Below are 57,671 nucleotides of genomic sequence, written 5' to 3'. Positions count from 1 at the left end.
AAAAATGGTTGGCGCGTAGTAGATGACCGTGTTAATGCCGACCGCCTGCTGGAAAATGGCAAGGCCGACGCCAATCAGAAGCATGGGGCGAATCCATTTGGCTTTCAGCACGCTGAGTGTCGTTTCTTTTTTCTCCGCTTCCCCTTGCTTCATCTCTGCCAATTCCATTTCGATGTCTTTGGGGTCATGAGTGATGTTCATGATGCGTCTCGCTTCTTCTTCACGGCCGCGCTTCACGAGCCATCTTGGCGATTCCGGCATGAACGCGATGCCGATTAATAGAAGCACGGCAGGCACTGCGGCCAGACCGACCATCCAGCGCCACGCTTCAAACGGTGTGAACAGGTAGTTAACGATATAGGCGAGCAAAATCCCGGTGACAATCATTAAGTTGTTCATTGTGCCGAGTGTCCCGCGAATTTTCGTCGGTGCCATTTCGGAAAGATACACGGGCACAAGTGCCGTTGAACCGCCGACGGCCAACCCGAGTATCACCCTAGATGCAATCAGCATGCCGATTGTTTGCGAAAATGCGCAAGCGAGCGCACCGATAATAAAAATGATGGAAAGGACAAATACAACCTTTCTCCTGCCCCAGCGGTCTGAGCATGTGCCGCTCAAGGCAGAACCGAAAATCGCGCCAAGGAGCAGCATGCTGACAACCAATCCTTCTGTCAATGTCGTTAAAGGAATATCGTTATTGATAAACAGGAGTGCTCCTGAGATAACGCCTGTATCGTAACCATATAGCAGTCCCCCTAAAGCGCCGAAAAAGTAGATCATATATTTCCTTGTGTCTTTCTTCACAAATGTCTCCTCCTCAGTTGTTGAGCCAATGAGTATCTAAAATGTATAACAAAGTTAATAGATTAGTACCCATTTCCTATCTCATTTGAAACATTTGTTTTGAAAAAACGGAAACATTAAAGCCAAAAGGCGGGGTATTGGCGATTTTTGCGTAAGTTATTAATAATGAGAGCGATGATCACGATGATGACAGATCCAATGAGCACGGGAAATACTAAATAACTCCAAGCGTATGCCCCTTGAATGACAACAATCGGGTCGGCGCCGGCAGGAGGATGAGTGGTTTTGGTCAGCATCATCAAGCAAATGGCAAGCCCTGTCCCCAATGCAAAGGTCCATGGGTGGGCGCCGAATATGTGAAGGACAACAATCCCAGTAAGAGCGGAAATAAAATGGCCGCCAATCACATTCCTTGGCTGTGATAATGGAGCATTCCAAGCGCTGAATACGAGCACACAGCTCGCTCCAAAAGGCGCCATTAACCATAAGCTTGATGTATAAGCGGTCAACGAAGCCAGTGTCAATATGGTAATAAATCCTCCGATAAGCCCTGTAACAGCATCTTTGCCGTTCACCTGCAAGGGTGTTTTTCCATTTCCTTTCATTTTCAAAAAGAAGTTGTTTTCCAAATTTATCCCTCCAGTATGTATAGAATAATAGGTAAATACTAACCTGTCAATTTAATTTTTAGGGGTTAGTTTTTCGAAGCAATAAAAAAACCGTTCGCTGGGGAACGGATTCTTACTCATGATTCATTTTTTTCTGATGGCGTGAAACCTTATGCCTGTTGCCGCATATCTTCATGGAGCACCATTTTCGCCTTCCTGTTTTATCAAGAAAAAGCAAAATGCACTTTTCGTTTGCGCACCGTTTCAGCTGTTGGATTTCTTTTGTATGAATGAGCCATAACGCATCGTAAGCGATAAGCGATAAAATGGCATCATCTGGTTTTCCATTCGGAATGCGGGCTAGTTTGCCATCTATGATTTGATAAGAAAAGGGAGCGGCGGCGATTTGATCTTGCAGGAAAGAGATAAAAGCTTGAGAGGGTTCACTGCCTTCGACAATACGCTCAAAGTGCTTTCTCAGCTCAGCTCGGAATTGATGAATCCGATGCAATCGTTCTTGGACTTGCTGTAGCGTAAAGGAATTGAGAAAAGGAGCAGTTTCTCCCATTATTTCAAACCATGCCATCAGATCTTTTTCTGATTGGATGAGATCGTGCCGTTTATCATAGCTTACAATTTCAGTATTCACGAGATCGAGAGAAAGGTTTTGTGTGATAAGAGGGAATTGAGCATTTGCCATTGTGATCATTCCTTTCAAAATTATTGTAAGCGCCAAAACCTTTTTGACGCAAGGATATGAGTAAAAGGAGGCATTTTATCTCTCAGGCGGTCTGCTGATTAAAGGGAAGATGCTCTTCCTGTCTACTGGAAAACCATCATAAAAAACCTTACCCGCGCGGAGTAAGGTTTTGATTAAGACATTTTTATTCTTCTGCTTCGTTGACGAAAACCAAGGCGGAGAAGCCTTTTTTCTTATCAAATTGCAATTCAACGACGGTAACGTCCGGATTGAAGTTGTGGTATTCCTCTAAGAACTGAATAATGCCTTCTGAAATGTCATCTGACATAAGCTGCTTGTGGTGCAGGCCAAATGTGGCTTCAGCGAGGAACCCTGTACGCTTGTTGTACGATAGTTCTTTTACTTCAACGTCTTCAGGATAGATATCTTCTTCATTGGAAATATACACGCAAATTCCGTCTACAATTTCTTGCTCATTTAATATTAATCTCATTGCCTAAAATCTCCTTCTGTACGTCTTCGGTGCTTTAAATGCGCGAATCAATGCGATGACAATGATTAAAATAATGATTAAAGCGATGATATCCACGATCCAGGCAATGGGTGAAGCGCCATAAGAAACATAGCCGGGGCCTCCGACTGGATGATAGGTGTAACCCCACGGGTGCATCATGCTGATCATGAACATACCCATTGTAAATCCGCTATAATATCCAAACCATCCTGATGGCGCGAAACCTGCGTGATAGTAATGATTGACTGAAACATAACGTCCGCCAACATAAGCTTTAGACGTTTTTCCGCTGTATGTCTTTCCGGTTACTTTTGATGTAGCGCCGGAAAAGGTGCCTGACGATTTTTTAGAGCTTGATGAGCTTGCCTTTTCCGAAGGCTTCTTTTTAAGCGAAATCGATGATGATGAATCGTCAGGCGTCTTGGATTTTTGGCTAGAAGAGCTTGATCCTGAGCTGTAGCTTGATTTCGGGCTTGATTTATAGCTTCCGCTGTATGACGAGCTTGAACTTCGGCTGCTGTAACTAGATGATGAGCGGCCGCTAAAGCTCTTTGCATGAGAAATCGTTGATGGCAGCAGTACACCTAAAGCAACGGTTACTGCAACTAAGGCTTTCACATATTTAAATTTCATTCTGTTTCCTCCATAGACCATCGAAACGGTCCGCTATTCTGACCAGCAAATAAAAGAAGCTGGTTCAGCTTTATTTCATATGAGCTAGATGATATGAACGTTTCATACTTTTGCTTTCTCAATCACTTTCTTTCTGAGATAAACTACCTTTATTTTATCGGATTTATGGCTCATTTTGTAAGGTTTTGCTTCAAAATCAGTTATTTAGGAATTTATCGCACAAAAAAACAGCCTTCTCCAATGGAGAAGGCTGTTTTCTTCTTATGCGAACAGCTTATCAATAAATGAAATATCCTCTTGAGAAAGCGTCACGTCGGCTGTTTTGATGTTATCAATCAGCTGATCGGCACGTTTTGCTCCCGGGATTAAAATATCAATTTCCGGTCTTGCTAAATACCAGGCCAATACGATGTGAGGGATATCCACGTTGTGTTTTTCGGCAATCGGCGCAAGCTTGTTGACCTTTCTGATATTTTCTTTGAAACGCTCGCCCTTGAAGTGTTCCTGTTCGTTTCGCAGGTCGCCTTCTGGGAACGTTGTATCTTCTGTATACTTTCCTGCCAATAAACCTGATACGAGCGGGAAGTAAGGGATAAATGAAATATTATGCTCCTTCGTATACGGGAAGAATGTGTTTTCCGCTTCACGGTTTAACAGGTTGTATTCGCCTTGCAATACATCTACCAAACCGTCTTTGTTTGCTTCTTTCAATTGCTCTAAAGAGAAGTTGGATACACCGATGGAACGGATTTTTCCGGCTTTCTTCATCTCATTCAGCGCGTTAACGGCTTCATCCTTAGGCGTATGTTCGTCAGGGAAGTGAATGTAGAACAAATCGATATAATCGGTATTCAAACGCTTCAGGCTTTCATCAACTGATTTTTTAAGAAATTCTGGTGAATTATCAAAGACAAAGTCATTGCCTTGTTTTCTGTGAGCGGCTTTTGTCGCGATGACAACATCTTCACGGTTGAATTCACGCAGCACTTCACCAATTAATTCTTCGGAACGGCCGATCCCGTAAATATAAGCGGTGTCTAACATTGTCACGCCATTACGGATCGCCTCGCGCACCAATTCTTTTCCGGTTTCTTCATTTAGGTTCGGGTAGAGGTTATGTCCTCCGACAGCATTTGTTCCTAATCCGATAGGGAATACCTGCAAGTCTGATTTTCCGAGCTTCGCTTTTTTCATGATCTGCCTCCTAGAATAAAATGGATGATAGACTCTCAACACTATTGTAAACGTTAGGCCAGGTGAATGCCGATTTGATGCTCATTGCAGTACTGCGTGTACTCGTCGTCTAATGGCTGAGAGGTCACAATGCAATGCAGCCTGTCAAATGGCGCATATGTCAGAAGCGTTGATTTTCCGAATTTAGAATGGTCAGCCAATAGATACACTTCTTTTGCTTTTTCCGAAATCCTCTTTTTAATTTCATACTCCAGCAGATCCGAGTTGGTCAATCCGTGTGTCAGCGTCGTTCCGGTAGCGGACATAAAAGCTTTGTTGATATTGTACTTATCAAGCATAGCCGGGTCGTCCATGCCGACAAAGGAGCGGGTTTTTCTCTTATAGTTGTTTCCGATAATGATTAAGTTGATATTCTTCAAAGCTGACGCCGCATTGATAATGTCTAAACTGTTGGTTAAGATGGTGACATTTTTGGCTGGATCAAGCGTATCAAGAATAGACTTTGTCGTCGTTCCTGAATCAATGAAGACCAAATCGTGATCTTCAATAAATCGGGAAGCATAATGGGCGATTTTTGTTTTTTCATCCTGGTGCTGAATGGTGCGATTTTCAAAAGGAACTAATGCGGTTTTTTCAATAGATGTTACGCCGCCGTATACTTTTTCAATCGCACCCTTTTCTGTTAGCTTGTTGATATCACGTCTGACTGTGTTTTTGGAGACATTGAACACCTGGCACAGCTCATCTAAGGAAACAGTGCCATGCGATAAAATGTACTCCTCCATTTCCTGAATCCGCATCAGTTTCATATAAAAAACTCCTTCTTGAATCTTTACGTAACATAAATATATAATAAAAACCAAAAGTTAATCAATAGTTGCTTAAAAAATGATAACATCGGTGTATATCTTTTGCAAGATTCGACGGCTTTCTCTTACCTCTCTTACTTGATTAAAAGATTAATATAATAAAAATAATGAAAAAATGTAGTGTTTATGATTGACTTATGGGTATTATGCGATTAGAATATAACCAAGAAATGACCAAAAAGTAACCTGTTGTACATGAAATGGTTGCTTGTATGTAAATATGCATCCGCCATTTATTTTTTTGGTTTTTTTGAAAGCGTTTAATTCTTGGCTTGCTGAAAAGTGGATATTGATATGAATCTATCCTGAACCATCCATACAAGTGTATGTGTTTACTAATGAAGGAGGCAATAAGAATGGCAGAAATCAGAAAATTAAAAAACTACATCAACGGTGAATGGGTTGAAAGCAAAACAGATCAATATGAAGATGTCGTCAATCCGGCGACGAAAGAAGTACTATGCCAAGTGCCGATTTCTACAAAAGAGGATATTGATTACGCAGCGCAAACGGCTGCTGAAGCATTTAAAACATGGTCAAAGGTGGCGGTTCCGCGCCGTGCCAGAATTCTATTTAACTTCCAGCAGCTGCTGTCTCAGCATAAAGAAGAACTGGCTCATCTGATTACCATTGAAAACGGAAAAAACACAAAAGAAGCTTTAGGTGAAGTGGGACGCGGGATTGAAAACGTAGAGTTCGCCGCTGGAGCACCTTCCCTGATGATGGGTGACTCGCTTGCTTCCATCGCAACGGACGTTGAAGCGGCGAACTACCGTTACCCAATCGGAGTTGTCGGCGGAATCGCGCCATTCAACTTCCCGATGATGGTTCCTTGCTGGATGTTCCCGATGGCGATCGCGCTCGGCAACACATTTATTTTAAAGCCATCTGAGCGGACTCCGCTGTTAACAGAGAAATTGGTTGAGCTTTTTGAAAAAGCGGGCCTTCCGAAAGGGATATTCAACGTCGTATACGGTGCGCATGACGTTGTAAACGGCATCCTCGAGCATCCCGAAATTAAAGCGATTTCATTTGTAGGGTCCAAGCCAGTAGGCGAATACGTCTACAAAAAAGGAAGCGAAAACTTAAAACGCGTTCAATCTCTGACTGGCGCGAAAAACCATACGATTGTCTTGAACGATGCGAATCTTGAAGACACGGTCACAAACATCGTTGGAGCTGCCTTCGGTTCTGCCGGTGAACGCTGCATGGCTTGTGCGGTTGTGACGGTTGAAGAAGGAATCGCTGATGATTTTATGGCGAAGCTGCAGGAAAAAGTGGCGGATATTAAAATCGGTAACGGCCTTGATGACGGCGTGTTCTTAGGACCGGTGATTCGCGAAGATAACAAGAAGCGCACGCTCAGCTATATCGAAAAAGGTCTTGAAGAAGGTGCCAGACTCGTATGTGACGGACGTGAAAATGTGTCTGACGACGGCTACTTTGTCGGCCCGACGATCTTTGACAATGTCACAACAGAGATGACGATCTGGAAAGATGAAATTTTCGCTCCGGTTTTATCTGTCATCCGTGTGAAACACCTGAAAGAAGCGATTGAAATCGCCAATAAGTCTGAGTTTGCGAACGGCGCCTGCTTGTTCACATCCAACTCAAACGCAATCCGCTACTTCCGTGAAAACATTGATGCGGGAATGCTAGGCATCAACCTTGGCGTGCCGGCTCCAATGGCGTTCTTCCCATTCTCAGGCTGGAAATCTTCATTCTTTGGAACGCTGCATGCGAACGGAAAAGACAGCGTCGACTTCTATACACGTAAAAAAGTGGTAACGGCAAGATATCCAGCACCTGATTTCAACTAAACGACGAACAGCCGAACGGCGTCCATGTGCGCTGTTCGGACTCATTCTGCCAATAGAAAGAGGAGGGCTTCACTATGAGTTATTTGTTGCGTAAGCCGCAGTCGCATGAAGTGTCTAATGGGGTCAAACTCGTGCACGAAGTAACGACATCCAACTCTGATCTCACTTATGTAGAGTTTAAAGTGTTAGATCTTGCATCAGGTTCAAGCTATACAGAAGAATTGAAAAAACAAGAAATCTGTATTGTGGCGGTAACGGGAAAAATTACAGTGACAGATCATGAGTCGACTTTTGAGAATATCGGCACGCGTGAAAGCGTATTTGAACGAAAACCGACAGACAGCGTCTATATGTCAAATGACCGTGCATTTGAGATCACAGCGGTCAGCGACGCAAGAGTGGCGCTTTGCTATTCTCCATCGGAAAAGCAGCTTCCGACAAAGCTGATCAAAGCGGAAGACAACGGAATTGAGCATCGCGGGCAATTTTCAAACAAACGTACTGTTCATAACATTCTTCCGGATTCAGACCCTTCAGCTAACAGTCTATTAGTAGTTGAAGTCTATACAGACAGCGGCAACTGGTCCAGCTACCCGCCTCACAAACATGATCAAGACAACTTGCCGGAAGAATCTTTCTTAGAAGAAACGTACTACCATGAGTTAGACCCGGGACAGGGTTTTGTGTTTCAGCGCGTATACACAGATGACCGTTCTATTGACGAGACAATGACTGTGGAAAATGAAAACGTTGTCATCGTTCCTGCGGGATACCACCCGGTAGGCGTTCCGGACGGATACACATCCTACTATTTAAATGTCATGGCAGGGCCGACGCGAAAATGGAAGTTTCATAACGACCCGGCGCATGAGTGGATTTTAGAACGCTAACAAGTGAGGAGTGGCTGTTTACGATGAAGTATACATTCAATGAAGAGAAGGCTTTTGATATTGTTGCCATCGGCCGGGCATGTATTGACCTGAACGCAGTCGAATACAACCGCCCAATGGAAGAGACGATGACATTTTCCAAATACGTTGGCGGTTCACCTGCGAATATCGCGATCGGCAGCGCGAAGCTTGGCTTAAAAGCGGGCTTCATCGGCAAAATTCCTGATGACCAGCATGGAAGATTCATAGAGTCCTATATGAGAAAGACCGGCGTTGATACAACACAGATGGTTGTTGATCAAGATGGACACAAAGCAGGCCTTGCATTTACAGAAATCCTCAGCCCTGAAGAATGCAGCATTTTAATGTATCGCGATGATGTGGCGGATCTTTATCTTGAGCCTTCAGAGGTAAGCGAGGACTATATCGCAAATGCGAAAATGCTGCTTGTTTCCGGGACAGCGCTCGCCAAAAGCCCGTCACGGGAAGCGGTATTAAAAGCTGTTCAATACGCGAAGAAGTATCAGGTTAAAGTGGTGTTCGAACTGGATTACCGCCCGTATACGTGGCAGTCATCAGATGAAACAGCCGTTTATTATTCTTTGGTTGCCGAGCAGTCTGATATCGTCATCGGCACACGCGATGAATTTGATGTGATGGAAAACCGCACAGGCGGAAGCAATGAAGAATCCGTCAATCATTTATTTGGCCATTCAGCCGACCTCGTTGTCATCAAACACGGCGTCGAAGGCTCTTACGCATACAGCAAATCCGGCGAGGTATTCCGCGCCCAAGCGTACAAGACAAAAGTGCTGAAAACTTTTGGAGCTGGTGACTCCTATGCGTCAGCCTTTATCTATGGCCTTGTCAGCGGAAAAGACATCGAAACGGCATTGAAATACGGCAGTGCTTCAGCTTCTATTGTGGTGAGCAAGCACAGTTCGTCAGAAGCAATGCCGACTGCAGAAGAAATCGTACAGCTTATTGAAGCACAGTCATAATTGAAAAAGATCGAGTAAAGGTGGGATCGTTTGTGGGTAAGAAAATTCGCTTAACAACAGCACAGGCGCTGATTAAATTCTTAAACCAGCAGTACATCCATGTTGATGGAAAGGAAGAGCCTTTTGTCGAAGGGATTTTCACAATTTTCGGTCATGGAAACGTATTAGGGATCGGGCAAGCGCTTGAGCAAGATGCAGGCCATTTGAAAGTCTATCAAGGGAAAAATGAACAAGGAATGGCGCATGCGGCCATGGCGTACAGCAAGCAAATGCTGAGAAGAAAAATATATGCGGTGTCTACATCGGTCGGACCGGGAGCGGCTAACTTGGTGGCGGCAGCCGGCACTGCATTGGCAAACAATATCCCAGTTCTCTTGATTCCGGCAGACACATTTGCGACAAGACAGCCAGACCCTGTACTGCAGCAAATGGAGCAAGAATACAGTGCGGCGATTACGACAAACGATGCATTGAAACCTGTATCGAGATACTGGGACCGCATTACGCGCCCTGAGCAGCTGATGAGCAGTTTGCTGCGCGCGTTTGAAGTCATGACTGATCCGGCAAAAGCAGGTCCGGCAACGATTTGTATTTCTCAGGATGTTGAAGGGGAAGCATACGATTTTGATGAAAGTTTCTTCGTCAAACGGGTTCACTATATTGATCGTATGCAGCCGAGCGAGCGCGAGCTTCAAGGTGCGGCGGAGCTGATTAAATCCAGCAAAAAACCTGTGATTCTCGTCGGCGGAGGCGCAAAATATTCCGGTGCGCGCGATGAATTGGTTGCCATTTCTGAAGCCTATAACATTCCGTTAGTTGAAACGCAGGCAGGAAAGTCTACTGTTGAGGCAGATTTTGCGAACAACCTTGGCGGAATGGGCATCACAGGTACACTTGCGGCAAACAAAGCGGCCCGCCAAGCTGATTTGATTATCGGCATCGGCACAAGGTATACAGATTTTGCGACATCCTCTAAGACCGCTTTTGATTTTGATAAAGCGAAGTTTTTGAACATTAACGTCAGCCGAATGCAGGCGTATAAACTTGATGCATTCCAAGTGGTAGCGGATGCGAAAGTGACGCTTGGCAAACTGCACGGCTTGCTTGAAGGCTATGAGAGCGAGTTCGGCACAACGATCCGGGTGCTGAAGGACGAATGGCTAGCTGAACGCGAGCGTCTCAGCAAAGTGACGTTTAAGCGGGAAGCATTTGATCCGGAAATCAAAAATCACTTTTCTCAAAAGGTCCTGAATGAATATGCTGACGCGTTGAATACGGAGCTTCCGCAAACAACGGCATTGCTGACAATCAACGAGACGATTCCTGAAGACAGCGTCATCATCTGTTCAGCAGGCTCACTCCCAGGAGATTTGCAGCGTCTGTGGCATTCTAATGTTCCAAATACGTATCACCTGGAGTATGGGTATTCTTGCATGGGCTATGAAGTGTCCGGGACACTCGGTCTTAAACTGGCCCACCCTGACAGAGAAGTGTATTCAATCGTCGGAGACGGCAGCTTCCTGATGCTTCATTCTGAACTGATCACGGCGATTCAGTACAACAAGAAAATCAATGTGCTGCTCTTTGACAACTCAGGATTCGGATGTATCAACAACCTGCAAATGGATCACGGCAGCGGCAGCTACTATTGCGAGTTCCGCACAGATGACAACCAAATCCTGAATGTCGATTACGCGAAAGTCGCTGAGGGATACGGCGCGAAAACCTATCGCGCAAACACAGTAGAAGAATTAAAAGCGGCGTTAGAGGATGCGAAGAAACAGGATGTATCAACATTAATTGAAATGAAGGTGCTGCCTAAAACAATGACGGACGGCTATGACAGCTGGTGGCATGTCGGGGTGGCAGAGGTATCTGAACAAGAAAGCGTTCAGAAGGCATACGAAGCAAAAGAGAAAAAGCTGGAATCTGCGAAGCAGTATTAGAGGGGAGGCACCATAGATGGGCAAAAATGAAATCCTGTGGGGAATCGCTCCCATTGGGTGGCGGAATGATGACATGCCTGAAATTGGAGCGGGAAATACACTTCAGCATTTGTTAAGTGATATCGTTGTCGCACGTTTTCAAGGCACGGAGGTCGGGGGCTTTTTCCCCGAACCTGCCATCCTGAACAAAGAGCTGAAGCTTCGGAACTTACGCATTGCAGGAAAATGGTTCAGCAGTTTTATTTTGCGTGACGGACTTGGTGAAGCGGCAAAGACATTTACCCTGCATTGTGAGTATTTGCAGCAAGTAAACGCGGATGTCGCAGTTGTCTCTGAACAAACGTACAGCGTGCAAAGCTTGGAGAAAAACGTGTTCACAGAGAAGCCGCACTTTACGGATGATGAATGGGAGCGGCTTTGCGAAGGGCTGAATCACCTTGGCGAAATTGCCGCTCAGCATGGCTTGAAGCTTGTCTATCATCATCATCTCGGCACTGGTGTCCAAACAGCGGAAGAAGTGGACCGCCTGATGGCAGGAACTGACCCTGCGCATGTACACCTCCTCTATGATACAGGCCATGCGTATATTTCTGACGGCGATTACATGGGGATGCTTGAGAAGCATATCGGCCGCATTAAGCATGTGCACTTTAAGGATGCCCGCCTGAATGTCATGGAACAATGCAGACTCGAAGGACAATCGTTCCGGCAATCATTTTTAAAAGGCATGTTTACGGTTCCCGGTGACGGCTGCATTGACTTTAGAGAAGTATATCAGCTGCTGTTGAAGCACAGTTATTCCGGATGGATTGTCATTGAAGCTGAACAGGACCCCGATGTTGCAAACCCGCTGGAGTATGCATTGATTGCGAGAAACTATATTGATCAGCAGTTGTTGGATCTGGCTTAATGGGGACTGGACATATGGGCAATACCAATGGAGATTCAGCCTTCAATAAACGGACAATCGCCGCAGCATTGGCCAACTATATTGATGCCGGTTCAATTGTGGCAGGCTCCGCCGGTTTATCATTATGGGTCAGTTACCTTAAGCTATCTGATACGCAAATCGGGCTGCTCGGCGCGCTGAGCGCAAATGCGATTTCTGCCGCTGTCGGCGCGCTGCTTGGCGGGTTTCTGGCTGATAAAGTCGGACGGAAGGCTGTTTATACCAATAGTATGCTGGTTTATGCACTAGGGATTTGTTTGGTTTTGTTCGGGGTTAATTTCCCCATGTTGTTAAGCGGTTACATCATTATCGGTTTATCAGTAGGAGCTGATATAACCGCGTCATGGACCATTATTGCGGAAAATGCGCCAAAGAAGAATCGGGCCAGGCATTGCGGCGTAGCACAAGTCGCTTGGGCCGCGGGCGCTGTCGTTGTACTGCTCCTCTCCGTACTGGCCGGTGACTTGGGACTCTTGGGGAATAAAATCGTATTTGCCCATCTGCTTGTGATTGCGCTGATTACGTACATCCTGAGAATCAGGCTTCCGGAATCAGACGCCTGGCAGACAAAAAATCAGCCGGAGGATGCTCAGGCAGAGAAGCCGGCTGTACTGAATAAGACATCATATTTTGATTTGCTCAAGCCTATGTATCTAAAAAGCATATTGTTTTTGATGGGTGTGTACTTGGTTTGGAACTTAGCTGCCGGGGTCATGGGCTTCTTTATGCCATACATTTATCAGCAGGTCGGCGGTGTATCTGCCAACATGGCCAACCTTTTGCAAATGGGGCTGTTTATCTTCACAGGATTGGGGGTCGCCTTGATCTTCATGCCCTTTGCCGACAAATATAGAAAAACCGTATTTGGAATCGCCGCTTTCATGGCGGTGATCGGGTGGACACTGTTTCTGCTGCCATTTGAAGGCCTGCCGATTCTGCTCCTGTTTATTGTCGTGATCGGCATCAATAACGGAGCAGGGCAGCAAGCGAACTATCAGTTATGGGCCAGTGAAATCTTTCCTACGCAATATCGTGCTTCCGCACAAGGACTGATGTTTTTTCTTGTCCGTATTTCAATAGGGATTTGGAGTCTGTTTGTCCCAATGATTATCACCAATTTCGGCATTGGAACGATGGCTGCAATTCTTCTCGGATGTGTGACGGCCAGTATGATCATCGGGCTGCTCTTTGCGCCGAATACGTCTGGCAAGTCGCTTGAACAAATTCAAGAGGAACTCTACGGGTCTCCTCAGAGCCAAGTAAAGCAAGGAACAGAAAGCAAAATCATGTAACCAACAGAAGGAGTGGCTGTCAATGAGTTTACGGATTGGCGTAATTGGAACTGGAGCAATCGGAAAAGAACATATTAACCGCATCACGAACAAGCTGTCAGGCGCGGAAATCGTAGCTGTAACGGATGTTAATCAAGAAGCTGCACAAAAGGTCGTTGAGCAATACCAATTAAACGCGACGGTTTATCCGAATGATGACAGCTTGCTTGCAGACGAAAATGTAGACGCTGTTTTAGTGACAAGCTGGGGGCCTGCGCATGAGTCAAGCGTGCTGAAAGCCATTAAAGCCCAGAAATATGTGTTCTGTGAAAAACCGCTCGCGACAACGGCTGAAGGATGCATGCGCATTGTCGAAGAAGAAATCAAAGTGGGCAAACGCCTTGTCCAAGTCGGCTTCATGCGCCGTTATGACAGCGGTTACGTACAGCTGAAGGAAGCACTCGATAACCATGTGATTGGCGAACCGCTTATGATTCACTGCGCGCACCGCAACCCGACTGTAGGAGATAACTACACAACCGATATGGCCGTAGTCGACACGCTTGTTCATGAAATTGATGTACTGCACTGGCTCGTCAACGATGACTACGAGTCCGTTCAAGTCATCTACCCGAAAAAATCGAAAAACGCGCTGCCACATTTAAAAGATCCGCAAATCGTCGTAATTGAAACAAAAGGCGGTATCGTCATCAATGCTGAAATCTATGTGAACTGTAAATACGGCTATGACATTCAATGTGAAATCGTCGGAGAAGACGGCATCATCAAGCTTCCTGAACCATCAAGCATCAGCTTGAGAAAAGAAGGCAGATTCAGCACTGATATTTTGATGGATTGGCAGAGACGCTTTGTCGCTGCGTACGATGTGGAAATCCAAGACTTTATTGATTCGATTCAAAAGAAAGGCGAGGTCAGCGGACCGACGGCATGGGACGGCTACATTGCTGCTGTTACGACTGACGCGTGTGTAAAAGCCCAGGAATCTGGACAAAAAGAAAAGGTTGAATTGAAGGAAAAACCGGAATTCTATCAATCTTTTACAACAGTTCAAAACTAAAAAACAGAGGAGTGAAAATATGAAATTAGCATTGGATCCATCCATGTATCGTGATGATTTAACTTTAGAGGAAATGGTCTATAAAACGGCAGAGCTCGGCTATGAATATATCGAATTATCGCCGCGTGAGGATTTTTGCCCATTTTATAAATATCCGAAAGTCGATTCAGCAAAGATCAAACAATTAAAGCGGCTGTTAAGGGATACAGGTGTTAAGCTTTCATCGCTTCTTCCTCTTTACCACTGGGCGGGTCCTGATGAAGACCGCCGCCAGGCAGCAGTGCGCAACTGGAAACGGGCAATCGAAATTGCGGTTGAACTTGAAGTGGATTTGATGAACAGCGAATTCAGCGGTTCAAAATATGATCCTTTAACAAGTGAAGAAAAATTTATCAAATCCATGGATGAGCTTCTGCCAGTCTTTGAAAAAGAAGGCATGAAACTCAATCTTCAAGCCCACCCATACGATTTTATCGAAACGCACAAAGGTGCGATGGATATGATCCGCGCGCTTGACAAGGATTGGATCAATCTTGTCTACTCGACTGCGCATACGTTCTTCTATGATGACGGCAAAGGCGACATCGAGACCATGTTTGACGAAGCCGGCGACCGCCTCACACATGTTTTATTTGCAGATACCTATAATCATAAAGCGGCTCATGGCCTTCGCTACATCGTCAATCCGCCTGACGCGAAAGTAACGGTTCACCAGCATTTGGACATTGGCCAAGGCGAGGTTGATTTTGATACGATTTTCAGAAAACTGAGAGAGATGAAGTTCGACGGAATTGCGACGAATGCCGTATTTGCTTGGGTCGATGAAAGAGCGGATGAATCAAGCCGATTTATGCTTAAGAAAATGAAAGAAGAATTAGGTCTGGCATAAGCTGAGCATGGAGTTCGGCGGGATATGGCGACAGCCTTCCTGCCGAACTCCCTTCATATCTAAAACGCAGATGGGGGAGTCTGGCATGAAACTTTGTTTTAATGAAGCGACAACATTGGAAAACTCAAACCTTAAACAGGATTTAGAACTATGCGAAAAGCACGGCTATGATTATATTGAAATCCGCACAATGGATAAGTTGCCCGAGTACTTAAAAGATCATTCATTGGCAGATCTTGCGGAATATTTTCAAACCCATCACATCAAACCGCTTGCTTTAAACGCGCTTGTTTTCTTCAACAACCGTGATGAAAAGGGCCACAACGTGATCATCACTGAATTTAAAGGCATGATGGAAACATGCAAAACCCTCGGTGTGAAATATGTGGTGGCCGTTCCGCTTGTGACAGAGCAGAAGATTGTAAAAGAAGAGATCAAAAAGAGCAGTGTAGACGTGCTGACTGAGCTGTCAGATATCGCGGAGCCGTACGGCGTAAAAATCGCGCTTGAATTTGTCGGCCATCCGCAATGTACGGTCAATACGTTTGAACAGGCGTATGAGATCGTAAACACAGTTAACCGTGACAATGTCGGGCTTGTCCTTGATAGTTTTCACTTCCATGCAATGGGTTCAAATATTGAGAGCTTAAAGCAGGCGGACGGAAAGAAAATCTTCATCTATCATATTGATGATACAGAAGATTTCCCAATCGGCTTTTTAACAGATGAGGATCGTGTATGGCCGGGACAAGGGGCAATTGACTTAGATGCCCACTTATCAGCACTGAAGGAAATCGGCTTCTCTGATGTTGTTTCGGTTGAGCTCTTCCGGCCTGAATACTATAAGCTGACTGCTGAGGAAGCCATTCAAACAGCGAAAAAAACAACGGTTGATGTTGTATCAAAATACTTCAGCATGTAATGGATAAAGGAGGGGTGGACATGGCTTTTGTATCGATGAAAGAGCTTCTTGAAGATGCAAAGCGGGAGCAATATGCAATTGGCCAGTTTAATATCAACGGCCTGCAATGGACGAAGGCGATTTTGCAGGCAGCGCAAAAGGAGCAATCACCGGTCATCGCCGCGGCTTCTGATCGCCTGGTCGACTATTTAGGCGGATTTAAAACGATTGCCGCCATGGTAGGCGCGTTAATGGAGGACATGGCGATTACCGTTCCGGTCGTGCTTCATCTCGATCACGGCAGCAGTGCGGAACGCTGCAGACAGGCCATTGATGCCGGATTCAGCTCAGTGATGATTGACGGCTCCCATCAGCCGATTGACGAGAATATCGCGATGACAAAAGAAGTCACCGATTATGCCGCAAAACACGGCGTGTCAGTAGAAGCCGAAGTCGGCACGGTCGGCGGAATGGAAGACGGACTGGTCGGCGGGGTCCGCTATGCCGATATCACGGAATGTGAGCGGATCGTTAAAGAAACCAATATCGACGCGCTGGCCGCCGCCCTCGGCTCTGTACACGGCAAATATCAGGGTGAGCCGAATCTCGGATTTAAGGAAATGGAGGCTATCTCCCGCATGACTGATATTCCCCTCGTTCTTCACGGGGCATCCGGGATTCCGCAGGATCAGATCAAAAAAGCCATCACGCTCGGCCATGCGAAGATCAATATCAATACGGAATGTATGGTAGCGTGGGCAGACGAAACACGCCGCATGTTTCAAGAAAACAGCGATCTGTACGAACCGCGCGGCTATTTGACACCCGGCATTGAAGCTGTGGAAGAGACAGTGCGAAGCAAAATGAGAGAGTTCGGATCAGCCGGTAAAGCAGCTAAGCAGCAGGTCGGCTAAAGAGACCAGAAACCGCCGAGATGGCGGTTTTTTTGTGCGGTGTTGCGTCCATACGCCCAAAACGATTATGATGATGGCAGCAGTGTAAGAAACGGGAGTGGTTCAGTTTGAATAAAATCATGATTGTGGAAGACAGTGAAGACATTCGCGGACTATTGCAGAATTACCTTGAAAAATACGGATATCAAACAGTGGTCGCCGCGGATTTTACAACTGTTCTTGATGTCTTTTTGCGGGAGAAGCCCGATGTGGTGCTGCTTGATATCAATTTGCCGGCATATGACGGATATTATTGGTGCCGGCAGATCCGCCAGCACTCCACAAGCCCAATCATCTTTATTTCTGCCAGAAGCGGGGAAATGGATCAGGTAATGGCGATTGAAAATGGGGGAGACGATTATATCGAAAAACCGTTTTCTTATGATATTGTGCTGGCGAAAATCAAAAGCCAGATCCGGAGGGCGTACGGGGAGTACGCCGCAAAGCAGGGAGAGAAAGTGGTTGAATATGCCGGCGTCCAGCTCTTTGTGGAACGGTTTGAACTGCGTTTTCAGGATGAAAAAAGCTTGCTTTCTAAAAAAGAAAGCAAGCTTTTGGAAGTGCTGCTTGAGCGGGGAGAAAAGGTGACGAGTCGGGACCGTCTCATGGAAAAGACGTGGGACACCGACATATTCATCGATGATAATACACTTAACGTGTATATCACGCGGCTCAGAAAAAAACTGCGGGAGCTGAATGCGCCTGTTTCTATCGAAGCGGTGCGGGGCGAAGGCTACCAGCTGAGGGCACAGTCATGAAGCTGTTTCTCCGGTCTCATGCAGTGCTGATTCTGCTTTTTCTCCTTCAAGGGCTGTTTGTCTTCTTTTATTACTGGTTTGCGGGTCTTCATTCTTTTTCTCACTTGTTTTACATATTGGGCGTGCAGCTTCTTATTTTGGCGGGCTATCTTGCCTATCGCTGGTACAAAGACCGCGGCGTGTATCATTGGCTCAGCTCGGGGCAGGAAGGGACGGATATCCCGTATCTCGGTTCTTCAGTGTTCTGTTCAGAGCTGTATGAAAAGCAGATGGAGCTGATCCGGCTGCAGCACCAGAAGCTCCATGAGACCGAAGCCAAGCTTGACGCGCGGGTGACGTATATGAATCAATGGGTGCACCAAGTAAAGACGCCGCTGTCGGTCATTAATTTAATCATTCAAGAAGAGGATGAGCCCGTTTTTGAACAAATCAAAAAAGAAGTCCGGCAGATTGAATTCGGGCTGGAGACGCTTCTTTATTCTTCAAGGCTCGACCTGTTTGAACGGGATTTTAAAATCGAAGCGGTTTCCCTGTCCGAGCTTCTCCAATCAGTCATTCAAAGCTATAAACGATTTTTTATTCAATATCGCGTTTATCCGAAAATGAACGTTTGCGATGATCATCAGATTTACACCGATGCCAAATGGCTCAAATTTGCGATCGGCCAAGTGGTCACAAATGCGGTCAAGTATTCAGCGGGCAAGAGTGACAGACTTGAGCTGAATGTCTTCCGCGATGAAGCCAGGACGGTGCTTGAAGTCAAAGATTACGGTGTCGGGATTCCCTCGCAAGACATCAAGCGGGTGTTTGACCCTTATTACACTGGGGAAAACGGGCGGCGTTTCCAAGAATCTACGGGAATCGGCCTCCATCTCGTCAAAGAAATTACAGATAAGCTCAATCATACGGTAGACATCAGCTCGTCTCCCGGTGAAGGGACATCAGTTCGATTTTCATTTCTTACAAAAATGTAAGGCTGCGTTAAGAAAACAACATAGCCCGCTTTGTTTCCCCTTGATAACATGGATTTATGTCAAGGGGATTTTTATGTTGAACGTCCCGGCACTACATGAAAGCAGCCCAGATCAACAAGAATAAAACCATAAGGAGGATTTTCATGGCGAATATGCTTGAAGTCAAACATATAAATAAAACCTATAAAGGACAAGTGTCCTATCAAGCCTTAAAGCAAATTTCATTTTCAATAGAAGAAGGCGAGTTCACGGCGGTGATGGGGCCGTCCGGGTCCGGAAAAACAACGCTTTTGAATATCATTTCAACGATCGACCGTCCGGATTCAGGCGATATCCTGATTCACGGAGAAAACCCGCATCGCCTGAAGCGGACAAAGCTCGCTCATTTCCGCCGCAAGCAGCTCGGATTTGTGTTTCAGGATTTCAACCTTCTGGACACGCTGACAATCGGTGAAAATATCATGCTGCCGTTAACGCTTGAAAAAGAAGCACCGTCTGTAATGGAAGAAAAACTGCAAGGCATCGCGGCAAAGCTCGGAATTGAAAACCTGCTCAACAAACGGACGTTTGAAGTATCCGGAGGACAGCGCCAGCGTGCCGCCATCGCAAGAGCGGTCATTCATAAGCCGTCACTCATCCTGGCCGATGAACCGACGGGCAACCTTGATTCCAAAGCGTCAAAAGACGTCATGGAAACGATGCAGAGCCTGAATCAGGATGATCATGTCACGGCTTTGATGGTGACCCACGATCCTGTTGCGGCAAGCTACTGCCGCCGCGTCATCTTTATAAAAGACGGCGAACTGTTTAATGAGATTTACCGCGGGGAAAACCGCCAAGTATTTTATGAACAAATTCTCGATGTGCTGTCTATGCTGGGGGGAAACGCAAATGACCTTTCTTCAGTTCGCTTATAAAAACGTCACGAGAAACAAAAGGGCCTATCTTGCATTCTTTTTAAGCAGCGCCTTTTCCGTTTTGATTTTCTTTACCTTTGCGATGTTCCTGTTTCATCCGGCATTAAAGGAAGGCTACCTGAATAATATCGCCAAAAAAGGCTTAACCGCTGCGGAATGGATGATCTTTGTTTTTTCTTTCTTATTTGTTCTGTATTCGGTTAACGCATTTTTGAAATCGAGAAATAAAGAATTCGGCATCCTGCTCATGCAGGGCATCACGCCGGGGCAGCTGAGAAAGCTCATTACTGCGGAAAATATGATCATCGGCGTCATGTCAATTGCAGCCGGCATTATCGGAGGATTCATTTTTTCAAAGACGTTCTTTACGGTCGGCGCTTATATTTTAGAAATGGACGCGCTGCCTTTGTATATGCCTTGGAAAGCGCTCGGTATTACGGCCTGCGGATTTCTGCTCTTATTTTTCTTTTTATCGCAGTTTACGATTCTTTTTGTCAGATCAAATACGGTTATCAAATTAATAAAGGGCACTGACAAGGTTAAGCCGGAGCCTAAGCCGTCCGTGCTTCTGTCCTTATTCGGCATCGCCTGTCTGTGCGGCGGGTACGGCATGGTTCTTAAAGGCAATGTCCACGGGGCCGAACCGTTTATCATTTTACTGCTCACCGTCATCGGAACATATTTCTTTTTCAGCCAAAGCAGCATCTGGATTCTGCGCGCGCTGAAGAAGTGGAAAACCTTTTATCTGCGCGGGAAAAACGTCATTTGGGTTTCTGACCTTGTCTATCGTTTAAAAGACAACGCCCGCCTGTTCTTTATTGTCAGCATTATTTCCGCGGTTGCGTTTACTGCGACAGGCGTGCTCGCAATGTACAAATCGACTGTCGGGGCGGAAGAGTCCGCTTATGAAATGGAGTATTTATCCTACAGCAACAATCCAAAAGAACAGACTCATTTGAAAGATATTGACCATGAACTGAAAACACACGGCTTTACGTATAAGAAAGACAAAATAGATGTTTCCTATGTTCGCTATCAGGAAGGAGAAACTGTTCCCCCTGTTTACATGATCAGCAAATCGGATGTATCAAAGTACTTCCATGTTAAGCTGAGCGGCCTGAAAAATGATGAGGCTGTCTATTTCCCGGGCACGTATGACCGCAATTTCAAAAACAAAGCGCCGGATCAGCTGAAACTGCTGAACCAAAAAGGCAAGCTGTCCGGACAAAAACTGTCGGTAAAAGAAGTCAAAAAACCGCTGATCTCATTGAATGTCATCATCGCAGTGAATGATCAAACCTTTGATCAGCTGAAATCACTCGGTGATAAAGCGTCATTATACGGCTACAGCTATGATCATTGGAAAGACAGTCTTGAGATCAGCCAATCCTTGCAAAATGAGATTTACGGCAATTATATCGACGTGCATTCTGATTTTGCTTCAAAAGCTGGGACTTACTATGATACGGTGCAGCTGCCGAGCCTGAGTTTATTTATCGGCCTGTTTATCGCAATTGTATTCTTTGTCGCGGCAGCAAGTTTCTTATATTTCAGGCTGTTCACTGATTTAGATGAAGACCGGGAGCGCTACCGTTCACTGGCCAAAATCGGCCTGAGTGAGCGTGAAATGGCACAAAGCGTGACAATACAATTGGCCATTCTTTTCTTCTTTCCATTTGTCATTGCCGTCATGCATACACTGTTTGCCTTGAGAACATTGGCTGTGGAAGGATATTCCGATGTCGCGGGGCCGCTCAGTCTTACCATCGGAGGGTTTTTCATTTTTCAGCTTCTATTCTTCCTCGCGGTGCGGTCAAGCTATTTGAAAAAAATGAACAAGTAAGGGGAGTGCAAAGATGAAAAAAGCAATGGCAATCCTGGCCGTCTTGGCGGCTGCTGCCGTAATATGCGGGCTTCTCTTTTTTCATAACGATGTTACAGACAGATTTAATCCGTTTATTCACCAGCAAGATGTCTATGTTCAGATTGATCGAGATGGCAAACATCTTAGCCCAGGCGGTACTGAATATACATTAGACGGATACAATGCATCCGGAAAAAAAGAAGAAGTGACCTTTTTCGCCGGCAAAGAGCTTCGGAAGAACGCGTATTTGAAGGTGAAGGCGAAAGGAAAGTATGTCGAGACTTGGGAAGAAGTCAAGTTTGAAGATATGCCGGACTCCGTGCAGTCAAAATTAAAGTGATTCATAAAAAACGGCACAGCGTGATGACTGTGCCGTTTTTTTATTTTTTATTTTCTTCGGCCCGTTTGATCAGCATGTCGGTGATGATATCCACCTGTTTGCTGACAGAAATCGGATCATACGGGTAGAACGTGTCAAAGTCATTGATAAACACGCGATTATGTTTAACAGCGTCAAGGTTCTTCCAAATAGAGGAATTCTCTAGCTTGTCGAGTGTTTTGCTTTCGCCTTTCGGGTTGTAATCCGTAATGAACATATAATCTGCGGCATACTCAGGAATAACCTCTTGAGAGAGCTGTTTCATCTCTCCTTTTTTGATGACATCTTGCTCAATTTTTTCAGGCGCTTTTAACCCAAGTGCATTGTATACAGCTTGGCCGCCGCGTCCGCCATTGTCATTGAACACCCAGAATTCGCCCTTGTCTGTGTTTTCATAAATGCCGAAGGTCGCATCTTTGTCGATGACGCCGGCAATTTTCTTTTTAGCTGCTTCCGCTTTTTTGTTAAAGCCAGCCATAAATGATTTTGCTTTGTCTTTCGCTCCGGCGATATCTCCGAACATGCTGACTGTGTCTTCTACGTTTTTCGCTGTGTTATAAGGTATGACAACAGTCGGAGCGATTTTCTTTAATTTATCAACATTCTCTTCATTCATGACAACAATTAAGTCAGGCTGAAGCTCCATCACTTTTTCAACGCTGATTGGATCACCAACATCCTTCACATTTTTCAGTTTTGATTTTAAAAACGGATTATCAAATGACCATGAGCCTGAGCCGACCACATTGGCCCCGACAGACAGCAATTCACCGGCATAAAAATCAGTGACGATGCGTTTCGGATGTGCAGGAATGTTGACGTTCCCTTTTGGTGATTTGTATGTTCTCAATTCTGTTTTTTCGGAAGCAGAATCGCTTGAGCTCCCTTTAGAAGCCGTGCCGCTGCAAGCGCTGACAAACATGAGAAGCAGCACAAGCATGCCCACGAGCAATATGTTCTTTTTCATCAAGAACCCTCCCACTATGTATCTCAATAGATTAGTAATGATTATCATTATCAATTAATAATATAGCAAGAAACCTGTTCTCCGTCTATCACTATTTTTAAGGGAGAAAGTTTTTCCCGTTTATGGGTGACGCGGTATGCCTAATCGATTATTATAGGTAAATAGGAGGAGAAAAATATGGGAATTACAAAAAGAGGTGCCGCTTGGGAATGGCTGCATAGCTGGTGGATGCTGTTTATTTTCATGCCTTTTGCCATTACCAGTTTTTTTGCCTTTTTATTTATTGGCATCAAGGTTAGAAATAGAAAGTGGATCATGTACGGAATTATTTATTTTTTCATTTTTGCGTTTGGTTTTGTTTTGCCCGATCTGCCTGGTGTTTTTATTGTGGTCCCGTTATGGGCGGTGACCATTATTCATGGATTTAAAGTGCGCCCGCTGTATTTGATTCAGCTGGATGTCTACAAAGATCATGTGGAGGCGCGGGCTTTTGCCGAGGCAAGAAGTGAAGCCGAGAGCAGATTTCATGCACCGAAACAGTCTATTCAGGATATACATATTCGCAAAGAACAGTAAGAAAAAAAGCTCAACACTCGCATTGTGTTGAGCTTTTTTATATGTTACTGCTGGTAGGATTGCTGCTGAAATGGCGTGTTTTGGCCGAATGGAAGTGTAGACACATTCGTATTCATGACGCTGGATTGTCCAGTAAGTTCCTGCTGCATTTGGTTGCACATGTTGACAACCTGCTGGCACTTTTGAATCGCCATGTCATGCCCGTGCAGCGCTTGCTGAATGGTATGTGCAGCTTGTTGTTCGTGGTTTAGAATCTGCTGCAGCATTTGGATGTTTTGCTGCTCTTGATGTAGCATTTGGCGATATTGCTGGCTGCTTTGCTGTGTTTGCTGAATGAGCTGCTGAGCAGTTTGGCGGCATTGGTTCAGCTGCTGCAAGCCGTGTTGTGTATTATGCATGAATGATCCCTCCATGTATCGATTGACGTGAGTCGGTATTATCATGCAACTTGAATGAAAAGAAATTCTGTCAAAGAGGAACTACAATTATTTTCCTCAGCTCCTCTATCTTTGAATGAAAACGGTAGAGATTGTATACTGGGTACAAACCCTTTTTATGTAAATGTTCCGTTGTAAAATATAAGAATTGCGGAAAACGACACCCTGAAATGGGAGAATCGTATTCCGCTTTTTTTTCTTTGTTTGCTCAGAAACCGCCTTCTCCTGCAGTAAATGGGATATTCAGCCTGTTTTCTACTGTGCGGAGGCGCTGATTGAGCCGATTTAGGCGGCGTGTATGGCGTTCAACAGCCTGGCTTAGCTGATTGACCTGTTCGGCCAGCCGCGCAATTTCGCGGTTTTGACGGCGGTCTTCGTTTGTTAGACGGGTTAATTCTCTCGACTGCTGTTCATTTTGCCGTTCAAGTGCTGCGATTCTTCTTTCTAATGCCGGCTGTCTGTCCATTTGGTATGGATCGTATACATCCTGCTGCGGATAAGAATTGTACTCATAGTGGCTATAGTAAGGTTCCTGCTGAGGCAGCTGAGGGCTGTAATATTGATAAGGGTTCATTATGATCAATCTCCTTGTGGGTGAATTCCTTATAACTTATGTAGTCATTGGCACAGCGGCACGGCATTCGCCCAAAAAGAGGAGGAAAGGATGTGATCCCCTTGAGAAACAAATATGTCATTTTGCTTTTAACTGCTGTATGCATCATGGTATCGGGCTGCCAGCAGCAAAAAGAAGAGACGCCGTTTTATTACGGAACGTGGGATGAGGGGCTTGCCCCCGGGTCAGCGGATGGCGTGAAATCAGCAACGGTCACATTTACCGAAGACGAGGTTGTGGAAACGGAAGTGATTGAAGGAAGAGGAGAGGTACAGCTGCCTTTTATGGCATACAAGGTGATTTCCCAAAGCACTGACGGGTCTATCGAGATTCAGTACCTTGGCCCCTATTATCCGCTCAAAAGCACGCTAAAAAGAGGAGAAAACGGGACGTTGATATGGAAGCAAAATGGCCAGACAAAAACGATGACAAGAATCAAGTCAAAGACCGGCAGGGAGGAGAAAGATGAGAAATCAAAAAGCTGAAAGACTGGTGGCAGCGGGGCTTGTTTTACACATCATTCAGTGGATATTTATATTATGGGCTTTTCTCAAAGTCAAACATGTATTTAGCGACTATACGATCTATAACCCTAATGTCATCAGCGGCTCCATGCAGTCCTTATCGTTTATACAAATGATGCGCGCTATGATGTACTCAGGGGCAATCGTGAATTATGTTTTGTTTTTTGCCCTTGTATGGCTGATTTATGGCATAGTGCTTCATGCCATCCTGATTGTTCTGGAAATGGCGGCTTACGTCATGATCAGGCGGAATCCATCATCTTCATGGGGGTTCTTTTTCATCGCGGCGGGTGTGAAGCTTGCCATCTTGAATATAACCGGCATTCCTTTTTTAGTTGCCGGCTTTCTGCTCATGAAACAGAAAAAAGCAGAAAACGGCGTCAAGACAGAAAGAAAGCGGAAACCGCGCATACGTATCCGAAGACAAGGGCGGCGTCTAAACAGAATCCGGAGAAAACCATCTCTTCCGGTTGAATATCAAAAAGAAAAAACGATATGATGGGACTATAGCCTGAAAACGACATGAAGGAGATGCAGGATGTACAAACTAATTGCAATTGATATGGATGGAACACTTTTAAATGATCATCATGAAGTAACAGAGGAGGTCCGCAACGCCCTTCACGCGGCAAAAGCGGAAGGTGTCAAAATTGTGCTTTGCACCGGCCGGCCGATCGGAGGTGTGCAGAGATATTTAGATGAACTGAATTTAATTGAAGAAGGCGACTATGTTATTGCGTATAATGGAGCGCTTGTTCAAAATACGCATACAAATGAAGTGGTCTCGGAGCTGTCTCTCGGTTATGATGATTTGGCTTCATTATATGACCTGAGCTTAGAGCTGAAGACGCCGATGCATTTCTTTGACTCATCTAATTTGTATACGCCTAACCGGGACATTAGCGAATTTACTGTATACGAATCCTATGTGACACAGGTGCCGCTTCATTTCCGCAAGATTGACGAGGTGCCAAAAGATATCCTCATCCCAAAAGTGATGTTTATTGATAAACCGGAGAACTTAAGCCGCGTCATTACATCGATTCCGAAAGACGTAAGAGAAAAATATACAATGGTCAAAAGCGCGCCTTTCTTTTATGAAATTCTGCACTCGGAAGCCAGCAAAGGAAATGCTGTACGCCAGCTGGCCCAGCTGCTTGGAATTGAACAGGCGGAAGTCATGTGCATAGGCGACAACGGGAACGACCTGACAATGATTGAATGGGCGGGCTGCGGGGTTGCCATGGCAAACGCCATCCCAGAAGTATTGGAAGCCGCAAACTTTCAAACACGCTCCAATAATGAACATGGTGTTGCGCATGCGATTCACGAGCTTGTTTTGTCGAAATAATGAAATCCAGCCTCTGAGAAGGCTGGATTTTTTCGTTTTATTTGATGTAATGTCAATTCTTTGACGAATCTCTTTGACTTTCGTTATGCTGATAAAACAAGTTGTTCACAAAATGTATGATTTTAGCCTGAATTGAAAGGGGATTGAATCAGATGTGCACAAGTCTTACATTGGAAACTGCTGACCGGAATCATTTATTAGCGAGAACAATGGATTTTGCATTTCAGCTGGGGACGGAGGTCATTCTCTATCCGCACCGTTACAGCTGGAAGAGTGAAGCTGACGGAAAGGTGCATCAAACACAGTACGCGTTTATCGGGATGGGAAGAAAACTTGGTAATATTTTATTTGCAGACGGCGTTAATGAAAACGGTTTATCATGTGCTGCGCTTTATTTTCCGGGCTATGCAGAGTACGAAAAAACGATACGGGAAGATACCGTTCACATTGCCCCGCATGAGTTTGTGACATGGGTGCTGTCAGTCTGTCAGTCTTTGGAAGACGTAAAAGAAAAGATTCGATCTTTAACGATTGTAGAGAAAAAATTAGATCTATTGGATACAGTTTTACCGCTTCACTGGATATTGTCAGACCGGACGGGACGAAGCCTGACGATAGAACCGAGAGCAGACGGCCTCAAAGTCTATGACAATCAACCTGGTGTCATGACGAACAGCCCCGACTTTATATGGCATGTAACCAATCTGCAGCAATATACAGGAATCAGACCGAAGCAATTAGAGAGCAAAGAGATGGGCGGATTAGCCCTTTCTGCTTTTGGCCAAGGCTTAGGAACTGTTGGTCTGCCGGGGGATTATACACCGCCTTCCCGGTTTGTCAGAGCTGTTTATTTGAAAGAACACCTAGAGCCGGCGGCCGATGAAACGAAAGGTGTAACAGCCGCTTTTCACATTTTGGCAAATATGACGATACCAAAGGGCGCAGTGATAACGGAAGAAGACGAAATTCATTATACGCAATATACTTCCGTGATCTGCAACGAAACTGGAAACTACTATTTCCACCACTACGACAATCGGCAAATCCAAAAAGTGAGTTTATTTCATGAAGACCTAGACCGCCTTGAGCCTAAAGTGTTTTCTGCTAAAGCAGAAGAGAGTATTCTAGAACTTAATTAAGATTCAATTAGCTGATTTCGGTATGAATCCGGGATCAGCTTATTTTTTTATGTGATGTCTCAGCTTCTGAATGAGTGGGAAAATGGACCGTTCTACGACGGCGATCACGCGCGTTTACTAGCAAAGAGCAAAAGCGGCGGCAAAATGCGTATGGTCGGAAGTAGAGATAAGGTACAAGCTACATTTATATAAAACTTTGGATCAAAACGAGTCTTAGCATCAGACTGGTTTTGCCAGTATACAGGTTGCACAAATGCCGCCCCATGATTCTGCGAGATTCTTTTCAGCTTAAAAAGAAAAATTTGATCTTAACTCATTGACAAACGTCCAAGACAAAGGTACATTTTGATTTATTCATATTAAACGACTAGGAATATAGGAGTTTATTTTTCGGATTATTCAGCCTAAAAACATGATAAAAGGAGTATCGTCATGACAAGCAAAAAGAAACAAATCAAATTAGGGGTATTTTTAGCAGGTACAGGCCATCATGTTGCGTCTTGGCGGCACCCGGACGCGCCTTCAGATGCGAGCATGAATTTGGATTATTTTAAAGAGCTTGCGAAAACAGCGGAGCGAGGCAAGCTGGATATGCTGTTTTTAGCAGATAGCTTATCAATTGACAGCAAATCACATCCAAATGTATTAACAAGGTTTGAGCCATTCACCCTGCTCTCTGCTTTGGCGCAGGTCACATCAAAAATTGGACTGACTGCAACAGCCTCCACTACATACAGCGAGCCATTCCATATTGCCAGACAGTTTGCGTCATTGGATCATCTGTCCAACGGCCGTGCCGGATGGAACGTCGTCACTTCATCTATTGAATCAACAGCGCTGAATTTCAGCGGTGAAAAGCACCTTGAACACCATTTGCGCTATCAGCGGGCAGAGGAATTTGTCGAAGTTGTAAAGGGGCTTTGGGATTCATGGGAAGAGGACGCCTTTATCCGTAATAAAGAAACGGGTGAATTCTTTGACAAAGAAAAAATGCACGAGCTGAACCATAAAGGAGACTATTTCTCGGTTCGCGGACCTCTGAACGTTTCAAGAACGCCGCAGGGCCAGCCGGTCATTATCCAGGCAGGATCATCAGGAGACGGTAAAGCGCTGGCTGCCAGAACAGCAGAAGTGATCTTCACAGCACAAAACCACCTGGAATCAGCTCAAGAATTTTATCAATCCATTAAAGAACAGGCAGCGGAATTCGGACGTGATCCAGAAAAAATTGCAATCATGCCGGGTATTTTCCCGATCATTGCCGATACAGAAGAAGCGGCGCAAGCCAAATACAAGGAGCTTCAAGATCTGATTATCCCATCTGTCGGTCTGCAAATTCTCCAAAATTACTTAGGCGGAATTGATTTGTCGGCATATCCGCTTGATGGGCCGCTGCCGAAGCTTGACGCAGAAGCTTCAAATGCTGTGAAGAGCCGCTTCAAGCTTGTTCAGGAGATGGCTGAACGTGACAATATGACGATACGAGAGCTTTACAAATACGTTGCAGGCTCCAGAGGCCACCATATCTTCGTCGGCACGCCGGAGCAGCTCGCCGACAAGATGCAGGAATGGGTGGATAAGAAAGCGTGTGACGGGTTTAACATCATGCCTCCGCTTCTTCCAGAAGGAATTGAAGTGTTTGTTGATCAAGTGGTTCCGATTTTACAGGAGCGCGGCGTGTTCAGAAAAGAATATGAAGGCACAACATTACGAGAGCACTTCGGTTTGGAAAAGCCGGTAAACCGCTATGCAAAGTAAGGAGGAACGCTAGATGAAGCCACAATATCGCCTTGCAGTTGAACGTGATGCCGAACAGCTTCTCGCGCTGACATTGCGGGCTTATGAACCCATTCGAAAGCTCGGCATTCGTTTTGCTGCCGCTCATGCGGATTTGGATTTGGTGCTGCAAAATATTCGGAAAAACGCTTGCTACGTCATGGAAGAAGACGGGCGGATCATCGCGACCATCACCTTGAGAATGCCTTGGGGAAAACAGCCGGGACCGTATGGCGTTCCGCATATCTGGTGGTTCGCTGTGGACCCCGACACCGGTAAAAAAGGAATCGGAACAAAGCTGCTTCAATGGCTGGAGGAAACAATCCTTCGTGATACGTTAAAGGTTCCGTTTGTCTCACTCGGAACAGCGGATAAGCATCCGTGGCTGATTGAGATGTACGAACGAAAAGGGTATGTCCGCTCAGGTGAACAAGACCTTGGAAAAGGGCATATCACAGTCTATATGAAAAAACAATTGCGTCACGATCTATAAAAAAAAGAAGAGGCGGGAAAATCAAATGAAAATGAAAAAATGGACTGTACTGGTCGTTGCTGCATTATTAGCGGTGCTCTCAGCTTGCGGCAATGGAAACAGCAGCAGTAAAGAGGATGACAATGTGCTTCATGTCGGTGCGACAGGACAAAGTTACCCATTTGCTTATAAAGAAAACGGAAAGCTGACAGGCTTTGACGTGGAAGTGATGGAAGCGGTCGCTAAGAAAATTGACATGAAACTGGACTGGAAGCTTCTTGAATTCAGCGGGCTGATGGGAGAGCTTCAAACAGGCAAGCTTGATACCATTTCCAACCAGGTAGCTGTGACAGACGAACGTAAGGAAACGTATAACTTTACGAAACCATACGCTTATGCGGGAACACAGATTGTCGTCAAAAAAGACAATACTGACATCAAATCAGTAGACGATTTAAAAGGCAAGACAGTCGCAGCCGTTCTTGGTTCAAACCACGCGAAAAACCTTGAAAGCAAAGATCCTGATAAAAAAATCAATATCAAAACGTATGAAACACAAGAGGGTACGTTGAAGGATGTTGCGTACGGCCGTGTAGACGCTTATGTCAACAGCCGAACTGTATTGATCGCGCAAATCAAGAAGACCGGTTTGCCATTAAAGCTTGCAGGAGATCCGATTGTTTACGAACAGGTTGCATTCCCATTTGCCAAGGACGATGCGCACGACAAGCTCCGCAAAAAAGTCAATAAGGCGCTAGAAGAATTGCGTAAAGACGGAACACTGAAAAAACTCTCTGAAAAATACTTTAATGAAGATATCACAGTAGAACAGAAGCATTAAGAAACGGCGGTGAATCACCAGAATGAACACGATTGATTGGGAATTCATGATATCAGCGTTCCCGACTTTAATTCAGGCCCTTCCGATCACGTTGTTTATGGCCATAGCGGCTATGATTTTTGCCATTATCGGAGGACTTATTCTCGCACTCATTACAAAGAACAAAATTCCAGTGCTTCATCAGCTGTCAAAGCTGTATATATCCTTTTTCCGAGGCGTGCCGACACTGGTGCAGCTGTTCTTAATCTATTACGGGCTGCCGCAGCTGTTTCCAGAGATGAGCAAAATGACAGCTCTCACAGCTGCCATCATCGGGTTAAGCTTAAAAAATGCAGCATATTTGGCAGAAATCTTCCGGGCCGCCCTCAATTCTGTTGATGACGGGCAGCTGGAGGCGTGTCTGTCTGTCGGTATGACAAAACTTCAGGCATACAGACGGATTATCTTGCCGCAAGCGATCCGAAATGCGATTCCGGCAACGGGTAATACATTTATCGGGCTCTTGAAAGAAACGTCACTGGCCTTTACATTAGGGGTCATGGAGATGTTCGCCCAAGGGAAGATGTACGCTTCAGGAAACCTCAAATATTTTGAGACGTACTTGGCAGTTGCGATCGTCTATTGGGTTCTTACCATTATCTACAGCACTTTGCAGGACTTGTTTGAACGTGCCATGAGCAAGCCATACCGGACTTAGAGGTGAAATCAGTTGATAACAGTAAAAAATATTCGCAAAGCGTTTAAAGATCTCGTCGTGCTCGACGGAATCGATCTAGAAGTGAAACGCGGAGAAGTGGTGGCAATCATCGGTCCGTCCGGTTCCGGAAAATCAACGCTTCTCCGGTGCTTAAATCTATTAGAGCGTCCGGATCAAGGCCTTATTGAAATCGGAGAAGCCAAACTGAACGCGGAAAAGTTTACACGCAAGGAAGCACATCGGCTTCGCCAGCAAACGGCCATGGTCTTTCAAAACTACAATCTGTTTAAAAATAAAACGGCTCTGCAAAACATTACAGAAGCTTTAATCGTGGCTCAACATAAACCACGCGACGAAGCGAAACGTATTGGATTGGAGATTCTGAAACAAGTCGGTCTGGAGCATAAGGCTGACAGCTATCCGATCACAATGTCCGGCGGCCAGCAGCAGCGAATCGGCATCGCCCGGGCGCTTGCAGTTAATCCGCATGCGATTTTGCTGGATGAACCAACTTCAGCGCTTGACCCTGAGCTCGTCACAGGGGTGCTTCAGGTTATCAAGTCCATTGCGGAAAAACAAACAACGATGATCATTGTTACACACGAAATGGCGTTTGCAAAAGAGGTTGCTGATAAAGTGATTTTTATGGCAGACGGACATATTATCGAGCAGGGAACGCCAGAAGAACTGTTTGACCATCCGAAAAACGAACGGACGAAACGATTTATCAAGCAGGTGGGAGAGCCTGCAGAGCTTATATAAGAAGGGGAGAAGAACAATGGCCGACAAAGCGTTTCATACCCGTTTAATCAATATGCGGCGTGATCTTCATGAACATCCTGAACTGTCATTTCAAGAGGTTGAAACGACGAAAAAAATCCGCCGCTGGCTTGAGGAGGAGCAAATCGAAATACTTGATGTTCCTCAATTGGAGACTGGCGTGATTGCAGAAATCAAAGGACGGGAAGACGGCCCCGTGATAGCAATACGAGCGGATATTGACGCGCTCCCGATCCAAGAACAGACGAATCTCCCATTTGCATCTAAGGTTGATGGCACAATGCATGCATGTGGACACGATTTTCATACTGCTTCTATTATTGGCACAGCGATTTTGCTGAATCAAAGAAAGGCCGAGCTGAAAGGTACAGTCCGCTTTATCTTTCAGCCGGCCGAAGAAATTGCCGCAGGAGCAAGAAAGGTCATCGAAGCTGGCGTACTTGATGGCGTTTCCGCGATTTTCGGCATGCACAATAAGCCGGATCTGCCTGTCGGAACCATTGGTGTAAAGGAAGGTCCGCTTATGGCAAGTGTTGACCGGTTTGAGATCGTCATCAAAGGGAAAGGCGGACACGCCGGCATCCCGAATAACAGTATTGATCCAATCGCTGCAGCCGGACAAATCATCAGCGGGCTGCAATCTGTGGTCAGCCGCAATATCAGCTCACTGCAAAACGCAGTCGTCAGTATCACAAGAGTACAGGCGGGCACGTCGTGGAATGTGATTCCAGACCAAGCTGAAATGGAGGGGACGGTTCGAACCTTTCAAAAAGAAGCGCGGCAGGCTGTTCCGGAGCATATGAGACGAGTGGCTGAAGGAATTGCAGCGGGCTATGGGGCACAAGCAGAATTCAAGTGGTTTCCTTATTTGCCTTCCGTTCAGAATGACGGCACATTTTTGAATGCGGCATCCGAAGCTGCGGCACGGCTTGGTTATCAAACCGTTCACGCTGAGCAGTCTCCGGGCGGAGAAGACTTCGCTCTGTATCAAGAGAAGATTCCGGGATTTTTTGTCTGGATGGGAACGAACGGGACGGAGGAGTGGCATCATCCGGCCTTTACACTGGATGAAGATGCCCTTACGGTTGCCTCTCAATACTTTGCGGAGCTGGCGGTTATTGTATTGGAGACCATCAAATGAGCAAACAAGGGCTGACAGCAGGTCTTGCAGCGGCTGTGAGAACGTCACAACCTGAGCATTCAGTTGACGCGATTCGCGAAGCAAAAAAAGGATTACTTGATTTTACTGCCGCTTCATTCGCAGGAAGAGAAGATAAAGGAATTCAAAAGCTCCTCCGTCTGATAGAGGATGAAGGAGGCCGGCCCCTTGTTCCTATTATCGGACAGGGCAAAAAGGCCGCGCCATTACAATCCGCGATGCTCAATGGATTTATCGCCCATGCATTGGATTTTGATGATGTCCACTCCGATGTAAGAGGACACCCCAGTGCAGTCATCGTGCCGGCCCTTATTGCATCTGCCGCTCGCGGACATGACGAGCGGCTTCTTGGCGCTTATATTGTTGGTGTTGAAGTGATGGCACGGCTGGGAGAATCAATTGGCAGCCGCCACTATGAAAAGGGCTGGCATAATACAGGAACGCTTGGTGCCATCGCTGCTGCCTGCGCCGTAGGTTATGCTGAGGAGCTGACTCAGGAAGAGCTGGAAAAAGCGATTGGTTTTGCGGCTACGCAATCTGCTGGGATGAGGGTGCAATTTGGAACAGAAATGAAACCGCTGCACGCCGGTCTGGCGGCTCAGGCTGGCTTACTGGCCGTTAAGCTGGCCCAATCAGAATTTGGCGGGTCCCGCACGGCATTTGATGGAGAAACTGGTTTCTTCAGTCTGTACGGTGACGTTGAAAAAGCACAACATACTTTGCTAAACGATTGGGGGGCACCCTGGAGAATCGTGCAGCCGGGTCTATGGTTTAAAATCTATCCATTTTGTTCCGCGGCACACCATGCTGCAGATGCGGTACGACAGCTTATCTCCGAAGAAGCCATTTCTGCTGTCAATACTGAACGTATTGAAGTGATTTTTCCGCCAGGCGGAGATGCTGCATTGACGGAAAGATCTCCAAAAACTGGAGAGGAAGGTCGTTTCAGCGTTGAATATGTGATTGCTCTTGCTTTGCACGGACACGAGCTGACCGTTGAACATTTCAACAGCCAGCCGATCCCAAACGGCATTCAAACGACAATAGGGCATATTCAGCGCGTATATGACAATGCTACTCAGCCGGCTCCCCATGCCGTTCCAAAAGGCCGTTTCACGATTGTCCGGGCCTATTTATCAGACGGCCGGATTTGCGAAGCGCGTGTGGACTGCCCAAAAGGGGCGCCAGGAAATGAGCTGTCTGAAGAAGACATAATAGAAAAATTGACATTAACGGTCCCGCAAGAAAAAGCGCGGCGCATCATAACAGCCGTTGAAAAAGCCGATATAAAAGAATTTTTAGCTCATATTGAATAAGATCAACTCTATTCGGTGATTTCAGATGATATGATAAAACAAATCATACGTTTGAAAAAGGAGAAAACCATGACGGTGAATGACGCGGTTGTATTCATTTTGGCTGCCTTTTTACTATGGGGAGCGGCGGATTATTGTTTGGGAAACAGATGGGGGCTAGGCGAGCGGTTTGCGGACGGCTTTAAGGCTATGGGGCCGCTGGCGCTGTCCATGATCGGAATTGTGTCGCTGGCGCCCGTGCTGGCAGCAATCCTGATTCCCATTGTTGCTCCGTTTTACACAGCGATTGGCGCGGACCCTTCTTCCTTTGCGAACACCATTTTGGCGATTGATATGGGAGGATATGCGCTGGCTGGAGAAATGGCGAAAGATCCGCAGGCCGGGCTGTTTTCATGGGTGTTTTTAGGAACAATGATGGGACCGGCAATCGTCTTCACGATTCCCGTCGCTCTTGGCATCATCGAAATAGAGGATCATCCGTATTTTGCGAAAGGCATATTAATCGGGCTGTGCACAGTGCCGATCGGTTGTTTCATCGGCGGATTATGCGCGGGCTTTGACATCGGCATGATAGGTAAAAATCTTCTGATCCCGAGTCTGTTATCTGCTGTGATCGCTTTTGGATTATGGCGGTATACCGACAGTATGATTCGGTTGTTTCATCTCTTCGGGAAAGCGGTCAGTGTGGTTGCGATTATCGGGCTTGCGGCTGTCTCCGTTGAAACGATGACCGGCATTGTGCTGATTCCGGGAATGGAGAATGTCGAGACAGGGATACAAACGACAGGGACCATCGCCATTGCCCTGGCAGGGGCGTTCCCGATGACGGCTTTTATTACAAAAACCTTTAAAAAACCGCTTCAGGCCCTGGGGAAACACCTTCATTTAGATGAGACAGCAACAGCAGGATTGGTGACCTCTTTGGCGCATCATATTCCAATGCTGGCTTCATTAAAAGATATGACGCCGAGAGGAAAGGTCATCAATGTCGCGTTTGCGGTCAGCGGCGCCTTTGTACTCGGCAGCCATCTCGGTTTTGTGGCTGGAATGAAAAAAGAAATGGCGGCGGCCATGATCATTGGTAAATTAGCAGGCGGAGTCACAGCTGCCGCAGCGGCTGCTTGGATGACACCTGCACAATCAGTTAATCAGCAAAAACGTATCTCAGCCGGCCATAGCTGAGGCAGAAGCTGTTTCAACTTTGTCCAATCGGGAATGTTACAGTAAAGACTTCTGTGAAAGAGGGTTGGACACATGGCGGTGAAAGACCGGTACATGTCAAAAATAAAACAGGAAACCAAGCCTTGGATCAAACGATTCGGGAGGCTTGGTTATTTTGCATTCGGCGGTGTTTTTATTCTGCTTGGGGTTTTGGCCTTTATGACGGCTGCCGGGGCAGGCCGCGCGAAAGATTCGAGCGGAGCTCTCCAAACGCTATCACGCATGCCGTATGGGTCACTATTGCTTTTTTTAATAGGCATCGGCCTTATCGGCTATGTGATCTGGATGGTGTTAAGCGCGATCAAGGACACGGAGGGGCACGGAAACAGCAGGCGAGGCCTGTCACGGAGAATAGGAAACTTTTTCAGTGCCGCCGTTTACACATCCATCGCTTGGAATGCCTTGCGATTTGTGTTTGGCCAAGGGGACGGCGGCACTTCAGAACAGACGTGGTCCGCTTATGTATTGGCGCAGCCGTTCGGCCAATGGCTCACAGGGCTTACGGGTGCGGGTTTTATCGTATTTGCGATTGTTCAATTTATGAAAGGTGTTCGGGCTGCTTTTATGAAAGAATTTGATACGTCAAAAATGAACAAACAAATGATATGCATCACAAAAAACACCGGACGCGCAGGCAATATCGCCCGGGCCATTATTTTCTCGGCTATCGGCTATTTTCTCATCAAGACAGCCATGACCGCTGATCCCGACGACACAAGAGGCTTTGACGGCGCGCTCGCCGAACTCGCGCAGCAGCCGCATGGCAAATTGATTCTGTCTATATTGGCATTAGGCCTGATCCTATATGGAATGTACGCCATTATGAAAGGCATTTATCAGCATATGACCTGGGAGAAGTAAGCTCTGGGCAGGTCCGCGCCCAGAGCGTTTTTCAGTTTCTTAGAAATCAGGTGGATGAAAGCCGGCGCCAGCCTGTATAATAAAAGCAAATCAAAAGCAGTTTTATCAGGACTGATCCACAGGGAGGTGCAGAATGGATCGGGAAAAACAACAATTAAGCATAGAAGCGGCAAGGCTTTACTATCAGTCTGACTACAGTCAGCAGCAAATTGCTGAGCAGCTCAAGATTTCAAGGCCAACCGTTTCCCGGCTGCTGCAATATGCAAAGGAAAAAGGGTATGTTCAGATTCGCGTCATGGACCCTTTTGAGGATTTGGATGCGCTCGGTTCCATACTTGAAGAGAAATACGGGCTCCTTGAGGCGCATGTTGTGTTTTCCCCGACACCCGATTATGCAGGAATTACACATGACCTAAGCCGCTATGGTGCAGAATATATGCATGAAACGGTAAAAGACGGCGACATTGTCGGCGTCAGCTGGGGAACCACCATGTATCAAATCGCGCAAAACATGCAGCCGAAGCAGGTAAAAGGCGTCGAGGTCGTCCAGCTAAAAGGCGGCATCAGCCATTCCCGGGTAAACACGTATTCGGCTGAAACGATTCAGCTGTTTGCAGAGGCTTTTCAAACGATGCCGCGCTATCTTCCGCTTCCCGTCGTGTTTGATAATGCGGATGTGAAGCGAATGGTGGAGAAAGACCGTCATATAGAGCGGATCATCGAGATGGGAAAGCAGGCGAATATCGCTCTCTTCACGGTGGGGACTGTCCGTGACGAAGCGCTGTTGTTCCGGCTCGGATATTTTAACGAAGAAGAGAAAGCCCTGCTGAAAAAACAGGCCGTAGGGGATATTTGTTCACGCTTTTTTGATGCGAAAGGGAATATTTGCAGCAGCGCCATCAATGACCGGACCATCGGTGTTGAGCTTGAAGACCTCAGACTGAAGGAACGCTCCATTTTAGTTGCGGGCGGAAGCAGAAAAGTATCTTCCATTCACGGAGCATTAACCGGAAAATATGCCAACGTTTTAATCATTGACCAGCATACCGCGAGGGCGCTTGTTAATGATTTGTGACACGTTCAAACCTTTCATTGAACAAAATTTCAATTACCAATTTACATATGTTCAAAAGTCGGTTATGCTAAAAAATATCTTAACAAAAAAGGAAGTGTGCGAAGGATGTCATTAGCCAACATAATTGATCATACAGCTTTGAAACCGCATACACAAAAAGCGGAAATTCTAAAACTAATTGAAGAAGCGAAAACATACAAATTTGCTTCAGTATGTGTCAATCCGACATGGGTGGAGCTTGCTGCAAAAGAGCTTAAGGGAACTGGAGTCGACGTTTGTACGGTCATCGGCTTCCCGCTCGGTGCCAATACAACTGAAACAAAAGCGTTCGAAACAAAAGACGCCATTTCAAAAGGCGCCACTGAAGTGGATATGGTCATTAATATTGCCGCTTTAAAAGACAAGGAAGACGATGTGGTGGAAGCTGATATCCGCGGTGTAGTAGAAGCTGCAGCCGGAAAAGCGCTTGTCAAAGTCATTATCGAAACATGCCTTCTGACTGATGAAGAAAAAGAACGTGCATGCCGTTTAGCGGTGTCTGCGGGAGCGGATTTCGTAAAAACATCAACAGGCTTTTCTACAGGCGGCGCAACGAAGGAAGATATCGCCTTAATGCGCAAAACAGTAGGACCTGATATCGGCGTGAAAGCATCTGGCGGCGTCAGAACGAAAGAAGATGTAGACACAATGGTTGAGGCCGGAGCCAGCCGAATTGGCGCCAGCGCAGGCGTTTCCATCGTAAAAGGAGAAAATGCATCAGGCGGAGACAACTATTAAGAGCTGACGGAAGGCAGACTGCTTTCCGTTTTCTGGGGAAACAGTGATTGTAAGCGAATACAAATAAAGGAGAAACACATATGAAGTATTTGATTGGGATTATCGGTTTAATCGTGTTTTTAGGCCTCGCGTGGATCGCGAGCAGCGGCAAAAAAAGAATTAAGATCCGCCCAATTGTTGTTATGCTCATTTTGCAATTTATTCTTGGCTACATTCTCCTCAATACCGGAATAGGGAATTTCCTCGTGGGAGGATTTGCAAAAGGATTCGGTTACCTGCTTGAATACGCGGCAGAAGGAATTAACTTTGTGTTTGGCGGCTTGGTGAATGCGGACCAAACGACATTCTTTATGAATGTTCTCTTGCCAATCGTGTTTATTTCCGCTCTGATCGGGATTCTGCAAAAGTGGAAAGTCCTCCCGTTTATTATTAGATATATCGGTCTTGCCCTCAGCAAGGTAAACGGTATGGGAAGATTGGAATCGTATAACGCAGTGGCTTCTGCGATTTTAGGGCAGTCAGAAGTATTTATCTCCTTGAAGAAAGAACTCGGTCTTTTAAATCAGCAGCGCTTGTACACGCTTTGCGCATCTGCGATGTCAACTGTATCAATGTCGATTGTCGGCGCGTATATGACAATGCTGAAACCGGAATATGTTGTAACAGCGTTGGTCTTGAACTTATTTGGCGGTTTCATAATTGCTTCTATTATCAATCCGTACGAGGTTGCAAAAGAAGAGGATATGCTTCGTGTTGAGGAAGAAGAAAAACAATCCTTCTTCGAAGTGCTCGGAGAATACATCCTTGACGGTTTCAAAGTAGCGGTTGTCGTCGCTGCGATGCTGATTGGATTTGTCGCGATTATTGCCTTGATCAATGGCATTTTTAATGCAGTATTCGGTATTTCGTTCCAAGGCATTCTTGGATATGTGTTTGCTCCATTCGCTTTTCTTGTGGGTATCCCATGGAATGAAGCTGTTAATGCGGGAAGCATTATGGCAACAAAAATGGTATCGAATGAATTTGTCGCCATGACGTCGCTTACGCAAAATGGTTTCCATTTCAGCGGCCGTACAACAGCGATCGTATCGGTATTCCTTGTGTCATTTGCGAACTTCTCCTCAATCGGAATCATTGCCGGTGCCGTAAAAGGACTGAATGAAAAGCAAGGAAATGTCGTCGCTCGTTTCGGCTTGAAATTATTATACGGTGCTACGCTTGTCAGCTTTTTATCAGCAGCAATTGTGGGCTTGATTTACTGAACTTAATTGAAAAGGATCGGTGACCAAACATGAGAATGGTAGATATCATCATCAAAAAACAAAACGGAAAAGAACTCACCACTGAAGAAATTCAATTTTTCGTGAACGGCTATACAGACGGAAGCATTCCTGATTATCAGGCAAGTGCGCTTGCTATGGCAATTTTCTTCCAGGATATGAGTGACCGTGAACGCGCGGACTTGACGATGGCTATGGTGAACTCCGGTGAAACGATTGATCTTTCTGCCATTGAAGGAATTAAAGTGGATAAACACTCCACCGGCGGCGTCGGCGACACGACAACACTCGTTCTCGCTCCGCTTGTTGCGGCTCTTGACGTGCCGGTTGCCAAAATGTCCGGCCGCGGCCTCGGCCATACGGGCGGCACGATTGATAAGTTAGAGGCAATCGACGGCTTCCACGTGGAACTGACGAAGGATGAATTTATTAAACTTGTGAACCGCGACAAGGTTGCGGTCATCGGCCAAAGCGGCAATTTAACGCCGGCTGATAAAAAACTGTACGCGCTTCGTGATGTAACGGGAACGGTCAATTCCATTCCGCTCATTGCAAGCTCGATTATGAGCAAAAAAATCGCAGCCGGGGCGGACGCCATCGTGCTTGATGTAAAAACGGGAGCGGGCGCCTTCATGAAAACAGAAGAAGACGCAGCTGAACTTGCCAAAGCGATGGTACGCATCGGAAATAACGTCGGCCGTCAAACAATGGCTGTCATTTCAGACATGTCCCAGCCGCTCGGCTTTGCGATCGGAAATGCGCTTGAAGTTAAAGAAGCGATCGACACACTCAAAGGCGAGGGACCTGAGGATCTTCATGAGCTTGTCTTAACGCTCGGCAGCCAGATGGTTGTGCTTGCGAAAAAAGCCGATACATTGGACGAAGCGAGAGCGAAGCTGGAAGAAGTCATGAAAAACGGCAAAGCGCTTGAGAAATTCAAGGATTTCCTGAAAAACCAAGGCGGCGACAGCTCAATTGTTGACGATCCGTCTAAGCTTCCGCAAGCCGCATATCAAATTGATGTGCCTGCCAAAGAAGCGGGTGTCGTCTCTGAAATCGTTGCGGACGAAATCGGCGTCGCGGCGATGCTGTTAGGTGCCGGCCGCGCCACAAAAGAAGACGAAATCGATTTAGCCGTCGGCATCATGCTCCGCAAAAAGGTCGGCGACAAAGTAGAAAAAGGGGAACCGCTCGTAACGCTTTACGCTAACCGAGAAAACGTCGATGAAGTCATCGCAAAAGTCTATGACAACATCCGCATCGCCGCGGAAGCGAAGGCGCCGAAGCTGATTCATACGTTAATTACAGAATAAAAAATAAAGCACATCCCATGCTGAGCGGGGTGTGCTTTTTTAATTATAGGATGTGATCAGCCTGATATTCCTCTTGGCTGATTTTTTTCGCTTTTGTAACATTTCTTTTGAAATGGTAGATCAGATAGCAAAGGATGATACAAGGAACTCCGCAGAAAAGTGCGATTCTTTGATTGGGATCAAAAGCAAGACCGATACAAGAAGCAGAACATAATAAGAGAGCGGCTATAGGCATAAGAGGATAAAGCGGCGTGCGAAATGTCAGATCTTTTACATCCCCCCCCCTTTTTCAGAAATCTCTTTCGAAACAAGAGTTGGGACAAGGCAATGCTCATCCAGACCACGACTCCTGCAAATCCAGCAATTGCTACCATCACTACATAGACAGTTCCAGGGGCCACGATACTGGAAACGAGAGATAAACAAGATACAGCCATACTGATCATTAAGGCATTTAAAGGAATGCCTTTAGATGTCACTTTCTTAAAACGGGAGCTGATCATGTTTTCATTTGCTAACGACCACATCATACGGGTCGAAGCATATAAGCCTGAGTTGGCGACAGACAGCAAGGCTGTTAATATCACGAAATTCATAATATCAGCAGCGTAAGGGATTCCGATCTCCGCAAATACGGCTACAAACGGGCTTTCAATCACGCCTGCGTCCTTCCATGAAATCAACCCGGATAATATGAAGACAGCGCCAATGAAAAAAATCACGGTTCTCCATGCGACATTACGGATGGATCGCGGTATATCCTTTTGAGGATTTGCTGATTCTCCTGCTGTAACGCCGATTAACTCTGTACCAGAAAAGGCGAAGCTCACAGATATCATTGCGATAAAAACGGCGAGAAAGCCATTCGGAAACAGCCCGCCATGGTCCGTGAAGTTTGACAACATAGGAGCATCCGCCGTTCCGTTTAAAGAGATCAGGCCAAACATAGCGGCTCCTCCCAAAATGATAAATAAAATAATGGTGACAATCTTTACGCTTGAAAACCAAAATTCAGTCTCCGCAAATAACTTAACTGAAAATGCGTTGCATATAAAAAGAAGGGCTGCAAAAATCGCACTCCACATCCATACACTGCTGTCAGGGAACCAGCGCTGCATGAGAATACCGGATGCGGTAAACTCAGAGCCTACCGTCACCACCCAATTGATCCAGTACATGATGCCGACCATAAAACCGGTAGATGGACCGATAAATGTTGTAGCATATTTTTGAAAAGAGCCGGTCACCGGCATGGCAACCGACAATTCGCCGAGACATTGCATGACGAGGTACATCATCAACCCGCCGATTACATAAGCGAGTATCGTACCGCCGGGTCCGGCTTGATGTAGCGTATAGCCCGTACTGAGGAAAAGTCCTGTGCCTATGACGCCTCCCAATGAGATCATAAATAGGTGCCTGCTTTTCATTGTGCGTTTTAGCTGTTGGCTGCTGTTCTCCTGAAGATTCACTGTCTCGCCCTCCTTTTAGCTGCCATTCCTAAGGCAGATGAGTTTCTTATACCCAAAATACAACCTGCCAGAAGATCACTTGAATGGGGAGAGTTTCATTCCTTTTAATGCGTGTAACAGAACATGAGCTGCAGCTCTGCTTGTCATATCTCGAAAATCGAGGGTAGGATCGACTTCAACAATTTCAATCCCGGCAACATTGGGCTGTTGTGCGATGTACTTGACTGCTTCAAGCAATTCGTCTGTATAGAGGCCGCCCGGGCCAATCGCTGGACAGCCGGGTGCATGGGACTGGTCTAAGACATCCATGTCAACAGATATAAAAATGAAATCTGTTCTATTTTGAACGGCTGGCAAAACCTCTTTTATCGTGGAGATGAGTCCTTTTTCCCGGATCATGTCCATCGTGTGAATGTTCACGTTATGTTTTTTTGCATATGCTTCATAGGCCTGGCTGTTGCTGAATTCTCTGATACCCAGCTGGATCAAATGTTGACCTTCAATGATCTCTTCATCCAAAAGGCGGCGGAAGGGGGTGCCGTTTGTCGGCCCCCCGTCCTCCGTATTGCGAACATCGTGATGGGCATCAAATTGAATCACCGCTGTCGTTCCTTTTGTTTGTGCTATCGCTTTTATTGTGGAGTAGCTGATAGAGTTATCTCCCCCAAGTATGAGCGGCACCCAATCCGGATGATCCGAAAGCAGAGCGTGCATGGTTTGGAAAATGTGATGATGTGACTTTACGATATCAGTGACATGAATATCGATATCCCCCAGATCATATAGAAGCTCTGATACGACATGCTCTCCAAGCTCAGCAGAATAGGCTGATGAATGTTTCAGAGCCTGGCGTATTGTTCCGGGTGCAAAGGAAGCGCCTGAATGACTGATGGAGGATTTTGATAGGGGGACACCTATCAACGCCGGTCCCTTAATGTCTTGGCCGTCCCATGTTGCGATCAGGTCGCTCATTTTTGTGACATCCCGGTCCTTAAACGAAGACCCAGCCTCTCTGAGAAAAGGGTACTTATCCAAAAATAGCTCCCTCCCTGTTGACAACAATTGTTCCGTTTTTCATGACTTGATGTACATGATTGACCCCGTAGTGATACGGAATATACATATAGTTCGAGGCTTGCCAAATGACTAGATCAGCTGAGCGGCCGACTTTGAGCTGACCGGCTTCCTCTCCTTTCCCTATGGCGTATGCGGCATTGACTGTGACCGCATGCCATATTTCTTCTGCAGTCATTTTCAGATGAAGCGCGGCAATGGACATAATCAGCTGGATATTTTCAGTCGGCGAGCTGCCAGGATTAAAATCCGTTGCCAAGCTGACACATACACCTTCATCAATCATAGCTCTAGCCTTGGCGTATGTGCTTTTGCCAAGATAAAATGTCGTGCCCGGCAAGAGGACGGCGATCGTTCCTGCCTCAGCCAATTTCTTTATTGCTTCGTCCGATGCACCTACCAAATGGTCGGCTGAGACGGCCTTTAGCTCACCTGCTAATTCAGCACCTCCAAGCGGATCGATTTCATCTGCGTGTATTTTTAATCCGAAGCCTGCCTCAGCTGCTTTTTGTAAATAACGGCGGGATTGGCTGACTGTAAAAACGCCTGTTTCTGTAAAAATATCAGCAAAGCTGGCGAGCTCCTGCTCTTTGATTTCCGGCAAAAGGGAAAGCATTTGATCCAGAAATTCATCTGGATCGTTTTGATATTCGGGAGGAATCGCATGGGCTCCCATAAATGTGGAAACAAGGTCAACAGGCTGGCTTTCATGCAGTTTCTTTGCGACACGCAACTGTTTGAGCTCTGTCTCTTTTTCCAAGCCGTAGCCGCTTTTCACTTCTGCTGTGGTTGTGCCGTAGGACAGCATTCTTTGCAGATGAAAATGGGCTTTTTGCAGCAGCTCTTCTTCTGAAGCCGCCCTGGTATCCTTGACTGTAGACAGAATTCCGCCGCCCTGCGCCAGAATATCCAAATATGAAATGCCCTGAAGCTTAAGGTTCATCTCCTTTTCACGAGATCCGCCAAATACAAGATGGGTGTGCGGATCAACGAGGCCAGGCGTTACAAGGCGTCCCGAACAGTCAATGATTTCGTCTGCCTCGTAACCGGCTTCAGCCCCTTTTTGTCCGGCGAACACAATTTTCTGTTCATGGATGCCGACAACAGCGTCTTCGATCACATGAAGATCCTGCATGCTTTTGCCTGCCCGCGGGCCGCTGCTTTCCATCGTCAAAAGCTGACCGATGTTGATGAGAATCGTATCAATTTGCTTTGGCATGTCATCACTCCTTTATTTTTGCATCGGCACGATAATGTCCTGTTCCTTCGCTACTTCAACGGCACGTTCATAACCCGCATCCGCATGACGGATAATGCCCATTCCTGGGTCGCTCGTTAAGACCCGCGCGAGCCGCTCGTCAGCCAGCTCACTTCCATCGGCCACTGCAACCATGCCGGCATGAAGGGAATAGCCCATTCCGACGCCGCCGCCATGGTGGAAGGAAACCCAGCTTGCACCCGCCGCCGTGTTGACAAGCGCATTTAGCACAGCCCAATCACCGACAGCGTCACTTCCGTCCTTCATCGCTTCTGTCTCCCGGTTTGGAGAGGCGACAGACCCGCAGTCCAAATGATCTCTCCCAATAACGACAGGCGCTTTTAGCTCCCCGGTTCTAACCAGCTCGTTAATGGCGAGGCCCATCTTTTTTCGTTCTCCATATCCAAGCCAGCAGATACGGGACGGCAAGCCTTGGAAGGTGACTTTTTCCTGTGCCATATCAATCCAGCGGTGAAGGGCTTTATTTGTCGGGAACAGCTCTTTTAATAACGCATCCGTACGGTAAATATCTGCCGGATCTCCGGAAAGCGCCGCCCAGCGGAACGGCCCTTTTCCTTCACAGAATAAGGGGCGGATGTAGGCAGGGACAAACCCCGGAAAATCGAAGGCATTCTCCAGCCCTTCATCCTTTGCGACTTGCCGGATATTGTTGCCGTAGTCAAATACAATAGAGCCCTTTTGCTGAAAGGCCAGCATGGCTTCGACATGTTTTTTCATGCTTTGCTTCGCAAGGCGCACGTAAAGCTCTGGATTGTCTTGACGCAAACGGTCAGCTTCATCAAGTGAATAGCCCTCGGGAACATAACCGATTAAAGGGTCATGGGCAGATGTCTGATCTGTCACAATATCAATTTTGACGCCTCGGTTCAAAAGTGTGTGATGCACCTCAGCTGCGTTTCCGAGAAGTGCAATGGACAAAGGTTTTCCTGCCAGCTTTGCCTCTTCAGCCCAAGCTAGGGCTTCCTCAATCGATGCTGTTTTTCGATCGCAGTATTTTGTTTCGATCCGCTTGTCGATGCGTTTTTCGTCAACCTCGACAGCAATGACGACGCCTTCATTCATCGTGACAGACAGCGGCTGTGCGCCTCCCATTCCGCCGAGACCCGCTGTCAGCGTCAATGTTCCTTTTAAGCTGCCTCCAAAGTGCTGTCGCGCCAGCTCAGCGAAGGTTTCATAGGTTCCTTGCAATATGCCTTGTGAGCCAATGTAAATCCAGCTGCCAGCCGTCATCTGTCCGTACATCATTAACCCTTTTTTCTCAAGTTCATGGAAATGCTCCCAGTCTGCCCACTTCGGAACAAGAACAGAATTTGCTAGGAGCACGCGCGGGGCCTGCGGGTGTGTACGGAACATGCCAACGGGTTTTCCGGATTGCACGAGCAAGGTTTCATCATTTTTTAATGTTTTCAAGGAATGCTCAATGGCGTGAAATGCGTCCCAATCCCGTGCGGCTTTGCCAATCCCGCCATATACGATGAGGTCCTCCGGCTTCTCGGCGACTTCTGGATCAAGGTTGTTTCGAAGCATCCGAAGCACTGCCTCTTGCTCCCATCCTAAGCATTCAAGCTCTGTTCCTCTGTTGGCACGGATTGATTTTTTTACATCAGTCATATGTTCATCCCCCTTAGTTCTTTATTCTGATGATCAGGTATTAAAGATTCTTTCTTCAGCCAGTCAGTCAAGCGTTCAATATCATAGGAAAAAACACGGTCCTGCTGAATGGACGGCACGACTTTTCTCATTTCCTGAAAAAGCTGTTTCGTATAGGACGCTGCATGTTCTATGCCTCTGTATTCAACCGCCTGCAATGCGCAAATCGCTTCGATCGCAATGACTCTCCTTGTATTTGCGATCACCTGATAAGCATGCCGAGCGGCGATGGTTCCCATGCTGACATGGTCCTCTTGATTGGCGGATGACGGAATGGAATCTACACTTGCAGGATGGGCCAGTGTTTTATTTTCAGAAACGAGTGAGGCCGCGGCGTACTGCATGATCATTGCACCGGATTGCAGACCGGGATGAGGGCTCAGGAACGGCGGCAGGTCATTCAGCTGCGGATTCACAAGTCGTTCGATCCTGCGCTCTGCGATATTCGCAAGCTCTGATATTGCGATTTTCAGAAAATCCATGGCAAAGGCGATCGGCTGTCCGTGAAAGTTTCCGCCAGAAATCACTTTGTCACCGTCATTGAAAATAAGAGGATTGTCCGTAGCGGCATTCATTTCAATCTCTAATTTTTCTTTGACATAGCCTAACGTCTGCCAAGTCGCACCGTGTACTTGCGGAATACAGCGCAATGAATAGGCATCCTGGACCCGCAGTTCTCCCTGAGAGGTTGTCAGGCCGCTGTCAGATAGATAGAAGCGAATTCGTTCTGCGACATCGATCTGCTCCTGATAGCCGCGGGCTAAGTGAATATCCTCATCAAACGCATCTATAATTCCCCGCAGCCCTTCAATCGTTAAGCTGGCAATGCGCTCAGTTTGATAGGCTAGTTTTTCAGCTTCAATGTATGAGACCACTCCCATTGCAGTCATGGCCTGAGTCCCGTTAATCAAGGCAAGCCCTTCCTTGGATGTCAGCGTTACCGGTTGAATACCTGCTTTTTTCAAGCCTGTCATTGCCGGCATTCTTTCCCCCTCAAAAAAGACTTCTCCTTGTCCGATCAGCGCAAGCGCCAGGTGGGAAAGCGGCGCCAGATCTCCGCTTGCGCCAAGTGATCCCTGCTGGGGGATGACAGGATGGACGCGTTTATTTAAAAAAGCAAGCAACTGTTCGATCAGCTCAGCGCGTACACCGGAAAAGCCTTTTAACAGCGCATTGGCGCGCAAAAGCAGCATTGCCCTGGAAACACACTCAGGAAAAGGGTCGCCGACTCCGCAGGCATGAGAAAGGATTAAATTTAGCTGCAGCGCCGCCGAGTCTTCTTTCTGAATCAGGACATCGCTGAATTTGCCAAATCCGGTGTTGATGCCGTAGATTGTCTTTTCGTCGCGTACAATCCGTTCCACTGCCGCTCTGCTTTTTTTCACGCGCTCCATACTTTCCTCGGAAGCCGCTGCCTCCTCAAAATCAAACAGCACACGAGCGACGTCGGCTGTTGTCAATGAAGAACCGTCTAAAGTCACCATAAGCCCAACTCCTTTTTCTTTACTTTAGTAAAGCGCCCATACAAAAAGGAGCTATGCTGTGAACATCTGTTTTCACGCATAGCCCCCTATCGTCTAAGATCTATGGGCTGTTTCATATGTGATTAATTCCAACACCGAATGTCTCGTGCTCAAGACCTTTAATCGGCGCCCCGATTGTTCCGTAAAGCGAGACAGCAATCCAATCGCCTTCCGCTTCACTTTCATAAGGATTTCCCCTCAAAACGGCAAACCTCAAGCCCACCGTCCGAAGCAGCGATCCCAGCAGCATTTCACCTCTGGTCACGCCATGCAAAGCCTCCATCGTTGCATGATAAAGCGCATGTGACTCCCGATAACCCTCAGATTGAATGACACCGCTCTTTTTGGAAGCGGTTTCAATTGCGGCTACTACTTTATGCGCGTCCATTGATCCTACCTTGCCAAGACAGACCTTCCATCCGTCTCGCTCCAGCTCCTCAACCTGCGTACTCTCTTCCGCCTCATTCAGCAGCAGGAGAACAGACAGCCGGCCGATCCGACGCTCTTTGTGCAGTGTCATATGAATCACTCAATTCCTAAAAATTCTGATAACTATTAACTGAGTATTATATTAATTGGTTCAGCAGCAGAAGTCAAAAGGTTTTTTACAGTCTTTAACAAGTTAGATTGCTATTGTAATAGCGCGACGCAGAAAGCAGCACATTGCACACGAATACCCAGACAGAAGTGCAAGCGGCCGCTGTTATATTGTTGACAATGAGAGGTAAAATGCCAAAAAGAGGCGAAGTTGCCGGAGAAAAGTCGACGACTTTACAAGACCGGACAAAGCGTTCATTATGTACGCAAATGAAGAAACAGAAGTAATTGAAGAAGGAGAAACGGCAAAAGGGTTGAACTATGAATAGAGAGTATGCAAGCAGCAGTTCTGTGCCAAACAGACATCAGTCTGACAATGTAAGAGAACAGTGAGAAATCACCTATCTGTTTGAATATGAAAACATTCGGCTGTTTTAATAGGCCGGTGTTTCTTCATAGAGAAATGTAAGCGCTTAAAAATTTAATAAAAAAGAGAGGCGAATTGTTTAGATGTTCAACCGATTGTTTCATGTATGTTTTCTTGCAGCTCTTATCATGGCCTTCACCCTGCCAAACTCCGCCAATGCTCAAAAACCCGTATTTAAAGAAGTCAGCGTTCATGATCCTTCCATCATTGAAACAAATGGCACCTTTTATGTTTTTGGATCTCATCTCGCTTCAGCAAAAACAAATGACCTCATGCAATGGCAGCAGCTGACCACCAGCGTAAGCAACGACAACCCACTTATCCCGAATGTCTATAAAGAATTAAAAGAAACCTTCGAATGGGCGCAATCCGATACTCTTTGGGCGGCTGACGTCACGCAGCTGGCGGACGGCAAATACTACATGTACTACAACGCCTGCCGCGGCGACTCGCCTAGGTCCGCCATGGGTGTTGCCGTCGCTGACAACATCGAAGGGCCATACAAAAACAAAGGCATCTTTTTGAAATCAGGAATGGAAGGCACAAGCAGCGATGGAACACCGTATGACGCAACCAAACATCCGAATGTCGTCGACCCGCATACCTTCTTTGATAAAGACGGAAAGCTGTGGATGGTGTACGGATCATACTCAGGCGGCATTTTCATACTTGAAATGAATCCAAAAACGGGCTTCCCGCTTCCTGGGCAGGGATACGGGAAAAAACTGCTCGGCGGCAACCACAGCAGAATCGAAGGCCCGTATGTTCTTTACAATCCAGACACCAAATACTACTACTTATACCTATCATATGGCGGTCTTGATGCAACAGGCGGCTATAACATCCGTGTGGCCCGCTCCAAGAAACCAGACGGCCCTTACTATGATGCAGAAGGCAATCCAATGCTCGACGTCCGCGGCAAAGAAGGCACATTCTTCGACGACCGTTCCATCGAACCATACGGCGTCAAACTCATGGGCAGCTACATTTTTGAAACAGAAAATGAAAAAGGCACCGGGTACGTCTCACCAGGCCACAACTCCGCATACTATGACGAAAAAACCGGGCGTTCCTATTTAATCTTCCACACCCGCTTCCCGGGCAGGGGTGAAGAACACGAAGTCAGAGTCCACCAACTGTTCATGAACAAAGACGGCTGGCCGGTAGCAGCGCCATATCGTTATGCGGGCGAAACACTGAAAGAAGTAAAACAAAAAGATATCACAGGAACATACAAACTCATCCAGCACGGAAAAGACATCTCAGCCGACATCAAAAAAACCATCAACATCCAGCTCAACAAAAACCACACCATTTCCGGGGAAATGACTGGAACATGGAAGAAAACCGGAAAAAATACAGCTGAACTTATGTTAGCTGGCAAGAAGTATAATGGCGTATTTTTACGCCAGTGGGATTCGGTGAGAGAGAAGAACGTCATGACGTTTAGTGTGTTGAATGGCAGCGGTGAGGCTGTATGGGGTAGTAAGCTTAAAAGATAAAATTATATTTAAGAACCTTTTCTTGGAAAAGAAAAGGTTCTTTTCTTACTTACTTCATATCAGGTATTTTGAAAACACCTTATTAATTTTGTATACTATAACAAAAAATAACAATTTCAATAAAAGTTATTTTGGAGGGAATAATTTGACGGGTGTAAGCATTGAGGTAGGTAATACAACATATTCTGATCAAATTAAAGAATGGCGATTATCTAAACGTGATAATGCTAAAATAACTGTTCATATTACATTGAACAGTGGAATGAAGATTAGTGAAGAATTAGATAGGTGTATAATTACCCCTGTTCGAGAATTGGTCATTAACAAGCAAGAACGACTAGTTCTAAAGGGAAATGTAAAAGCAAATATAGAAAGCGTTAAAATATATGGAGATAAGTACGCTGTTTTGATTTTTAGTGGAAATGATCAGAAATATATTTATAAAGAAAAAGATATTGAAAAGATTACTTTAGGTAATGCAAAGTTTAAACAACTTTTGGATTATTTTAGACATGTAGCGGCCGTTAAAGATAAAACAAAAAATGATATCCCACCTATTTTGGAAGGTGAAATTCAGCGTATGCCGTTAAGAATAGAAAGTGCTCTCTATGCTTATTTTTCAAAAGAAAATCGATCGTATAAGGATTCAGAGACACTCCTTTTTCCTTTTGGTTTAAACCTAAGTCAGATTCAGGCAGTTCAGTCTGCTTTTTCTTCTCAAATAAGTGTAATTGAAGGTCCTCCTGGTACAGGGAAAACACAAACTATTTTAAATTTGATCACTAATATAATGATGAAGGGAAAAAATGCTGCAATTGTCTCAAGTAATAATTCTGCTGTCGCCAATGTAAGAGAAAAAATGGAGAAAGCAGGCTACGATTTTCTTCTTGCATCATTAGGTAGCCAAGATAATCAAAAAAAATTCTTTGAGCAACTTCCGGAACTCCCTCAAAATATAGCCGAATGGAAGGTTGAGAATGAGAGAGAATCAGAGTTACTGAAAAGCGTCTTAAGTGATGTAGAATCTATTAAAGAACTATTAAAGTTACAAAACCGACAAGCAGTGATAAAACAGCAAATAAAAGACCTAGAGACGGAGGAAAAATATTATAAACAACATTTTGAGTCATTAGAAACCATGAAACCAAAACTTTTACCTTTTTATAAGTTTAATAATTATAAGATTTTAAATTTTATGGCTGACGAAGCACTGAACAAACAAAATCGAATGAACTTCTTTAAGAAAACCAAATATCTTTTCTACTATGGGTTATATGATTTCAAACAAATAGGAGACAGTCTAAATAAAGAGAAAATGCTTTCTCAACTCCAATATCAATTCTATAAGCAAAAACTAACTGAATTAAATTCTGAGTTAAATAAAATAAATCAAATGCTACATGCCAAAAATTTTGATGAGCTAAGTAATCGAATTGAAAATTACTCTACATTAATTTTCAAAAATTATATACATAATAAGCAAAAAACGGTTAAGAAAGAGAATTTTGAGTACAAGAAATATAAAGATGCAAAGCAGTTTGATCGATTTATAAATCGATATCCTATTATTCTGAGTACTGCATTCTCTTTAATGAAATCAATTCCAGATGGTTTCTTATTTGATTACTTAATTATTGATGAAGCCTCACAGTTAGAATTGATGCCAGGTATCCTTGCTCTAGGCTGTGCTAAAAATGTAATTATTGTTGGAGATACAAAACAACTACCTCACATTCCAGATAAGAACATATCAAAGGGAGAAATGGGAATCGAACCTTGCTTTGATTATGTAGAAAATAGCCTACTGCATTCTGTTTTAAAAGTATACGAGAATAAAATTCCTGTTACTTTATTAAAGGAGCACTATCGTTGCCATCCTATGATCATCAAGTTTTGTAATGAACAATATTATGATGGCAACCTCATTCCTTTGACTAAATATGATGAAGAAGACGATTTTTCAATTATTTTAATAAAAACCGTTAAAGGAAATCATATGAGATTCCAAGGCGGGCGACACAATGTTCGTGAATTAGATTCTCTTGAAGAGGCAACGATTAGAGATAAGGTTTTCCCACGTGATTTTGATGATATTGGATTCATTGCTCCTTATAGAGCCCAGATAAAAGCTGCTAATCGTTATATGAGAGAAGAAATTATTAAAGATACTGTACATAAGTTTCAGGGAAGAGAATGTGATGGAATTATTTTCTCCACAGTACTTGATGATAAGGGCGGTAAAAAGGATATTGAATTTGTTGATAGTGCTACTTTAATTAATGTCGCTATATCGAGAGCAAAAAAACGTTTTGTTTTAGTATCTGCTGTCGATATTTTCAAGAGAAGTAACAAAGAAATCTCCGAGTTAATACGTTATATGGAATATTATACGGAAGCTAGTTTATATCATGAAAGTCAGGTCATTTCTGTGTTCGATTTACTATATAAAGAATTCTCCGAAGTTTTAGTGCAACGAGAAAATAAACTACGAGAGAGTGACTCAAAGTATAAATCTGAAAGGATTATTGCTAGTTTGCTCAGAGATATTCTTAAAGAAGAGACCTATAAAAAAATTGAGTTTAGAAGGGAGTATCGTTTAAAGGATTTATTTAATGACACCTCTCATTTAAATGAAGAGGAGCAAAAGTTTGTTAAAACAGTAGCTCGATTTGATTTTATGCTTTATTACAAAATGGGGAATGCACCTGCTGGAGTAATAGAGGTAGACGGTACTGCTTATCATTATTCAAATGACCAGAAAAGAAGGGATGAATTAAAAGATTCTATTCTGAGGAAATCAGGGATACCTTTTATTAGATTAAGGACAAATGAGAGTGGCGAGGCAGAAAAAATAAAGGGACTGCTAAATTCTATTTTAGGAACAAATAAGTTAAAAAATGATTAAAACTCTACCATTAGAATAAGTTATTTTACTTAAGTAGTTTTTTAGTGTGTGATAATAACTCTATATAGTCAAAAAAAGTTATGTTGTTTGTCATAGAATCTTTTCAGTATGATAAAGTTTTACTAAAAGTGCAAGGTCAGATCACTATGTAATATTAAATATAGCGTTGAATTTAAGAAGAAATGCAAGGAAGGAAGAAATAAAGTGAAAAAAACAATCAAAGTAGCTGCAGCAGTGATTAAAAACGATAAAGATATGATATTATGTGCACTTCGTTCGCCAATCATGTCTTTGGCCAATCTATGGGAATTCCCAGGAGGGAAACTTGAAGAGGGTGAGAATGCACGAGAAGCTCTTGTAAGAGAAATTCATGAGGAGCTTGGTTGTAAAATTGAAGCAGGTGAAATAATTGCTGACATTCATCACGAATATGAAAAAGTCATTGTTAATTTGATTTCTATTCAAGCGAAAATTGTAGAGGATGAACCTGTTGCCAAAGAACATGCGGAACTCAGATGGGTGCCCGTGAGTGAACTTGAGTCACTTGAATGGGCACCTGCTGATCTTCCAACCGTAAATGCACTAGTTAATTAAATCAACATACAAGTTTTCTGGGACAGGCTGATGGAGCTTCCATATTACATTCATAGGTTTGTCCCCATTGCTTGATACGTAATCAACTTTACCTAGATAAATAAAAGGTAAGGTGATGTCATGCATTTCGCTAAATTTACGCACGAAAAGATGTATTTTATATTCTTTTTGTCTATGGTTAATAAAATTCTGACCTACAGGAGAATCATGTGATGTTTGATTTTGACTTTGCCAGTGAAAATGATGGGGATCTATAAAGTAATCTTTATATAACAAATGGTCCTCAACTTTTTTAGATTTATTTAATGTAATAAAAATTAAGTAGTTATTGTTAACTCTCCTTACACCTTCTCGCCACGTTCCCTCTTGATCAGTTGATTGAAATAAATGTATGAGTTCATTTCTAGTATATGTTTGATACAAGGTGAGTTGTAGTTCACTAGATAAAAGTGCTTCTAAATTATTCATGCGTCTAAATTCGGTTAAACCATACTGGATACGCTCCTTAATATAAGGACCAAACCGAGGATGGCATAAACGTTCAAAAATATTTAATTGTAGTATAAACGTATTTTCCTCCACTGTACCAAAACTCCATTGTTGTTTCTTATGTGGTGTGGATAAACGCTCCATAGATCGTTTAATCAAGTTGTCGTGTATATTAGTATTTTTGATTTTTAAATGAAATGTATCTTCTAAAGACTTTTTAACATCCTCTACAGTGATTCTCTGTATATTAAATCCACATTGTAACAATAATAAATCATAGGGCCACTTAATCGGAAACTGTTGCTCTAACCAGGATACCATTCTTAAAACTAACGTATCATTTAATACTTCTTTATCTAAAGAATGAAGGTCATCCATTTTTCTTTTCGTTTCGACCCAAGACTTATATTTTTTTATAAAAAAGGTAAGACCTGGAGCTTGATCTGAATAAAGAAAATCAAGTAGCTCTGGAGAACGCCCAATATCTCGTTTAAATTGATAATATAATGTTTTTAGCATGGCAGCTGAATTTAATTTAATACTATCAATTTTGTGTAAAATCTCTTTCTTCGTTACAGATGCAAGATCTACATAAGATCCACCTGGTAAGTCTGCAAACTCATGGGTAACCGCAACTCGTAATGAATCTTTATCAAAGGATTTTTGGCTAGTTTGTCCGGAAAGGGCTAGCGGTATAACAAACGATTTTTGATAGTTTCCTATAAAATCAAGTACCGTTACAAACTCTTTATCATCAGTCTTTCTTAATCCTCTTCCTAACTGTTGAATAAATATGGTTGGTGATTCAGTCGGTCTCAAAAAAAGCAGTAAGTTTAATTTTGGTATATCAATGCCTTCATTAAAAATATCTACTGTAAAAATCAGTTCTAAACTATGATGCGGATCTTCAAGTTCTCTAATCACTTTCTGACGTTGTGCTGAGGAATCTTGCCCTGTTAAATAAGTTGTATGGAATCCTAATTGATTAAATTCTTGGCTCATATATTGGGCATGTTCAACGTTAGTACAGAAGCCCAATCCACACATTCTTTCTCCGTCGAAACCGTACATATTTATCATCTTTATTACATAATCGACCCGCTCATGATTTTTCAAATGATTAACCAATGAACGTTCATCGTAGACCCCGTTTGTTATTTTCACTTTATCGTAATCAACAGTATGGTCCGGAATACCAAAATAATGAAATGGGGCAAGCAATTCAGCTTCTAACGCATCTCGAAGGCGGATTTCATAGACAACATTATGATTGCAGATTTCAAGTACATCTTTACCGTCTAAACGTTCTGGAGTTGCAGTTAAACCTAATAAGAATCCAGGTTTAAAGTAATTCAACACTGATTGATAGGTAGAGGCTTCTGCATGATGAAATTCATCAATGGCAATGTAATCAAATTCATCTGGTGCAAACCGTTTTAATGTTTCTTCTTTATACAAGGTTTGAACTGTGCTAAATAAAAACCTTTTATTCCATTCTTTTTTCGATCCAGTTAACAATCCAAAGTTATCATGGTCATTTGTGACTTTTTCAAATGTTTCAATGGCTTTAGTTAGTAACTCCTCACGATGAGCAATAAAAAGATATTTTTTTGGTTGATATTCGGAAAAATCAAATGCTGCAAGATATGTTTTCCCTGTACCAGTTGCAGCGATAATAACAGCCCTTTCCTCACCTTGTTCTCTCGTTTTCTTGAGGTTTTTAAGCGCTATTTCTTGCATGGCATTAGGTTGTATTTTTGTTTGGTAAAGAGAGTTTTGAGAGACGAGAGACGCGCTCATTTTGTGATTAGCTGCTTGAAATTCTTCATAAGCTTTTAAGAACTGGTCATCGACCGGTTGTGTTTTTTCGACCCATACTTTATTAAAGACATCTTTTGTTTGTTGAAAAATTGGAAGATATTTTGTATCTGGTATTCTTGCATTTAGCTCATACCCAGTGGTCAGAGCGGATTGCGAGAGATTTGATGATCCAATAATGACACTATGTTGCCCTGAAAGACGTTCAAATAAGTAAGCTTTTGTATGAAACGATTGACTGTAATCATTTACAATTCTCAAGTCGACATTTTGAAATTTCATGAGCTGTTTAAGGGCTTTAGGTTCAGTAATTCCCATATATGTTGATGTGATAATACGTACTGGCACATTACGCTTATTAAGCTCTTGTAATGGTGGAATAAGAAGTTGGACGCCAGACCATCTTGTAAAACTGACCATAAAATCCACACGATCAGCAGTTAACATTTCATTCTTTAATGCTTTAAAAAAATTATCATCCGCTCTATGGTTTCCGAGTAGATTCAACCGTGATAGCGAAAAGTGCTCTGACACAGGAAGATCCAGGTCACCTACATGATAAAGAACTGAAGAAAGTGGTATTGCAAAGGCAGTATCATTACCAAGATCAGAAGATATTTTTTGGGTTAATTCAACCGCCTGATTATATTGTCCGTGATGAACAAGCGTTTTGATTTTTTCGCCAAATTGTTTTGCTATATGTAAAGTTAAAATTTCTGTATATTCTTTCGGTAAAACAGGCTGAAAACGATGTTCTACTGGATAAAGCTTGTGCTTTTCTTGCAATTCTTCATGAAAACCACTGTTTTTTTTCATTTTTCTCTCTCCATATTTAGATAGATATCCTAATTTTATCATTATTATTGACTATAGGTAACAGATATTTGTAAAAGGCATCGCGAATCAAATGAGGACGATTGTACCCGATCTTAAAGTCCTGTGTAAGCAGGATTTTATTCGCAAGAAAGTCGAATGAAAAGGATAATAGATAAATATACTTATTTATATTCTGTGTAAGACAAATCCTTTTACCTATTTATCCAATATGACCCATCATGTAATATGAAAATAGTCTGTATTGTAAAGAATTGACACAGTTTGATAGAAACACGAGGTGTTGCGGCATGCATAGTGAAATGTTGTTACATTCGGTAAAAGCCGACTTACATGAAAAGCAGGAACAGATCCATCAATTAAAACGAGTGCTGCACGAAATTAGGCAAATCAAACACGATTTCTCTGAGGCCCAGCATCTCATTCACCGGCCTCATCTTAACCGGGAGGCATGGAGAGGAACACATGCTCAGCGGT

The 57,671-nt window shown here is 44.7% G+C and carries 53 protein-coding genes and 1 pseudogene (2 of these 54 only partly in view); 37 read left to right on the top strand and 17 right to left on the bottom strand.

What is annotated here, in order from left to right:
- From AC0OMU_RS21250 to iolR, 7 genes are all read right to left on the bottom strand, one after another.
- Positions 1 to 807: the 5' portion of a sugar porter family MFS transporter gene (locus AC0OMU_RS21250; RefSeq protein WP_015385124.1), read on the bottom strand. 579 nt of this gene lie to the left of the window's left edge; only the first 807 of its 1,386 coding nucleotides appear in the window; its start codon is at positions 805 to 807; its stop codon lies off the left edge, out of view.
- A 116-nt stretch (positions 808 to 923) separates the two neighbouring features.
- The gene (locus AC0OMU_RS21245) at positions 924 to 1,412 is read right to left on the bottom strand and encodes an HPP family protein (RefSeq protein ID WP_250503708.1); all 489 of its coding nucleotides are present in this window, start codon (positions 1,410 to 1,412) and stop codon (positions 924 to 926) included.
- A gap of 136 nt (positions 1,413 to 1,548) precedes the next feature.
- Entirely contained in the window at positions 1,549 to 2,115 is a 567-nt protein-coding gene (locus tag AC0OMU_RS21240; RefSeq protein ID WP_327830212.1) for a CGNR zinc finger domain-containing protein, read from the bottom strand.
- A gap of 184 nt (positions 2,116 to 2,299) precedes the next feature.
- Positions 2,300 to 2,608, bottom strand: a complete 309-nt coding sequence (locus AC0OMU_RS21235) for a DUF2653 family protein (RefSeq protein ID WP_063335875.1) — start codon at positions 2,606 to 2,608, stop codon at positions 2,300 to 2,302.
- Positions 2,609 to 2,611: 3 nt separating this feature from the next.
- The gene (locus tag AC0OMU_RS21230; RefSeq protein ID WP_474241524.1) at positions 2,612 to 3,262 is read right to left on the bottom strand and encodes a hypothetical protein; all 651 of its coding nucleotides are present in this window, start codon (positions 3,260 to 3,262) and stop codon (positions 2,612 to 2,614) included.
- A 261-nt stretch (positions 3,263 to 3,523) separates the two neighbouring features.
- Positions 3,524 to 4,456 carry an aldo/keto reductase gene (locus AC0OMU_RS21225; RefSeq protein WP_063335873.1) on the bottom strand — a complete coding sequence of 311 codons (933 nt, stop codon included), beginning with the start codon at positions 4,454 to 4,456 and terminating at the stop codon, positions 3,524 to 3,526.
- 53 nt (positions 4,457 to 4,509) lie between these two features.
- Positions 4,510 to 5,265, bottom strand: coding sequence for a myo-inositol utilization transcriptional regulator IolR (gene iolR, locus AC0OMU_RS21220; RefSeq protein WP_003227050.1), 756 nt, complete (start codon positions 5,263 to 5,265; stop codon positions 4,510 to 4,512).
- Positions 5,266 to 5,681: 416 nt separating this feature from the next.
- On the opposite strand from iolR, the gene iolA reads away from it, so the two are divergent.
- From iolA to AC0OMU_RS21145, 15 genes are all read left to right on the top strand, one after another.
- Complete coding sequence (gene iolA, locus AC0OMU_RS21215) at positions 5,682 to 7,145, top strand: methylmalonate-semialdehyde dehydrogenase (protein WP_474241523.1); 1,464 nt, start codon at positions 5,682 to 5,684, stop codon at positions 7,143 to 7,145.
- 74 nt (positions 7,146 to 7,219) lie between these two features.
- On the top strand, positions 7,220 to 8,035 hold the full coding sequence (gene iolB, locus AC0OMU_RS21210) for a 5-deoxy-glucuronate isomerase (RefSeq protein WP_014478486.1): 816 nt from the start codon (positions 7,220 to 7,222) through the stop codon (positions 8,033 to 8,035).
- Between the two features lie 23 nt (positions 8,036 to 8,058).
- Positions 8,059 to 9,036, top strand: a complete 978-nt coding sequence (gene iolC / locus AC0OMU_RS21205; protein ID WP_474241522.1) for a 5-dehydro-2-deoxygluconokinase — start codon at positions 8,059 to 8,061, stop codon at positions 9,034 to 9,036.
- A gap of 32 nt (positions 9,037 to 9,068) precedes the next feature.
- A complete protein-coding gene (gene iolD / locus AC0OMU_RS21200; RefSeq protein ID WP_474241521.1) occupies positions 9,069 to 10,982 on the top strand; it encodes a 3D-(3,5/4)-trihydroxycyclohexane-1,2-dione acylhydrolase (decyclizing) in 1,914 nt (637 codons plus the stop codon).
- Between the two features lie 16 nt (positions 10,983 to 10,998).
- Positions 10,999 to 11,892, top strand: a complete 894-nt coding sequence (iolE, locus tag AC0OMU_RS21195; RefSeq protein WP_003227062.1) for a myo-inosose-2 dehydratase — start codon at positions 10,999 to 11,001, stop codon at positions 11,890 to 11,892.
- A gap of 14 nt (positions 11,893 to 11,906) precedes the next feature.
- On the top strand, positions 11,907 to 13,223 hold the full coding sequence (gene iolF, locus AC0OMU_RS21190; RefSeq protein ID WP_474241520.1) for a myo-inositol transporter IolF: 1,317 nt from the start codon (positions 11,907 to 11,909) through the stop codon (positions 13,221 to 13,223).
- 22 nt (positions 13,224 to 13,245) lie between these two features.
- Positions 13,246 to 14,280 (top strand): bifunctional inositol 2-dehydrogenase/D-chiro-inositol 1-dehydrogenase, encoded by a 1,035-nt coding sequence (gene iolG, locus AC0OMU_RS21185; protein WP_003244482.1) that lies wholly within the window; start codon positions 13,246 to 13,248, stop codon positions 14,278 to 14,280.
- Between the two features lie 19 nt (positions 14,281 to 14,299).
- Entirely contained in the window at positions 14,300 to 15,169 is an 870-nt protein-coding gene (locus AC0OMU_RS21180) for a sugar phosphate isomerase/epimerase family protein (protein WP_014478480.1), read from the top strand.
- 85 nt (positions 15,170 to 15,254) lie between these two features.
- On the top strand, positions 15,255 to 16,091 hold the full coding sequence (iolI, locus tag AC0OMU_RS21175) for a 2-keto-myo-inositol isomerase (RefSeq protein WP_474241519.1): 837 nt from the start codon (positions 15,255 to 15,257) through the stop codon (positions 16,089 to 16,091).
- 20 nt (positions 16,092 to 16,111) lie between these two features.
- Positions 16,112 to 16,984, top strand: a complete 873-nt coding sequence (gene iolJ / locus AC0OMU_RS21170) for a 6-phospho-5-dehydro-2-deoxy-D-gluconate aldolase (RefSeq protein ID WP_309529973.1) — start codon at positions 16,112 to 16,114, stop codon at positions 16,982 to 16,984.
- A 107-nt stretch (positions 16,985 to 17,091) separates the two neighbouring features.
- Entirely contained in the window at positions 17,092 to 17,781 is a 690-nt protein-coding gene (gene yxdJ, locus AC0OMU_RS21165; protein WP_474241518.1) for a two-component system response regulator YxdJ, read from the top strand.
- Positions 17,778 to 18,755: a two-component system sensor histidine kinase YxdK gene (gene yxdK, locus AC0OMU_RS21160; RefSeq protein ID WP_063335867.1), complete on the top strand. Its 978-nt coding sequence runs from the start codon at positions 17,778 to 17,780 to the stop codon at positions 18,753 to 18,755. The genes yxdJ and yxdK overlap by 4 nt, the downstream gene beginning before the upstream one ends.
- Before the next feature lie 143 nt (positions 18,756 to 18,898).
- On the top strand, positions 18,899 to 19,672 hold the full coding sequence (gene yxdL / locus AC0OMU_RS21155) for an ABC transporter ATP-binding protein YxdL (RefSeq protein WP_014115765.1): 774 nt from the start codon (positions 18,899 to 18,901) through the stop codon (positions 19,670 to 19,672).
- Positions 19,647 to 21,515, top strand: coding sequence for an ABC transporter permease YxdM (gene yxdM, locus AC0OMU_RS21150; protein ID WP_474241517.1), 1,869 nt, complete (start codon positions 19,647 to 19,649; stop codon positions 21,513 to 21,515). The genes yxdL and yxdM overlap by 26 nt, the downstream gene beginning before the upstream one ends.
- Positions 21,516 to 21,528: 13 nt before the next feature.
- On the top strand, positions 21,529 to 21,876 hold the full coding sequence (locus AC0OMU_RS21145; protein ID WP_015715011.1) for a YxeA family protein: 348 nt from the start codon (positions 21,529 to 21,531) through the stop codon (positions 21,874 to 21,876).
- A gap of 40 nt (positions 21,877 to 21,916) precedes the next feature.
- On the opposite strand, the gene AC0OMU_RS21140 is transcribed toward AC0OMU_RS21145, so the two are convergent.
- Positions 21,917 to 22,882 (bottom strand): iron-hydroxamate ABC transporter substrate-binding protein, encoded by a 966-nt coding sequence (locus AC0OMU_RS21140; RefSeq protein ID WP_322839947.1) that lies wholly within the window; start codon positions 22,880 to 22,882, stop codon positions 21,917 to 21,919.
- 177 nt (positions 22,883 to 23,059) lie between these two features.
- Between AC0OMU_RS21140 and AC0OMU_RS21135 the strand changes: the two genes are divergently transcribed.
- Positions 23,060 to 23,458, top strand: coding sequence for a hypothetical protein (locus tag AC0OMU_RS21135; RefSeq protein ID WP_003243293.1), 399 nt, complete (start codon positions 23,060 to 23,062; stop codon positions 23,456 to 23,458).
- A 44-nt stretch (positions 23,459 to 23,502) separates the two neighbouring features.
- Here AC0OMU_RS21135 and AC0OMU_RS21130 read toward each other — a convergent pair whose 3' ends face one another.
- Both AC0OMU_RS21130 and cotNE read right to left on the bottom strand, forming a co-directional pair.
- Positions 23,503 to 23,856: a hypothetical protein gene (locus AC0OMU_RS21130; RefSeq protein WP_003236356.1), complete on the bottom strand. Its 354-nt coding sequence runs from the start codon at positions 23,854 to 23,856 to the stop codon at positions 23,503 to 23,505.
- A gap of 247 nt (positions 23,857 to 24,103) precedes the next feature.
- A complete protein-coding gene (cotNE, locus tag AC0OMU_RS21125) occupies positions 24,104 to 24,469 on the bottom strand; it encodes an inner spore coat protein CotNE (RefSeq protein ID WP_015385105.1) in 366 nt (121 codons plus the stop codon).
- A gap of 146 nt (positions 24,470 to 24,615) precedes the next feature.
- Here cotNE and AC0OMU_RS21120 point away from each other — a divergent pair, with 146 nt between their 5' ends.
- The 17 genes from AC0OMU_RS21120 (at position 24,616) to AC0OMU_RS21040 (ending at position 41,090) form a co-directional block, all read left to right on the top strand.
- On the top strand, positions 24,616 to 24,993 hold the full coding sequence (locus AC0OMU_RS21120) for a DUF3255 family protein (RefSeq protein WP_046340322.1): 378 nt from the start codon (positions 24,616 to 24,618) through the stop codon (positions 24,991 to 24,993).
- A complete protein-coding gene (locus AC0OMU_RS21115) occupies positions 24,974 to 25,531 on the top strand; it encodes a hypothetical protein (RefSeq protein WP_015385103.1) in 558 nt (185 codons plus the stop codon). The genes AC0OMU_RS21120 and AC0OMU_RS21115 overlap by 20 nt, the downstream gene beginning before the upstream one ends.
- A 39-nt stretch (positions 25,532 to 25,570) precedes the next feature.
- Positions 25,571 to 26,383, top strand: coding sequence for a sugar-phosphatase (yidA, locus tag AC0OMU_RS21110; protein WP_015385102.1), 813 nt, complete (start codon positions 25,571 to 25,573; stop codon positions 26,381 to 26,383).
- 152 nt (positions 26,384 to 26,535) lie between these two features.
- Entirely contained in the window at positions 26,536 to 27,522 is a 987-nt protein-coding gene (gene yxeI, locus AC0OMU_RS21105; protein WP_474241516.1) for a penicillin V amidase, read from the top strand.
- Positions 27,523 to 27,954: 432 nt separating this feature from the next.
- The gene (locus AC0OMU_RS21100; protein WP_063335861.1) at positions 27,955 to 29,280 is read left to right on the top strand and encodes an LLM class flavin-dependent oxidoreductase; all 1,326 of its coding nucleotides are present in this window, start codon (positions 27,955 to 27,957) and stop codon (positions 29,278 to 29,280) included.
- A gap of 13 nt (positions 29,281 to 29,293) precedes the next feature.
- Positions 29,294 to 29,791 carry a sulfur-containing aminoacid acetyltransferase SnaB gene (gene snaB, locus AC0OMU_RS21095; protein WP_014478464.1) on the top strand — a complete coding sequence of 166 codons (498 nt, stop codon included), beginning with the start codon at positions 29,294 to 29,296 and terminating at the stop codon, positions 29,789 to 29,791.
- A gap of 25 nt (positions 29,792 to 29,816) precedes the next feature.
- A complete protein-coding gene (locus tag AC0OMU_RS21090) occupies positions 29,817 to 30,611 on the top strand; it encodes an amino acid ABC transporter substrate-binding protein (RefSeq protein ID WP_100506004.1) in 795 nt (264 codons plus the stop codon).
- A gap of 22 nt (positions 30,612 to 30,633) precedes the next feature.
- On the top strand, positions 30,634 to 31,308 hold the full coding sequence (locus AC0OMU_RS21085) for an amino acid ABC transporter permease (protein ID WP_474241515.1): 675 nt from the start codon (positions 30,634 to 30,636) through the stop codon (positions 31,306 to 31,308).
- Between the two features lie 12 nt (positions 31,309 to 31,320).
- Positions 31,321 to 32,070 (top strand): amino acid ABC transporter ATP-binding protein, encoded by a 750-nt coding sequence (locus tag AC0OMU_RS21080; protein ID WP_327844974.1) that lies wholly within the window; start codon positions 31,321 to 31,323, stop codon positions 32,068 to 32,070.
- Positions 32,071 to 32,086: 16 nt separating this feature from the next.
- On the top strand, positions 32,087 to 33,229 hold the full coding sequence (gene sndB, locus AC0OMU_RS21075; RefSeq protein ID WP_474241514.1) for an N-acetyl-sulfur-metabolite deacetylase SndB: 1,143 nt from the start codon (positions 32,087 to 32,089) through the stop codon (positions 33,227 to 33,229).
- Positions 33,226 to 34,563 (top strand): MmgE/PrpD family protein, encoded by a 1,338-nt coding sequence (locus tag AC0OMU_RS21070; RefSeq protein ID WP_367147423.1) that lies wholly within the window; start codon positions 33,226 to 33,228, stop codon positions 34,561 to 34,563. Before sndB ends, AC0OMU_RS21070 begins: the two co-directional genes overlap by 4 nt.
- Before the next feature lie 69 nt (positions 34,564 to 34,632).
- A complete protein-coding gene (gene eutH, locus AC0OMU_RS21065) occupies positions 34,633 to 35,745 on the top strand; it encodes an ethanolamine utilization protein EutH (RefSeq protein WP_474241513.1) in 1,113 nt (370 codons plus the stop codon).
- 72 nt (positions 35,746 to 35,817) lie between these two features.
- The gene (locus tag AC0OMU_RS21060) at positions 35,818 to 36,645 is read left to right on the top strand and encodes a DUF1206 domain-containing protein (RefSeq protein ID WP_015385093.1); all 828 of its coding nucleotides are present in this window, start codon (positions 35,818 to 35,820) and stop codon (positions 36,643 to 36,645) included.
- A 133-nt stretch (positions 36,646 to 36,778) separates the two neighbouring features.
- On the top strand, positions 36,779 to 37,720 hold the full coding sequence (deoR, locus tag AC0OMU_RS21055) for a DNA-binding transcriptional repressor DeoR (RefSeq protein WP_015385092.1): 942 nt from the start codon (positions 36,779 to 36,781) through the stop codon (positions 37,718 to 37,720).
- A gap of 105 nt (positions 37,721 to 37,825) precedes the next feature.
- Positions 37,826 to 38,497: a deoxyribose-phosphate aldolase gene (deoC, locus tag AC0OMU_RS21050; RefSeq protein WP_015385091.1), complete on the top strand. Its 672-nt coding sequence runs from the start codon at positions 37,826 to 37,828 to the stop codon at positions 38,495 to 38,497.
- 80 nt (positions 38,498 to 38,577) lie between these two features.
- On the top strand, positions 38,578 to 39,759 hold the full coding sequence (nupC, locus tag AC0OMU_RS21045; protein ID WP_003244143.1) for a nucleoside permease NupC: 1,182 nt from the start codon (positions 38,578 to 38,580) through the stop codon (positions 39,757 to 39,759).
- 29 nt (positions 39,760 to 39,788) lie between these two features.
- Positions 39,789 to 41,090 (top strand): pyrimidine-nucleoside phosphorylase, encoded by a 1,302-nt coding sequence (locus tag AC0OMU_RS21040; RefSeq protein ID WP_003227132.1) that lies wholly within the window; start codon positions 39,789 to 39,791, stop codon positions 41,088 to 41,090.
- 43 nt (positions 41,091 to 41,133) lie between these two features.
- Here the strand turns inward: AC0OMU_RS21040 and AC0OMU_RS21035 are convergent.
- The 6 genes and pseudogenes from AC0OMU_RS21035 to hutP all read right to left on the bottom strand — a co-directional run bounded on the left by AC0OMU_RS21035 (position 41,134) and on the right by hutP (position 48,608).
- A pseudogene (locus tag AC0OMU_RS21035) lies at positions 41,134 to 42,562 on the bottom strand (amino acid permease).
- Positions 42,563 to 42,637: 75 nt separating this feature from the next.
- Entirely contained in the window at positions 42,638 to 43,597 is a 960-nt protein-coding gene (hutG, locus tag AC0OMU_RS21030; RefSeq protein WP_015483920.1) for a formimidoylglutamase, read from the bottom strand.
- Complete coding sequence (hutI, locus tag AC0OMU_RS21025; RefSeq protein WP_474241510.1) at positions 43,590 to 44,855, bottom strand: imidazolonepropionase; 1,266 nt, start codon at positions 44,853 to 44,855, stop codon at positions 43,590 to 43,592. The genes hutG and hutI overlap by 8 nt, the downstream gene beginning before the upstream one ends.
- 12 nt (positions 44,856 to 44,867) lie before the next feature.
- Entirely contained in the window at positions 44,868 to 46,526 is a 1,659-nt protein-coding gene (gene hutU / locus AC0OMU_RS21020) for a urocanate hydratase (protein WP_014478453.1), read from the bottom strand.
- Complete coding sequence (gene hutH, locus AC0OMU_RS21015; RefSeq protein WP_063335852.1) at positions 46,523 to 48,049, bottom strand: histidine ammonia-lyase; 1,527 nt, start codon at positions 48,047 to 48,049, stop codon at positions 46,523 to 46,525. Before hutH ends, hutU begins: the two co-directional genes overlap by 4 nt.
- A gap of 112 nt (positions 48,050 to 48,161) precedes the next feature.
- Positions 48,162 to 48,608, bottom strand: a complete 447-nt coding sequence (hutP, locus tag AC0OMU_RS21010) for a hut operon transcriptional regulator HutP (protein ID WP_003243875.1) — start codon at positions 48,606 to 48,608, stop codon at positions 48,162 to 48,164.
- A gap of 527 nt (positions 48,609 to 49,135) precedes the next feature.
- Between hutP and abnB the strand changes: the two genes are divergently transcribed.
- From abnB to AC0OMU_RS20995, 3 genes are all read left to right on the top strand, one after another.
- Positions 49,136 to 50,554: an arabinan endo-1,5-alpha-L-arabinosidase AbnB gene (abnB, locus tag AC0OMU_RS21005; RefSeq protein ID WP_474241508.1), complete on the top strand. Its 1,419-nt coding sequence runs from the start codon at positions 49,136 to 49,138 to the stop codon at positions 50,552 to 50,554.
- 145 nt (positions 50,555 to 50,699) lie between these two features.
- Positions 50,700 to 53,459, top strand: coding sequence for an AAA domain-containing protein (locus tag AC0OMU_RS21000; RefSeq protein ID WP_249847886.1), 2,760 nt, complete (start codon positions 50,700 to 50,702; stop codon positions 53,457 to 53,459).
- A gap of 204 nt (positions 53,460 to 53,663) precedes the next feature.
- The gene (locus AC0OMU_RS20995; protein WP_014481384.1) at positions 53,664 to 54,053 is read left to right on the top strand and encodes a (deoxy)nucleoside triphosphate pyrophosphohydrolase; all 390 of its coding nucleotides are present in this window, start codon (positions 53,664 to 53,666) and stop codon (positions 54,051 to 54,053) included.
- Here AC0OMU_RS20995 and AC0OMU_RS20990 read toward each other — a convergent pair.
- Positions 54,042 to 57,176 carry a DUF3427 domain-containing protein gene (locus tag AC0OMU_RS20990; RefSeq protein WP_474241507.1) on the bottom strand — a complete coding sequence of 1,045 codons (3,135 nt, stop codon included), beginning with the start codon at positions 57,174 to 57,176 and terminating at the stop codon, positions 54,042 to 54,044. The genes AC0OMU_RS20995 and AC0OMU_RS20990 overlap by 12 nt on opposite strands.
- 308 nt (positions 57,177 to 57,484) lie before the next feature.
- On the opposite strand from AC0OMU_RS20990, the gene AC0OMU_RS20985 reads away from it, so the two are divergent.
- A protein-coding gene (locus AC0OMU_RS20985; RefSeq protein ID WP_014478447.1) for a YwqH-like family protein crosses the window boundary here: on the top strand, positions 57,485 to 57,671 show its 5' portion. Its footprint extends 179 nt past the window's final position; only the first 187 of its 366 coding nucleotides appear in the window; the start codon lies at positions 57,485 to 57,487; its stop codon lies off the right edge, out of view.

The sequence above is a fragment of the Bacillus sp. FAU18 genome, assembly GCF_056033885.1.
The sequence above is the reverse complement of the archived record's forward strand: the minus strand, read 5'-3'. Positions and strand labels throughout refer to the sequence as shown.

Coding starts and splice junctions, on each gene's coding strand:
- eutH (WP_474241513.1), top strand. CDS start 34,633: ATGACGGTGAATGACGCGGTTGTATTCATTTTGGCTGCCTTTTTACTA.
- hutH (WP_063335852.1), bottom strand. CDS start 48,049: ATGGTGACTTTAGACGGTTCTTCATTGACAACAGCCGACGTCGCTCGT.
- AC0OMU_RS21130 (WP_003236356.1), bottom strand. CDS start 23,856: ATGCATAATACACAACACGGCTTGCAGCAGCTGAACCAATGCCGCCAA.
- yxeI (WP_474241516.1), top strand. CDS start 26,536: ATGTGCACAAGTCTTACATTGGAAACTGCTGACCGGAATCATTTATTA.
- iolR (WP_003227050.1), bottom strand. CDS start 5,265: ATGAAACTGATGCGGATTCAGGAAATGGAGGAGTACATTTTATCGCAT.
- AC0OMU_RS21090 (WP_100506004.1), top strand. CDS start 29,817: ATGAAAATGAAAAAATGGACTGTACTGGTCGTTGCTGCATTATTAGCG.
- hutP (WP_003243875.1), bottom strand. CDS start 48,608: ATGACACTGCACAAAGAGCGTCGGATCGGCCGGCTGTCTGTTCTCCTG.
- iolI (WP_474241519.1), top strand. CDS start 15,255: ATGAAACTTTGTTTTAATGAAGCGACAACATTGGAAAACTCAAACCTT.
- AC0OMU_RS21230 (WP_474241524.1), bottom strand. CDS start 3,262: ATGAAATTTAAATATGTGAAAGCCTTAGTTGCAGTAACCGTTGCTTTA.
- iolA (WP_474241523.1), top strand. CDS start 5,682: ATGGCAGAAATCAGAAAATTAAAAAACTACATCAACGGTGAATGGGTT.
- iolE (WP_003227062.1), top strand. CDS start 10,999: ATGGGCAAAAATGAAATCCTGTGGGGAATCGCTCCCATTGGGTGGCGG.
- yxdK (WP_063335867.1), top strand. CDS start 17,778: ATGAAGCTGTTTCTCCGGTCTCATGCAGTGCTGATTCTGCTTTTTCTC.
- AC0OMU_RS21140 (WP_322839947.1), bottom strand. CDS start 22,882: ATGAAAAAGAACATATTGCTCGTGGGCATGCTTGTGCTGCTTCTCATG.
- AC0OMU_RS21240 (WP_327830212.1), bottom strand. CDS start 2,115: ATGGCAAATGCTCAATTCCCTCTTATCACACAAAACCTTTCTCTCGAT.
- hutI (WP_474241510.1), bottom strand. CDS start 44,855: ATGCCAAAGCAAATTGATACGATTCTCATCAACATCGGTCAGCTTTTG.
- AC0OMU_RS21115 (WP_015385103.1), top strand. CDS start 24,974: ATGAGAAATCAAAAAGCTGAAAGACTGGTGGCAGCGGGGCTTGTTTTA.
- AC0OMU_RS21235 (WP_063335875.1), bottom strand. CDS start 2,608: ATGAGATTAATATTAAATGAGCAAGAAATTGTAGACGGAATTTGCGTG.
- AC0OMU_RS21145 (WP_015715011.1), top strand. CDS start 21,529: ATGAAAAAAGCAATGGCAATCCTGGCCGTCTTGGCGGCTGCTGCCGTA.
- yxdM (WP_474241517.1), top strand. CDS start 19,647: ATGACCTTTCTTCAGTTCGCTTATAAAAACGTCACGAGAAACAAAAGG.
- AC0OMU_RS21120 (WP_046340322.1), top strand. CDS start 24,616: ATGGTATCGGGCTGCCAGCAGCAAAAAGAAGAGACGCCGTTTTATTAC.
- deoC (WP_015385091.1), top strand. CDS start 37,826: ATGTCATTAGCCAACATAATTGATCATACAGCTTTGAAACCGCATACA.
- yidA (WP_015385102.1), top strand. CDS start 25,571: ATGTACAAACTAATTGCAATTGATATGGATGGAACACTTTTAAATGAT.
- cotNE (WP_015385105.1), bottom strand. CDS start 24,469: ATGAACCCTTATCAATATTACAGCCCTCAGCTGCCTCAGCAGGAACCT.
- iolF (WP_474241520.1), top strand. CDS start 11,907: ATGGGCAATACCAATGGAGATTCAGCCTTCAATAAACGGACAATCGCC.
- iolG (WP_003244482.1), top strand. CDS start 13,246: ATGAGTTTACGGATTGGCGTAATTGGAACTGGAGCAATCGGAAAAGAA.
- nupC (WP_003244143.1), top strand. CDS start 38,578: ATGAAGTATTTGATTGGGATTATCGGTTTAATCGTGTTTTTAGGCCTC.
- AC0OMU_RS20990 (WP_474241507.1), bottom strand. CDS start 57,176: ATGAAAAAAAACAGTGGTTTTCATGAAGAATTGCAAGAAAAGCACAAG.
- hutU (WP_014478453.1), bottom strand. CDS start 46,526: ATGACTGATGTAAAAAAATCAATCCGTGCCAACAGAGGAACAGAGCTT.
- AC0OMU_RS21060 (WP_015385093.1), top strand. CDS start 35,818: ATGGCGGTGAAAGACCGGTACATGTCAAAAATAAAACAGGAAACCAAG.
- snaB (WP_014478464.1), top strand. CDS start 29,294: ATGAAGCCACAATATCGCCTTGCAGTTGAACGTGATGCCGAACAGCTT.
- AC0OMU_RS21100 (WP_063335861.1), top strand. CDS start 27,955: ATGACAAGCAAAAAGAAACAAATCAAATTAGGGGTATTTTTAGCAGGT.
- iolJ (WP_309529973.1), top strand. CDS start 16,112: ATGGCTTTTGTATCGATGAAAGAGCTTCTTGAAGATGCAAAGCGGGAG.
- AC0OMU_RS21070 (WP_367147423.1), top strand. CDS start 33,226: ATGAGCAAACAAGGGCTGACAGCAGGTCTTGCAGCGGCTGTGAGAACG.
- AC0OMU_RS21225 (WP_063335873.1), bottom strand. CDS start 4,456: ATGAAAAAAGCGAAGCTCGGAAAATCAGACTTGCAGGTATTCCCTATC.
- abnB (WP_474241508.1), top strand. CDS start 49,136: ATGTTCAACCGATTGTTTCATGTATGTTTTCTTGCAGCTCTTATCATG.
- iolC (WP_474241522.1), top strand. CDS start 8,059: ATGAAGTATACATTCAATGAAGAGAAGGCTTTTGATATTGTTGCCATC.
- deoR (WP_015385092.1), top strand. CDS start 36,779: ATGGATCGGGAAAAACAACAATTAAGCATAGAAGCGGCAAGGCTTTAC.
- AC0OMU_RS21040 (WP_003227132.1), top strand. CDS start 39,789: ATGAGAATGGTAGATATCATCATCAAAAAACAAAACGGAAAAGAACTC.
- AC0OMU_RS21245 (WP_250503708.1), bottom strand. CDS start 1,412: ATGAAAGGAAATGGAAAAACACCCTTGCAGGTGAACGGCAAAGATGCT.
- AC0OMU_RS21135 (WP_003243293.1), top strand. CDS start 23,060: ATGGGAATTACAAAAAGAGGTGCCGCTTGGGAATGGCTGCATAGCTGG.
- iolB (WP_014478486.1), top strand. CDS start 7,220: ATGAGTTATTTGTTGCGTAAGCCGCAGTCGCATGAAGTGTCTAATGGG.
- yxdL (WP_014115765.1), top strand. CDS start 18,899: ATGGCGAATATGCTTGAAGTCAAACATATAAATAAAACCTATAAAGGA.
- AC0OMU_RS21085 (WP_474241515.1), top strand. CDS start 30,634: ATGAACACGATTGATTGGGAATTCATGATATCAGCGTTCCCGACTTTA.
- AC0OMU_RS21180 (WP_014478480.1), top strand. CDS start 14,300: ATGAAATTAGCATTGGATCCATCCATGTATCGTGATGATTTAACTTTA.
- sndB (WP_474241514.1), top strand. CDS start 32,087: ATGGCCGACAAAGCGTTTCATACCCGTTTAATCAATATGCGGCGTGAT.